This is a genomic window from Prevotella sp. tc2-28, from assembly GCF_900107705.1.
GTDB lineage: Bacteria > Bacteroidota > Bacteroidia > Bacteroidales > Bacteroidaceae > Prevotella.
In genome coordinates this window covers 1-57,671 of the sequence record NZ_FNRE01000001.1, presented here as the reverse complement: position 1 = coordinate 57,671, position 57,671 = coordinate 1, and the positions used below count along the sequence as shown (strand labels likewise).

39 protein-coding genes, 1 rRNA gene and 3 pseudogenes (1 of these 43 running past the window's edge) are annotated in these 57,671 nt (G+C 48.0%); 27 read left to right on the top strand and 16 right to left on the bottom strand.

The genetic code is table 11. The features are described from left to right. From BLU47_RS00215 to BLU47_RS00205, 3 genes are all read left to right on the top strand, one after another. Nucleotides 1-1,228, top strand: the 3' portion of a protein-coding gene (locus BLU47_RS00215; RefSeq protein ID WP_091957080.1) for a hypothetical protein. Its footprint begins 14 nt before the window's first position; only the last 1,228 of its 1,242 coding nucleotides appear in the window; its start codon lies off the left edge, out of view; the stop codon is at nt 1,226-1,228. 41 nt (nt 1,229-1,269) lie between these two features. Beyond that, complete coding sequence (locus tag BLU47_RS00210; protein ID WP_143025405.1) at nt 1,270-2,169, top strand: hypothetical protein; 900 nt, start codon at nt 1,270-1,272, stop codon at nt 2,167-2,169. A gap of 75 nt (nt 2,170-2,244) precedes the next feature. Then, nucleotides 2,245-3,900, top strand: coding sequence for an RNA-binding domain-containing protein (locus BLU47_RS00205; protein WP_176780393.1), 1,656 nt, complete (start codon nt 2,245-2,247; stop codon nt 3,898-3,900). Nucleotides 3,901-4,176: 276 nt separating this feature from the next. On the opposite strand, the gene BLU47_RS00200 is transcribed toward BLU47_RS00205, so the two are convergent. The 3 genes and pseudogenes from BLU47_RS00200 to BLU47_RS00190 form a co-directional block, all read right to left on the bottom strand. Then, complete coding sequence (locus BLU47_RS00200) at nt 4,177-4,449, bottom strand: MerR family transcriptional regulator (protein WP_091957075.1); 273 nt, start codon at nt 4,447-4,449, stop codon at nt 4,177-4,179. Nucleotides 4,450-5,103: 654 nt separating this feature from the next. Then, nucleotides 5,104-5,340 (bottom strand): annotated as a pseudogene (locus BLU47_RS00195) (hypothetical protein); the annotation flags it as partial. 69 nt (nt 5,341-5,409) lie between these two features. Continuing rightward, on the bottom strand, nt 5,410-6,663 hold the full coding sequence (locus BLU47_RS00190) for a transporter substrate-binding domain-containing protein (RefSeq protein WP_255402028.1): 1,254 nt from the start codon (nt 6,661-6,663) through the stop codon (nt 5,410-5,412). Nucleotides 6,664-7,144: 481 nt separating this feature from the next. Here BLU47_RS00190 and BLU47_RS00185 point away from each other — a divergent pair, with 481 nt between their 5' ends. From BLU47_RS00185 to BLU47_RS00170, 4 genes are read left to right on the top strand one after another with little or no spacing between them, the layout of a single operon-like run. After that, on the top strand, nt 7,145-8,197 hold the full coding sequence (locus tag BLU47_RS00185; RefSeq protein ID WP_091957074.1) for a hypothetical protein: 1,053 nt from the start codon (nt 7,145-7,147) through the stop codon (nt 8,195-8,197). After that, the gene (locus BLU47_RS00180) at nt 8,194-11,202 is read left to right on the top strand and encodes a hypothetical protein (protein WP_091957072.1); all 3,009 of its coding nucleotides are present in this window, start codon (nt 8,194-8,196) and stop codon (nt 11,200-11,202) included. The genes BLU47_RS00185 and BLU47_RS00180 overlap by 4 nt, the downstream gene beginning before the upstream one ends. Further along, nucleotides 11,202-12,248 carry a PrsW family glutamic-type intramembrane protease gene (locus BLU47_RS00175; protein WP_091957070.1) on the top strand — a complete coding sequence of 349 codons (1,047 nt, stop codon included), beginning with the start codon at nt 11,202-11,204 and terminating at the stop codon, nt 12,246-12,248. The genes BLU47_RS00180 and BLU47_RS00175 overlap by 1 nt, the downstream gene beginning before the upstream one ends. Before the next feature lie 13 nt (nt 12,249-12,261). Further along, complete coding sequence (locus BLU47_RS00170) at nt 12,262-13,455, top strand: L-arabinose isomerase family protein (protein WP_091957068.1); 1,194 nt, start codon at nt 12,262-12,264, stop codon at nt 13,453-13,455. Nucleotides 13,456-13,631: 176 nt separating this feature from the next. On the opposite strand, the pseudogene BLU47_RS15235 reads toward BLU47_RS00170, so the two are convergent. Together BLU47_RS15235 and BLU47_RS15230 are read right to left on the bottom strand one after the other, a co-directional pair. After that, nucleotides 13,632-14,093: pseudogene (locus BLU47_RS15235) on the bottom strand (nitroreductase family protein); the annotation flags it as partial. A 36-nt stretch (nt 14,094-14,129) separates the two neighbouring features. Beyond that, nucleotides 14,130-14,639: pseudogene (locus tag BLU47_RS15230) on the bottom strand (glutathione peroxidase); the annotation flags it as partial. A gap of 353 nt (nt 14,640-14,992) precedes the next feature. On the opposite strand from BLU47_RS15230, the gene BLU47_RS00160 reads away from it, so the two are divergent. Continuing rightward, complete coding sequence (locus BLU47_RS00160; protein WP_091957473.1) at nt 14,993-15,721, top strand: peptidylprolyl isomerase; 729 nt, start codon at nt 14,993-14,995, stop codon at nt 15,719-15,721. Between the two features lie 112 nt (nt 15,722-15,833). Here BLU47_RS00160 and BLU47_RS00155 read toward each other — a convergent pair whose 3' ends face one another. The 6 genes from BLU47_RS00155 to BLU47_RS00130 all read right to left on the bottom strand — a co-directional run bounded on the left by BLU47_RS00155 (nt 15,834) and on the right by BLU47_RS00130 (nt 28,696). After that, nucleotides 15,834-17,279, bottom strand: a complete 1,446-nt coding sequence (locus BLU47_RS00155; protein WP_091957064.1) for a hypothetical protein — start codon at nt 17,277-17,279, stop codon at nt 15,834-15,836. 168 nt (nt 17,280-17,447) lie between these two features. Next, on the bottom strand, nt 17,448-20,237 hold the full coding sequence (locus tag BLU47_RS00150) for a cellulase family glycosylhydrolase (protein WP_091957063.1): 2,790 nt from the start codon (nt 20,235-20,237) through the stop codon (nt 17,448-17,450). A gap of 154 nt (nt 20,238-20,391) precedes the next feature. Further along, on the bottom strand, nt 20,392-21,849 hold the full coding sequence (locus tag BLU47_RS00145; RefSeq protein ID WP_091957061.1) for a cellulase family glycosylhydrolase: 1,458 nt from the start codon (nt 21,847-21,849) through the stop codon (nt 20,392-20,394). A gap of 18 nt (nt 21,850-21,867) precedes the next feature. Further along, complete coding sequence (locus BLU47_RS00140; RefSeq protein ID WP_176780392.1) at nt 21,868-23,529, bottom strand: glycan-binding surface protein; 1,662 nt, start codon at nt 23,527-23,529, stop codon at nt 21,868-21,870. Nucleotides 23,530-23,570: 41 nt separating this feature from the next. After that, nucleotides 23,571-25,451: a RagB/SusD family nutrient uptake outer membrane protein gene (locus BLU47_RS00135; protein ID WP_091957058.1), complete on the bottom strand. Its 1,881-nt coding sequence runs from the start codon at nt 25,449-25,451 to the stop codon at nt 23,571-23,573. 14 nt (nt 25,452-25,465) lie between these two features. After that, nucleotides 25,466-28,696, bottom strand: a complete 3,231-nt coding sequence (locus BLU47_RS00130; RefSeq protein ID WP_091957057.1) for a SusC/RagA family TonB-linked outer membrane protein — start codon at nt 28,694-28,696, stop codon at nt 25,466-25,468. A 315-nt stretch (nt 28,697-29,011) separates the two neighbouring features. On the opposite strand from BLU47_RS00130, the gene BLU47_RS00125 reads away from it, so the two are divergent. The 16 genes from BLU47_RS00125 to BLU47_RS00045 all read left to right on the top strand — a co-directional run bounded on the left by BLU47_RS00125 (nt 29,012) and on the right by BLU47_RS00045 (nt 47,615). Further along, the gene (locus tag BLU47_RS00125) at nt 29,012-30,313 is read left to right on the top strand and encodes an acetylxylan esterase (RefSeq protein ID WP_091957471.1); all 1,302 of its coding nucleotides are present in this window, start codon (nt 29,012-29,014) and stop codon (nt 30,311-30,313) included. Then, nucleotides 30,310-31,419, top strand: coding sequence for a glycoside hydrolase family 26 protein (locus tag BLU47_RS00120; RefSeq protein WP_369796941.1), 1,110 nt, complete (start codon nt 30,310-30,312; stop codon nt 31,417-31,419). Before BLU47_RS00125 ends, BLU47_RS00120 begins: the two co-directional genes overlap by 4 nt. Before the next feature lie 12 nt (nt 31,420-31,431). After that, nucleotides 31,432-32,595 carry a glycoside hydrolase family 130 protein gene (locus tag BLU47_RS00115; RefSeq protein ID WP_091957055.1) on the top strand — a complete coding sequence of 388 codons (1,164 nt, stop codon included), beginning with the start codon at nt 31,432-31,434 and terminating at the stop codon, nt 32,593-32,595. Further along, nucleotides 32,592-33,986, top strand: coding sequence for an MFS transporter (locus BLU47_RS00110; protein WP_091957053.1), 1,395 nt, complete (start codon nt 32,592-32,594; stop codon nt 33,984-33,986). The genes BLU47_RS00115 and BLU47_RS00110 overlap by 4 nt, the downstream gene beginning before the upstream one ends. 13 nt (nt 33,987-33,999) lie before the next feature. Then, entirely contained in the window at nt 34,000-35,265 is a 1,266-nt protein-coding gene (locus BLU47_RS00105) for an AGE family epimerase/isomerase (RefSeq protein ID WP_304442024.1), read from the top strand. 63 nt (nt 35,266-35,328) lie between these two features. Beyond that, entirely contained in the window at nt 35,329-36,834 is a 1,506-nt protein-coding gene (locus BLU47_RS00100; protein ID WP_091957467.1) for an alkaline phosphatase family protein, read from the top strand. Nucleotides 36,835-37,288: 454 nt separating this feature from the next. Continuing rightward, nucleotides 37,289-37,639 (top strand): NADH-quinone oxidoreductase subunit A, encoded by a 351-nt coding sequence (locus BLU47_RS00090; RefSeq protein ID WP_091957050.1) that lies wholly within the window; start codon nt 37,289-37,291, stop codon nt 37,637-37,639. Then, nucleotides 37,630-38,343, top strand: coding sequence for an NADH-quinone oxidoreductase subunit B (locus BLU47_RS00085; RefSeq protein WP_091957049.1), 714 nt, complete (start codon nt 37,630-37,632; stop codon nt 38,341-38,343). Before BLU47_RS00090 ends, BLU47_RS00085 begins: the two co-directional genes overlap by 10 nt. After that, nucleotides 38,340-39,953 (top strand): NADH-quinone oxidoreductase subunit D-related protein, encoded by a 1,614-nt coding sequence (locus tag BLU47_RS00080; protein ID WP_091957047.1) that lies wholly within the window; start codon nt 38,340-38,342, stop codon nt 39,951-39,953. The genes BLU47_RS00085 and BLU47_RS00080 overlap by 4 nt, the downstream gene beginning before the upstream one ends. Before the next feature lie 43 nt (nt 39,954-39,996). Then, nucleotides 39,997-41,085, top strand: a complete 1,089-nt coding sequence (gene nuoH, locus BLU47_RS00075; RefSeq protein ID WP_091957045.1) for an NADH-quinone oxidoreductase subunit NuoH — start codon at nt 39,997-39,999, stop codon at nt 41,083-41,085. 14 nt (nt 41,086-41,099) lie between these two features. Further along, nucleotides 41,100-41,645 carry a NuoI/complex I 23 kDa subunit family protein gene (locus BLU47_RS00070; RefSeq protein ID WP_091957038.1) on the top strand — a complete coding sequence of 182 codons (546 nt, stop codon included), beginning with the start codon at nt 41,100-41,102 and terminating at the stop codon, nt 41,643-41,645. 5 nt (nt 41,646-41,650) lie between these two features. Continuing rightward, nucleotides 41,651-42,166, top strand: a complete 516-nt coding sequence (locus BLU47_RS00065) for an NADH-quinone oxidoreductase subunit J family protein (protein ID WP_091957036.1) — start codon at nt 41,651-41,653, stop codon at nt 42,164-42,166. Nucleotides 42,167-42,170: 4 nt separating this feature from the next. Continuing rightward, nucleotides 42,171-42,479, top strand: coding sequence for an NADH-quinone oxidoreductase subunit NuoK (gene nuoK / locus BLU47_RS00060; RefSeq protein WP_091957034.1), 309 nt, complete (start codon nt 42,171-42,173; stop codon nt 42,477-42,479). A gap of 36 nt (nt 42,480-42,515) precedes the next feature. Next, nucleotides 42,516-44,507: an NADH-quinone oxidoreductase subunit L gene (nuoL, locus tag BLU47_RS00055; RefSeq protein ID WP_091957033.1), complete on the top strand. Its 1,992-nt coding sequence runs from the start codon at nt 42,516-42,518 to the stop codon at nt 44,505-44,507. Between the two features lie 146 nt (nt 44,508-44,653). Further along, nucleotides 44,654-46,135, top strand: coding sequence for a complex I subunit 4 family protein (locus tag BLU47_RS00050; protein ID WP_091957031.1), 1,482 nt, complete (start codon nt 44,654-44,656; stop codon nt 46,133-46,135). A 19-nt stretch (nt 46,136-46,154) separates the two neighbouring features. Next, complete coding sequence (locus BLU47_RS00045; RefSeq protein ID WP_091957030.1) at nt 46,155-47,615, top strand: NADH-quinone oxidoreductase subunit N; 1,461 nt, start codon at nt 46,155-46,157, stop codon at nt 47,613-47,615. Between the two features lie 306 nt (nt 47,616-47,921). On the opposite strand, the gene BLU47_RS00040 is transcribed toward BLU47_RS00045, so the two are convergent. The 4 genes from BLU47_RS00040 to BLU47_RS00025 are packed head-to-tail and all read right to left on the bottom strand — an operon-like array spanning nt 47,922 to nt 52,247. After that, on the bottom strand, nt 47,922-48,509 hold the full coding sequence (locus tag BLU47_RS00040; protein ID WP_091957028.1) for a LutC/YkgG family protein: 588 nt from the start codon (nt 48,507-48,509) through the stop codon (nt 47,922-47,924). Nucleotides 48,510-48,515: 6 nt separating this feature from the next. Next, nucleotides 48,516-49,895 (bottom strand): lactate utilization protein B, encoded by a 1,380-nt coding sequence (locus tag BLU47_RS00035; protein WP_091957027.1) that lies wholly within the window; start codon nt 49,893-49,895, stop codon nt 48,516-48,518. Continuing rightward, nucleotides 49,892-50,623, bottom strand: coding sequence for a (Fe-S)-binding protein (locus BLU47_RS00030; protein ID WP_091957025.1), 732 nt, complete (start codon nt 50,621-50,623; stop codon nt 49,892-49,894). The genes BLU47_RS00035 and BLU47_RS00030 overlap by 4 nt, the downstream gene beginning before the upstream one ends. Before the next feature lie 19 nt (nt 50,624-50,642). Further along, complete coding sequence (locus BLU47_RS00025) at nt 50,643-52,247, bottom strand: L-lactate permease (RefSeq protein ID WP_091957024.1); 1,605 nt, start codon at nt 52,245-52,247, stop codon at nt 50,643-50,645. A gap of 129 nt (nt 52,248-52,376) precedes the next feature. Between BLU47_RS00025 and BLU47_RS00020 the strand changes: the two genes are divergently transcribed. Continuing rightward, a complete protein-coding gene (locus BLU47_RS00020; RefSeq protein WP_091957022.1) occupies nt 52,377-55,421 on the top strand; it encodes an FAD-binding and (Fe-S)-binding domain-containing protein in 3,045 nt (1,014 codons plus the stop codon). Nucleotides 55,422-55,459: 38 nt separating this feature from the next. On the opposite strand, the gene BLU47_RS00015 is transcribed toward BLU47_RS00020, so the two are convergent. Next, complete coding sequence (locus tag BLU47_RS00015; protein ID WP_091957020.1) at nt 55,460-56,269, bottom strand: SGNH/GDSL hydrolase family protein; 810 nt, start codon at nt 56,267-56,269, stop codon at nt 55,460-55,462. Between the two features lie 143 nt (nt 56,270-56,412). On the opposite strand from BLU47_RS00015, the gene BLU47_RS00010 reads away from it, so the two are divergent. Further along, a complete protein-coding gene (locus tag BLU47_RS00010) occupies nt 56,413-57,132 on the top strand; it encodes a Bax inhibitor-1/YccA family protein (RefSeq protein ID WP_091957018.1) in 720 nt (239 codons plus the stop codon). A 344-nt stretch (nt 57,133-57,476) separates the two neighbouring features. Then, nucleotides 57,477-57,671 (top strand): 16S ribosomal RNA (locus BLU47_RS00005); the annotation flags it as partial.

Here is a 57,671-nt window from a genome sequence, read left to right as displayed (position 1 = left end):
TTATAATTATCGTTTCTCGTGGTTTAGTAAGAAACTGGACGAGTATGTACGTTCATCCAAATCAATGGATGAATATACTTTCCGCAGTGCATATGAGCACGACCAAAGTACTGTTCCTTTCAACTACACTTTACTCTCTGACATACCTGGTTTGTATCGAAGTAGATTGGCTCGGGATATTAAAGATTGGGAGGACTTGTCTTCACCACAAACATTTTCCTATGTTCCACGAGCCTTATGTAATGAACGGTTCCCCAGTCTACAGAGAGCAAACTTTACTGGTCAATCTGTTTTTTACGCTTCACTAACGCCCTCGATCAACTTTAGAGAAATCGGTTTAGACGTTGCTTCTGGAGATGAGGTTTATATGGCTAAATGGAAATTTCTAAAAGAAACAAGCCTTGCCTTTTCTCGCATTATTCCTCGTGAAGATAGTATTATGCATAATTATGTGCACAAAATATTTAATGTCTATGAAGAGTCTGGCGATACTGCTGGAGATTATTTTGCAAAGTTAGCTAAGATATTTATGAGTACTGAGAAGGGGCCGTCAAAATACCTGATTTCTGCTCTGTATGCTAATTTTATCTTTAATTTCAATCCCAAAGTAATATCTAATGGTGGAAGTATAAAGCCGTTTGACGGAATTATATACCCAAGTACAAAAGTTGACGACTGGAATGCGCTCAATGTTGCCATCAGACCTGAAAGTATTGACAGATACGCAACTCTACAGTTTGTTGTAAGGGGCAAAGTGGCAAAAGATTTGCGTACTATAGAGTATACTGATATTGGGTTCAACAATAATGGAGTAATTCATTGGTATAACCCATGGATAAGAGAAAGCGACATTGTTCCGACAGAATACTTCCTTTTCGACACATTAGGCAACAAGGTAGATTCTACAAATGGCATCTTGTGTGATAAAGATGGAAAGATAGTATCAAATCCTCTTGCTGTATTTGAATATCAGAAAGACCTGTGGGGCGAAAAATACATTCGGATGATACCTCCAGAAATGAAGCCTGATATAAATATTGAGGATTTAGACGAAGCACATTTGTCATCATTTACATACAAAGGGTATGCATTACTTAGGGATGTTATTGACTGGACATTCGTTTCTTCCGATGGCGTAACACACCACATTGGAAAGATTGGGTTCAATGTTCAAGTTACCTCATCCTATAATAGAACAGACAAGCCGAGGGGCATCACTTGGCTATGATTGGTTAAAATATAGCGATAATCAAAACGGAGAATGTCGATATGAAAATAGCAAAAGTACCACAACCATGGGCAAGTCTGGTAATGACTGAGATAATAGAGTATATAATACCTATTCCAGACATAAGACAAGACGAAGTTATCCTGATTTATGCTGTCAGGGAAGGAGATGCACAATATGAAAAGGCAATGCTCCAAGAAAAACTGGGTGAACTTGAATATAACGAAGAATTTATAGGGAATATAGAATACCCTCTACCCATCGGATGTGCAATCGGATGGGTCAAGATAGCCAACTTTAATCCAAGAACGAGAGACAGACTGTATGTCACAGATGTCCATCAGTTCGTTAACCCATTAAAAATCAATATTGCACAGATAGACAAGTCCGTTCTTTCAGAGCAATGCAAGGAGCATAATTACCATTCTATCGCGTTTGGATATTTGAAGTTTCCGAACAAGAATCAGAAAGGTAAATATTTCTATGCCAATAGTATAATACTTCCTTTGGGTGATTCTGCATGGAAGAAGTTCATTTTTGAAAAAGAAAGTATTTATCTTTACTGGTCAGAAGAATTCTCCGCTCTCATAAAATGGCTTGACTCAAAATTTGATGAGTTTGGCACAACTGAGTCGGATATCCATGTCGTTCTGCGACATGAGGACAAGGAGATATGGTGCTATATGTTGAACCGAGACGAAATCGACCGGACTACAGTGACCAACATTTACACGGAAGAAGATACGGGGAAGGAAATTAGGGATATTGTAGACGTACTTAAATTTTCTTTCGACAAAGACTTTGGGCTTGAAATGGACTATATTGATGGAGTACAAGTAATAGATGAAGAGAAGAAAAGGCTTATATCGAAAAAGGAAGAAAATCAGGCACGCAACGAGTGGGTTCACATCATTTACACACCAATGGGGAATAAAAGATAAACAGGTTGTGACTGATGGGTTGAGAAAAATCAGAAAGAAAGAGAATAAACTTCAAAGACGAAACGTTTTATGAGTATGAACATATACGAAACATTCAACAATCTGCGCTACCATTACGAGGACGAGGTGGTGGAGTTCAAGAAGGCGGAGAACAACTTTGACTTTGATGATTTGGGTAAGTACTTCTCGGCACTGAGTAATGAGGCGAACCTGAGGGCTAAGGACTTTGCGTGGTTAGTGTTCGGTGTGCATGACAAGACGCGGGAGATACTGGGTACTTCGTATAAGAACGGGATGAAGAGCCTGCAGAAGTTGAAGTATGACTTGTCGCAGCATACCACCGACCGTAATACTTTCAGGGATATTTATGAACTGGAGGTTGAGGGCAAGCGGGTGCTGATGTTCCAGATTCCGGCTGCACCGCGTGGTATTCCGATGGCTTGGCAGGGACATTTCTATGCTCGTCGTGGTGAGAGTTTGGTGGCTCTCGACATGAGCAAGTATGAGGAGATTCGCAGGCAGACATCGGAGTTCGACTGGTCGAAGCAGATAGTTGATGGTGCGACGATTGCTGATTTGGACGCGAAGGCCATCAAGGAAGCTCGCGAGGGATATAAAGAGCACTATCCGAATCAGAAGAAGGTGGTGGATACTTGGAGCGACGAGGTGTTCTTGAATAAGGCGAAGTTGACCATCGACGGCAAGATGACCAATGCTACTATATTATTGCTTGGTAAGCCTGAGTCGCTGCACTACATCAATCATATTGGTGAGATTGTCTGGCGACTGGCTGGTATGGATAATGTGGGACAGGTGTTTACCATTCCATTCCTGCTGACGACAACGGAGGTGATGCACAAAATTAGGAACTATCCGTTCAAGATTTTCCCTAATAACAGTTTCCTACCTGGCGAGGGCATGAAGTACGACAACGAGGTAATACTCGAAGCCCTTCATAACTGCATAGCCCACCAAAACTATGCCGAGAATGCCCGTATTATCGTGATAGAGCGTGAAAATGAACTGGAGTTTAAGAACAGCGGCGGGTTCTATGATGGCACTTATGAGGATTATATCACGGGAGAACGCATCCCCAAGAAGTATCGTAACCCGTTCTTGGCTCAGGCGATGGCGAACATCAAAATGATTGATACTGAGGGATTCGGCATTCACAAGATGTTTGTTTCACAGAAAGACCGCTACCTGCCGATGCCCGACTACGACAAGAGTGACAACGATACTGTAGTGCTGACGCTGCCTGGCACCGTCATTGACGAAAACTACAGTTTGTTGTTGTTGGAGAATTCGGATATTGACCTCGCAACGACGGTACTGCTTGATAAGGTGCAAAAGGGGAAGGCGAACACACTCTCCAGCGAGGCAATAAAATTCCTAAGGTCAAAGAAGTATATAGAAGGCAGAATGCCCAAAGTGTATGTTTCGAAGCAGGTGGCGCAAGTCACTGATCAGAAAGCGGAATATTCCATGCACAAAGGACTTGAATATAAGAAATGTAAAGCTCTGTTGCAGGATGCGCTTGAAGACCACAAGTTTCTTACAAGAGAAGAGATTGACAAACTGTGGTGGAACCTCTTGTCTGACGTTCTATCGGACAAGCAGAAAAAGGCGAAAGTCGGAAACATGCTGACTAAGATGAGAGAGGAAAGGATTATCGTCAACGAGACAAAGGGTAACGTATCTGTATGGTCGCTCTTAAAAACAAAAAAATAAGAGCGATTTAAGAGCGATTTAAGAGCGAAATTTACGTGAGATTACGTGGGGATTTAAGCGAGTTTTTAAGCGAGAGTTTCCTGAAATGCCTTTATTTAGGGAATTCTTGCAAAGAAAATTTAAGCGACTTTAAGCGAGACTTTAAGTGAGATTTAGACGAGCTTAGACGAGAATTTATCCATTTTTTCATTTTTGCAAGCGCGACTTGCAAAATTCGTGTTTTCGGCTGATAGCGAATTTGTGCAAGCGCCGCTTGCACAAATCACCTGGTACGCATTACTTGGTTTTTCCGACAGCATTGAGATAGGCATCCATAAGACCCTCTTTCACGAAGAGGATTCGGCCCTGTTTGCTGTTTCCTTGCTTGACATGGGGTAGTTTGTCTTTTATCTTTCTCACATAGTCTTCAGACAAATTAAGTGTTTCCGCTGCTTCCTTGACAGTGATAAGCTCAGGCTCCTTTGTCTCATCTTTTACCTTCTGCATCTCCTTCACCATTTCTTTGGCGAGGAGTTTGATAAATTTCTGATCATATTCAAATCGCATCATAGCTGATATCTCTTTTTTGTTGCAAAAATAGGAATAAGCTATCAAAACGGTGGTCTTGAAAAATTTTAAGTCATATTTTAACAATTTTACGACTTACCCAGTCGGGAAATGGCTGATTTTTGAGTGTTTTGTCCGCTTTTTGCTTGAATTATTTGGTTATTCGATGCAAAAGCACTACCTTTGCAAAGTGAGATAAGAGATCTTTGATAGAATTAAAACCATTGAGCGTTAAGACAGCGTGACGGCTAAGAAATCTGGCAACTATATTCCCCGTCTTATTATACATAGCAGGATGTATTACCAGTGTATTACTTCATAAAATCTGAACCGTTTTGATGGGAAATGCTAAATGATTGGTACTCAATTCATTAAACAACAAATAGATGAGGGTCATCTCCTTCTGCGAGAGATACCTCTCTCTCCGCTTACTTAGTTTGAAACCCGCTGAAAATCAGCGGGTTTTGTTTTTCTCAAACAAAAGGGTACCCCAAAAGATTTAAGATTATTTAATACCAAATATTGACGATTGACCGATTTTTAGCCGATAGATATCAAAAAAGGCAAGTAAATATCTATATTATGCGCACTCCACCCATTTCAGGGACTATTACACCCTTTGGGCCGAGCGCTCGTCTGCTATGTACTTGATAAAGCTCATTTCCGCTCAGCTTTGCCGCTTGGCTTGTCCAAGAACTGCTTACCATCAGAGAAAGCATTACCAACAGTCTTTCCCAACTGAATGTAAGTATGATGTACCGGGTCGAATGTGATAAGTTTCATTTTCTCTACATCTGGCTTTCCATCTTCTGCCAGGTACTTTTCATCACAGAGGATGTTGACGATTTCTGCAACGAGATAATAGCCTGTCTCGGTTTCGTCTATCTTCTGCTGTCCCGTTGGTAGCAAGCGACCAGAGGTCGAGCGCCATTTATCTATTCCATACATGAAGAAAGTGACTTCTTATTCGTAGGCATATACAAGCCCGTACTTCTCATGTAGTTTGCGAAGTGAGCCATCTGACTTCATCTGACGGATGACATTGTTCACCATCTGTAGCAAGTCCTCCTGTCCTTTCTGCATCAGGACACCAATCTCGCCATGAGTAAAGGGGGCGTTCAATAGTGGGGCTGCAAGTCGGGTGTCAGTCTGCACATAATAGGGAGCCTCTGTAATCTCCGTTATCATCACGTCGGCTGCACCTTCAGCAACAAGTGTAGGTATTTCCTCGTTCTTCTGGTGAACGACTATGTTAGCGTGAGTCAGGTTCTCATTGGCAAACTTCTCATTCAGTCCACCGGGATTCACCATAACTGTCACTTCGGGCTTGTCGATGTCAGCTAATGTCTTGTAGCGGTCTGCCTCTGTTGAGCGGCAAAGAATGGTCTTGCCGTTAGCCAGATAGCCGTCGCTCATTAGCATCGTCTCACGTCGTGCATTGGTAATGGTTATCCCGCCAATAGCGAGGTCGAATATCTGAGGCTCTGTAAGTACATCGGCTGTCAATGTAGGCCATGAGGTCTTTTTGAACTCTATATTTACACCCAACCTTTTCGCAATCTCGTTGGCCACCTCAATACCGAAGCCCCAATAAGTTCCATCGGGTTGGCTTACAGCCGACCTCAGACACGACTCGGCAGAGTCCAAGCAAACTTGGCTCTGCTCTCGCTGCTCCTTCGGTTCGCAGAATGATAATGGTCTGTAGTCACCAGTAGTACCAAAGAGGATAGTGCCTCGATCCAGAATCTCCGCAACCTTTCCATCAATGGGAATGGCTGTGTAGGTTGACAGGATGAAAACGGAGTATTGGCCGTTCTCCTTTCCGAACTGGAGCGCACCTTTCAGGTCATTCTCTGGGAATAGCTTTGTACTGTCGAAATAGTAAAGGCCATCTTCACTATTGTACCAACCGCCTACATATCCTTCATGCTGCAAGGCATGGCTGACAACCTTGTCAAGCTGGTCACGTGAGTGGCTGTTTTGGGTTGCTGCATAACCGACGGCGATTCCCTCCGTCGGCTCAGTCATCGTTCGGATGTCAATAGTGAATCTGTCAGGGTAGGTCTGGCTGAAAGCCCAAACCTTATCAGAAATACCGGAAATATTTCTCTGCTCTGTAGCGTTATCCTCATTTGAAGAGCATGAAGCAAAGCTAGACGTTCCGCAAATGGTCAGGACGGCTATGAGTAACCAAATTTTCAATCTTTCTCGTATCATATTAAAGAATAATCTCTATTGTCGTCTTTTGCCATTATATCTCATAATTACTATTAAAACACGCTGCAAAGGTACTTATTTTTCCTTTATTATTCGTGTCTTTGCAGCCAACATTATAATACTTTAAGAGAATTATGGCACATAATTGTAAAACTGCAAATCAATGGACAATTGGCACTTGAGGCGGAGAAGATGACTTGAGTTTCTCCGAAAGTAATTATAAATAGTCCGAAAGTAATTATAAATAGTCCGAAAGTAATTTTTGTTACTCTCGGAATATTTCCTGAAGCGAATGTCAGAAATCAAGGCATTTCGGGGGGGGGGGCGTGAAAATGTACCTGTATCGCAAGAAAATATGCGAAAAAACTAAAAAAAAGTATGGATGATACAAGATTTTTTGTATTTTTGCAATGTCAAAGTATTCATACACATGCTATTTGACATCAGAAGAGATTAACTAAGGACTTAAATTTTTAGGCTTATGAAAAAGAAACGTATTATTATCCTGTGCTCAGTAGCAGCAATATTTGTAATTGGCTTGATTACCTCTTTCTTCGTTGATTGGCCAGTAGATTTTAACAAGGCCGATGGTGATATTGCCAAGGCTGCAAAATTCTCTCGTGAAGAAGTTTCTAAGGACCTTTCTAATATGGAAGAGCTCCTTAAGACCGATTCAGCATTCAAGGATGGTATTGTGGTAGCCCAGGTGGTGATGCAGACACGCACCGTCCAGTTCGGCACGCTGGTTAATTTGTCAAATGAGGTAGCAGGCAACATCCCCGCATTTGCCGAGGTGCTCAAGGATATGAACGCCCAGCGTGAGTTGGTGGACAACGTTGCCAGTTCGCTGGCAGAGTCAGCCGACAACCTGAATGCTGCCCTGAGTGGTGAGGAGTGTCCCGACTTGGCCCAGTCCTCCATCAACGCTTCACTGGCTTACATGACGCTGCAGAAGCAGAACAACTTGGCCACCCGTTTCATTGAGACCTCCGACAAGCATCTGGAGACAGCCCAGGGTGATGACAATCTGAAGCTTGTCCGCGACCAGTGGTTGGAGTACCAGCAGATGACTGCTGCACTCGATGGTGACAAGGCAAGTGCAGAGGCTTTGGCTAAGAAGGGCAACCTGCTTAGTGGCGAAAAGGCTCTTGCAGCCGTGGAAAATCTTGACCTTAATGCCAAGGTCGCTGTGCTGCAAAGTTGTGAGTTGGCTCAGGCTATGAAGCTTCCCAACCAGATTGGAAGCGCCATTCGCCCAAAGATTCTCAACACTGAGATCAGTAAGCTTTGCAATGCCCAGAAGGAAATTCTTGCTCACCGTAAGAAAAATCCCTATAATGCTTTGATGATGAATAGTGCCAGCATTATGGCGGCTTACAGCAACGCGCTGAATAATGTCGTTAATAATCCTGCCCTGAATCAGAGCCAGAGCGGCAATCTCAATCTTGCGATTGGCAACATCATCAGTCAGACAGCAGCAGCAAACAACAGTGAAAAGCTGAATAGGAAGCCGGGACCCCCCATTGAGAAATGACAACAGCGTTGTATATGCGTAACTGTATTGCTGTTTTTCTGCTGTTGTTGATTCCTTGTATATCCAAGGGGCAGACGCAGACCTATTACCAGTATAAGACGAACGAAGCCACGCTGGTGTTCTTTGACAAGAACCTGTCTCGCTACATTCCTCACATGATACGCATGTACCAGAACGGCAAGGCGCTTCATGAGCAGATATGGACCAGTGATTCCATCTATCAGCCAGAAGCACCCCTGTTGTTATTGACAGACTGGGAGGACGACGGTAATGGCGGCGCAACGCCATTACCGCGTTCTCTTATACAGATCGGCATGGCTCCGCTGAACATGTCGTATTACATCAACCCTTCAAGCGAACGATACCGTCAGTTGTTCAAGCACGAATATACGCACATCGTCATGACAGACAAGTACAATCGTCGCGACCTCAACTGGCGCCGCTTCTTCGGTACTAAGGTGGACACCGACAAGTCTCAGCCCATCTCCGCCCTATGGAGCTACCTGAGCGTGCCCCGCTGGTATGCGCCCCGTTGGTATCACGAGGGAATTGCCTGTTTCATGGAGACCTGGCTCGGCGGTGGTGTCGGCCGTGCCTTAGGAGGCTACGACGAAATGTACTTCCGCAGTATCATCAACGAGGGCGACAAGCTCTACTCGGTGGTGGGCCTGGAGACGGAAGGTTCCACGAAGGACTTCCAGGTGGGCGCCAATGCCTATCTCTATGGTACCCGTTTCGTGAACTACCTCACCAAGACCTACGGCTACGAGAAGATGATCCAGTTCTATAACAGAACGGCAGACAGTCGCACCTTCTTCGGCAAACAGTTCAAGAAGGTCTATGGCCAGTCGCTCAGAAAAGTATGGGACGACTGGAAGGAGGACGAGAAGCAGCATCAGGAAGAGAACCTCGCCGCCATCCGCCAATATCCCATCACAGAAACCAAGCCGCTGACCCGGGAGCCGCTGGGTTCCGTGTCGCCATTCGTCTATGACCCTGCCACACAGAAGGCCTACGCCGCCATGAATGCCCCCGGCGACTTTGCACACATGACGGAGATTGACCTGCAGACAGGTGAGCAGAAGCGGCTGAACGACATCTACGGCATCCAGCTCTATGACCCTGCTTACGTAGCACTTGACCGTAAGGGCCAGCGCCTTATCTATACCTCGAACAATTCGCAGATGCGCGGTTTGGAAATCTATGACATCCAGCAGCAGAAGGTTGTGAAGAAAAAGAAGTACCAGCGCATCGGCAGTATCGTGTATGACAACACCCACGACTGCCTTTACGGCCTGTTCTCCAACGGTGGTACACAGTCGATTGTGCGTCTGGACCGCGATTTGGAGAATCCAGAAGTGATCTATGCCTTCCCGTTTGGTGTGAGCGTTTTTGACTCAGATATCAGTCACGACGGCAAATGGCTGTCGTTCACCAGCCAAGGCGACAACGGCGAGCACACACTTTTGCTGTTCAATACCGAGGAACTGGCAAAGGCTATCTTCAAGCCCGTGAAACTGATTACCTGGAAAGACAGCAACTTAGGACAGTTCCGCTTCTCGCTCGACGACAAGTATCTGATAGGCAGTTCTTACTATACGGGAGTCTCCAACCTCTGGCAGATTAACATAGAGACACGCGAGACGGAGATGCTCACCAATACCGACATCGGCCTCTTTGCACCATTGGAGATAATGCCCGGGCAGTTGCTGGCGCTCCAATTCAAGCGCGACGGACTGCAACCCGTCTTACTTTCCCGTAAGGTGGTGAAAGATGCCAATGCCGTGAAACTCTACGGTCAACTGGCATACGAGAACAACAGGGAGGCGATGGAACAGATTGGTCTGCTCAGAGACTCGCATCCCAGAAAGAACTTTGGCGATGTCTATAACAACATCACCTCCTACAATGTCTTTAAAGAGATGAGGTTCGCAGGAGCCTATCCAATCATCAGCGGTTTTACCGATTCCAGAGCGTGGAATCACATGACCCCCGTGTTAGGCTATCGCTTTAACGTGAACGACCCCGTGGGACTGAGCAGCATGAAAATGTCAGTCGGTCTCTCCCCTTGGAGTAACAATTCCTGGAAGAACAAATTCCATGTTGACTTCGACTGGAAATACTTCTTCTGGAACGTCAAGGCCGCCTGGAACCATACGGACTTCTACGACCTCTTCGGTCCGATGCGGAAAAGCCGTAAGGGTTATGTGGTGCAGCTGGCCTACGACTATACCAACACGTTGATCTCGCCGTATAACAAATCATGGGGCTTCTCTGTCGCTGCCTACGGCGACATGGATGCGCTGCCCTTGTATCAGGAGATTGAGGTGCAGGATGTCAGTTCGATGCAGACGGCATCGGTTTACGGGAAGTGGTCAAAGACCCGCACCTCGTTGGGAGGCGTGATGAAAGAGCAGGGCTACGAGTTAGGCGTTGAAGGCTACGGCTATCTGGCAGGCGGACGGTTTTATCCCTCAGTAGAGGCTACAGGTAACTTCGGCACATTGGTTCCCTTTGACAGAAACACCTCGTTCTGGCTCCGTACGTCAGCAGGTCATAACTTCGGAGATGAAGATTCTGTGTTTGGCAATACCTATTTCGGTGGTTTCCGCAATAACTATGTTGATAATAGGAATGCCTTCCAATATCGTACGACCTTAGCGATGCCAGGTGCTGACATCGATGCTATCCCGGCACACTCCTATGCCAAGGCGACGGCAGAGCTCAACCTGCGCCCGCTCCGTCTCAACAACTTCGGTGCGCTGTTCTGCTATCCGACGTGGATCCAGTGCTCGTTATTCGGAACGGGGCTCTCCGCCTGGAATCCCCACGCATCCCACAAGATGTACTATAGTACAGGTATCCAGCTGACCACCGAACTGGTGTTCCTGAATTATCTCAAGACAACATTGTCTATTGGCTACGGCCATCTGTTTGCACCAGCAGGATTCGATGGCGGGAAACGTGGAAACAATGAATTCATGATCTCACTCAAACTGTTATAATGTTATTTGTCGCTGCTCTCCTCCCCGTTGTCATCTACATCTTTGTCGTCTATCAGATCGACAAATTCTCGCTCATCAGCGTAAAGCGCCTTCTCCTATTGATTCTAGGTGGTATGCTGACAGCGTTGGCCTGTTTTGCCCTGTTCCAATTGACAGGTAAGATTATTCCCGAAAGTCAGTCTGATTCCGTCAACCCCATCATAGAAGAGATCGTCAAAGGCATCCCGCTTCTTTGGTTGGCCAGCCGCAAGAAAATCGTGTTCTTCATCGACAGCGTCATCTGCGGTGCAGCCGTCGGTGGCGGTTTCTCCATTCTTGAGAACATCTTCTACCTGCTGTGGGGCGATGGAATGGGTCTTGGCACCGTTCTTTTCCGAGGTCTGGAGGTGGCCCTTGTCCACATGGGCTGCAGTGCCATTGTCGCTGCCGGATTCATGCTGATAGTACGTATGATTGAATATTCCCGTTCCCGATCAGTCATCAAAAAGAGCGACATTGCAATGTCTGTATTCCTGTTATCGGAAGCACCTGTGCTGCACGTGTTCCACAACACCTTCCATTTCGTGCCGCTGGTGCAGTTTTTTCTCGTCACTGGCACGTTGGGAGGCCTATTGGTATGGACCTACTTCTACGACGTAGAAATGATCCATAGCTGGATAGACACTGGGCTCGACAAACAACTAAGCCTACTTGACTCCATCAAGGCGGGTCATTTGGACGACACCTCAACCGGCAAATTCCTCGAGTCGGTCAAGGACGCTTTCCCCCCAGAGGATTTCTTCGATATTATCTGTTATGTACAACTGCATGTAGAACTGTCGGTAGCATCCAGAAGTCGGGTGATGCTGCGGGAATCGGGTTTAGAGCGCGAACTCCCCCTGACCGACGAGATGAAGGAACTGATTCTTTCGCAATACACGGAGTATAAACTTCTTGAGAAAAGACTTGGCCATGCAGCCAGAATGACTATCGCTCCTATCGTGAAATATGATCCGGCAGAATATAAAGCGCTCGAAGATCTCCGGGCTGAATGCAAGAAGAACTGATACTTTAAAATTTATGGCTCAAACTGCGATATTTACACTGACATCAGAACTACACGACGAGCAAGCTGTCGATGCTGTAACCAAGGATTTTCTTGACAGTCTTGGTATAGACCATTTGTTCAAGGGCAGCGACTATTCCGATTATGGAAGGCATACACTCAACCTGATCTTTGTAAGGACTGGTGGTACGGAAGGCATTTTCAAAGGGCTGTTTACTGAATTGCGGGAGAAATCAGACCGTCCCTTCTACTTGTTGACTTCCGGAAAGAGTAATTCGCTTGCCGCATCAATGGAAATTCTCTCCTATCTCCGACAGAATCATTTCAGTGGGGAGATTATTCATGGCAGGCCTGAGTATATCACCAGTCGAATCTTACTCCTGGAAAAGGTTGAGGGAGCGAGAAAAAAAATGGATGGTTGTCGGTTAGGCGTTATCGGCAAGCCTTCTGACTGGCTGATTTCCAGTTATGCTGATTATGGCATTGTGAAGCAACGGTTAGGTGTGGAATTAGTGGATGTGCCTATGAATAACCTTCTTGATACGATTGCTGCCATTCCAGAAAAGATGCCAAGTGAATCATCTGACAGGGAAATGATAAGAAAATCTCTTCCAGGAGCCAACAGGATATACATGGCACTGAGAGACATCATTGACAAGCAACAGCTCCAAGGTCTTACATTACGATGCTTTGATTTGCTGAACACAGTGAAGAATACTGGCTGTCTGGCTTTGGCAAAGCTGAATTCCGAAGGCTTTGTGGCAGGCTGCGAGGGTGATGTTCCGGCCATGTTGTCGATGAAGATCATCCAATCTATTACTGGGCTGTCTGGCTTTCAGGCAAATCCCTCAGCCATTGACCCGGAAACAGGTGAGATTCTCTTTGCCCATTGTACTATTCCGTTGAACATGGTTGAGCGTTATGAGTTCGACACACATTTTGAATCGGGCATTGGTGTGGGAATCAGGGGATATATGAAAGAAGGGGCGGTCACTGTATTCAAGGTGTCTGGCGACTTGTCCCGCAGTTTCATCGCAGAGGGTACATTGGTCAGGAATCAGTCAAAACCAGACCTCTGTCGTACTCAACAGGTAATACAGCTGTCGGATAAAAGTCAAGTTTCCTATTTCTTGACTAATCCTATCGGTAATCATCATATCATTATCCCTGGCTGCTGGAAATCATTATTGGAAGAGATTTTGAAATGAATTTTTTAGTCATTGAATAAGATGAATTCGTAAGAACTGGTCTTTGTTATCATCTAGTTACTTCGTCATATCCTATCGGGCGGAACTGTTTCTGCTTCTCGCTGTACACAAATCCATGCCCGTATAGGTAGTTCTTGATGTCTTTTGGCTCCGTCCTGTAATTATAACATAAATAATTACTTATTTGACAGGTATTTCACTTTCGAAGCATCACGGGGTTTGGCATCAGGCTGTTCATCGGGATAGCCAATGGAGATGACATAAAGCAGTTTGTAGTCGGCAGGGATGTCAAGACTGTCGCGGAAAGCCTTGGCTTTCTCGTCATTTGTCAGGAATCGAACTGGTCCAGTCTGAATGCAAGTTCCAAGCCCCAATGCCTGTGCCGCCAGCATCATATTCTGTCCCATAAGACCTGCGTCAAGGTCGAATCTGCCGTTTGCCGGAGTACAGACACAAATAAGGTTGGGCGCATTACGGGTCTGCCCTTTTACATCAGCCATCAGCTGTGGGTCTTCGATGATACGCACAGCCCAATTTTGGCGGTTCATGGCACTCGGTGCATTGATGCCAGCAAGGGCTATGGTTTCAAGTTTCTCATGCTCCACAGGCTTGTCGAGGTATTTGCGGATGGAGCGACGTGCCATGATATTGCTCAGCACCGGATTAACCTCCATCTGCATGTCAGCTTCGATGGTGGACACCTGGTCACGCGACTCATAACGCTTGATGACTTTGCCATCGCGCCCTATCAAGAATTTTGTGAAGTTCCATTTGATGTCACCGCCACCAGTCTGCTCTTTCAACCAGGTATAAAGAGGATGGGCATGCTCTCCGTTTACATCAATCTTGTCGAACTGTGGGAAATGGATGTCGAAATTGGCTGTGCAGAAGCTGTGAATCTGCTGAATAGTTCCAGGAGCCTGCTGACCGAACTGATTACATGGGAAGTCAAGAATCTCGAAACCCTGAGCATGATATTTCTGATAGAGTGGCTCCAAGTCTTTGTACTGTGGTGTGAATCCGCATCGGGTAGCGGTATTCACAATCAGCAATACTTTTCCCTTGTAGTCTGAGAGCGACACCTCCTGTCCCGCATCGTTCTTTACCTTGAAATCATAAATACGCTGTGCCGAAAGAGTCAGCACGCCCAACAGAGCCATAAGGCAGAATAAAACTTTTCTCATAATATAATTTTTTAAATTGATTAAGTCTGGCGTGGTAACATCTGCTTCACCCTCGAATGCCTCTTTCAATGTGACAGCAGGTACATATTGACCACTAGCAAAGAAACCATGGAGGAACAGAATCTTTTTCATACGTTTCTCTTAAACTTTGTTGTAAAACGGGACAAATATACTCATTTCTGCTCGATTTTTATTACTTTTGTGGCAAGTTTTGAGATTAATTAAGGTATTAATGAGTAGTATCATCCTTTCCATATTCCTGCTTAGCATCGGTGCGAGTTTTATTCAGCTCACTACAGGGTTCGGTTTTGGTATCACGATACTATATGATTTATAATATAACAAACAAAAAAATGAAAGTAAAGATTCAGACGATGCTTGGCGACATCGTGGTTCGCCTATATGACGAGACTCCTATACATCGCGACAATTTTCTGAAGTTGGCGAAGGAGGGTTATTACGATGGTACATTGTTCCATCGAGTGATTAAAGACTTTATGATTCAGGGCGGTGATCCTGATTCAAAGGGAGCACCTGCAGGGAAAATGCTTGGTGTTGGAGGTCCGGACTATACGCTTGAAGCGGAAATCAAGGACGGCCTTTTCCATAAGCGCGGAGCATTGGCTGCTGCAAGGCAAGGTGATGAAGTTAATCCGGAGCGTCGCAGTAGCGGCTCTCAGTTCTATATTGTCTGGGGACAGGTGTATAATGAAGGACAGCTTCGTCAGTTCTCAAAACAGTTGAGGATGCAGAAAGTTCAAGCAGAATTCAATGCACTTGCTGGCGAACATCGCGCAGAGATTTTGCAGATGCGTCGCGACAGGAATCGTGAGGGGCTCCAGGAACTACAAGACCAACTCGCGGCAGAAGCAGAAAGTAGGGTAGGAAAGTCTGGACTGACTGATGAGCAGTTGAAGTTATACTCTTCAGTAGGTGGTACTCCTCATCTTGACGGACAGTATACCGTATTCGGTGAAGTCGAGGAAGGTCTTGACGTGGTCGAAATGATTCAAGGAACTGCTACAGGACGTGCCGACAGACCTGTTGATGACATTGAAATGAGAATGATCGTCATTGAGTGATGTGCCAGAGATAGTGAAGATGCTGGCAGAAGTGATTTGAATAAACAAAAGAGAGGCTTTGGAAGGAGCCTCTCTTTTGTCTTTGTATTTCCTGTTTAGTGACTATCAGAAATTACAACTTGATGGTTGAGCCTAATTGACGAGCTTTTTCCACTATAGAGCCCAACAACTTGTCACATCCCTGAATGAGGGTGTTCAAGTTACCCATCATCTTATTGTAATTCTCACGGTCGGTAGCCGACATGTTATTCAGCATGACCTGAGGCTCAGTCTCGCCCTTGAAAGTGAGCGCCACGGCGGGCTGATATTCCTCGTGAGTGATGCCCTTCATGGTCGTGACGAATTTGCCCTGAGCGGTGATGTTTGTTGAGTTCTGTGTCACAGTGAATGGTAAGTACTGGTTCAACTGCTGTGTGTAGGTATCAACCGTATTGAATGTCGGGTTGGTGTTCCAAAGTTTGTAAAGATTGCCCAATGCCAGCAATGACTTAGCCACATCGCAGCAATTTCCTTTGAATACCAGTTCGCCACCAAAGGTGATGTTAAATTCCTTCACGATCTTACCTTTCAGTCCGCGCAGAATTCCGTAGCAGGTAGAGAAGATGGGTCCCATATCCTGCAGTGCTTTCAGCTCTTCACCGTCCAGATATTCTTCGCTGTAAGCCTCCTTCACCCCTTTGGCATCCATAGCCAAGATTTGCTTGTCGCTGGCGGTAATCGAGGTGCTGACGGCAAAATGACCGTCCTCTTCATAGCTTGCATCCAGTGCTATTGATTGCTTGTTGCCATTCACCGTAGCGTTCAGCACCACATTAGCCTTCCACTGGCTCTTGTTGAAACTGAGATAGCGTGAGGCTGCTTTCGAACTGAGTGCTATCGTACCGTTCATGACGTTGCCTTTTGCCGTGGTCAGCGAGATGTCGAAACTCTCAGGCAACTGAATGGCCAGGGGCGTAACCTTCAGGAGGCGGGTGGCAAAGAGATTCACACCGTCACCGGCGGGGCCGAACTTCATAACCATCTTCGTCGTCTTTCCGTCGGGCTTCACAACCTCGATGCAGAAACCCTCGGTCTTTTCGTTGTACACCGCTTCACACTTGCCGTCCTTGAAGGTGAGTGTCAACGTGCTCAGCGCCTTGTTGGCATCAATAACGCTAAAGACGCTAAGGTCAGCAATCTCGGCATCTGTCATCTTAAAGCGTTCTTTCAGACAGGTTGCTACAGCCTGCTTGTCTTGAGCATTCAACGACTCCATTTTTACGGTAGTTGCTCCGGCTACTGACTTAGCCAGAATGTAGTCAATCTTCTGCTTTAGTGCGTCTAAATCAATACTGGCGACGAAGTCAGAGATGGCATTGGTTGATTCCATAGCCGACTCGATTTTTACATCCTGGGCTAACTGTTGCAGTTGTACTGACAATTGCTTCTCAAATGCAATGCGCTCAGAACTGATAGTCGCCTGTTGTTCTCCTGAGTTATCCTTAACATCTGTGCACGATGTAAATGCTAACGGGCTACACATTAAGGCTGTAGCCATTACCCATTTCTTTACTCTCATCTTTTAATTAGCTTATATTTGAAAAACGCTGCAAAGGTACAATAAATAAATGGAAAAAAGGAAAAAACAATGAAATTAAACATAAAATGGTGTTTGTAATAACTGTCTTTCCCTGAAAAACGTTATTTTGATTCAACGTTTTTCAGGGAAAGACAATATGGATGAAAGTTATTTGATGATGTACTTCTTCCCGTTCTTGATGTAAATGCCGCGGGTGGGGGTGGCGACACGTTGTCCGCTGAGGTTGTAGATGATGCCGTCTGCGGAGCGGGTGGCGGTGATAGCGTCAATACCCGTGGCATAATTCTGGTCGCTGAGGGTACAGCCCCACGCCACTTCCAGACTACAGGGTTCTGTGGAGTTGTCGTGCTTGACAAGGTTGACGCTCTTGATTTTGATGCTCCCCTTGGTGGCTATGTTCCACTGCAGGTTGATTTTCTGGATGCCTGTGTAACTGGAGAAAGCCAACGATGGAGTCTTGGACGTGATGGCTGTTGCCTTCTCACTGCTGGCATATACCTTGAAAGACAGGGCCCCAGTGGCAGGCTTTTCTTCCAGCTCCACCTTGATACCTTTATAGACGGTCTTGTCGATAGCTCCCTTGTGGATGGTCAGTTCGCCCCACTGGTTGTTGAAATTCACCGTGGCCGAGGTGACTTTGCCTCCGGGAAAGTCCTTGGCGTCAGGCAGGTAGGGATTCCAAGAGTCGCCGTGATAGGCCTGCAGCATCTTCAGCGCCAGGTCTGGTTGTGTGAAGGCGGGGTAAGTGCGCGGTGCACCGTCGGAGAGTCCCATCCAGTAGAAGGTGGCAATATCGTTCTGCTTCATGGTCTTTATCATGTAGCTGACGAATTCGAACATCAGGTCTTTATGGAGGTCATAGTCTGTCTTTCCACTTCCTGCATCGACGTTATTGGTACCCCATTCGCCAATGATTACAGGAGCGCCCTTGCTGATGAGGTGGGTCTTCAGGTTCTCAAGCCACGCATCGATTTCTGCCTTGATTTCGCTGATGGTGCGGTCGCTGACATAATTGCCGTCCTTGTCCTTATTGACGATAGCGGGGTAGTTGTGAACCTCGAAGATGATGTGGTTGCTTTCGCCAGAAGGAATCTGCAGTTTCTTCAAGGGATCTTGCACTCTTGCATCCCACGTGCCGTTGCCTGAGCAGGCGCCGTATGTGCTGACAATGAGGTTGCGCTGGGCATTGTTGCCACCGGTGGCGCGTACCACATCGACAAAGCTCTGGGCGTACTTGTTGATGGCATCGTAGGCGGAACTGCTCTGTGCAAAATTCCAGGAGCTTTTGGCATCGAGCATCTCGTTATAGCCTTCGAACAGCAGCAGTTGACCATAGTTGCGGAACTCTTGGGCTATCTGCTGCCACAGTTTCTCATAGCGGGCCTTGTTGGTAGCGTAGTTGGTTTCATCGGCCTTGATCCAATGGTAGCCGGTGAGGTTCTTCTGGCTGTCGTAGCTGTCGGCACCCGTGTCGTGGTGTACGTTGAGGATGCAGTACATTCCTTGGCTGATGACATAGTCAACCACCTCATGCACGCGGTTCATCCATGCTGCATCCACGTTGCCGTCCTTGTCCATGTGGTTATACCATGTCACGGGAACGCGGATGGCTCCGAAACCGGCTTCTTTCATCATGGCCATCAGTTCTGCCTTGGTGGGTAGCTGACCCCAGCAGCTCTCAGAGGTAATGTCCTGCTGTCCCCAGTAGTTGTCCTGCGTGGCATCATGGTATTGTTGGACATTGGCGTCGAGGGCGTTACCCAAGTTCCAGCCCAGTCCCATGTTCTTCACGGCATCCGTGGCATTCTCGATGGTTGAAGTGACGTCGGGGATAACCACCTTATCGCGGGTGATGACGTTGGCACTGCTCATGGCGTCCTTCCACCAGTCGTCGCTGCACATGGTGTCAGTAGAGCCTTGTCCGCCTTGATACCAGACCATGAAGTGACCCCACTTGGCGCCTTTCGCCCATACGTCCGACATCTTGCCGGGGTCGCCGTTGTTGCCATAGCCGCATTCGCCCAGCGCCACCATCTTGTTAGGGTAGGCGGCCTGAATCTCATTGAACTCTTGCAAGTTCTGCTCGGCATTGCAGCCATAAAGGTCGCGGGCCACTATGTCAACGTACTCGTCGCCAGGGTACCAGTTAGTATCCTGGTTATAATTGCTGCTGTTGCCGTTGTAGTTCTGTGTGGTCCACACCCAGATGAGGTTGTTGACGCCTTTCTGCTTGAAATAGTCGTACATGGCCTTCCACAGCTTCTTGTAAGTATCGGCACCGTCGTAGCCCCACCAGAACCATGCTTTGGTCCAGTCGGCCTGCTGCTTGGCGCAAGCATTGCCTGCTGCCTCATGGAAGGGTCGCCAGGTAGCGGCAATGCCAGCGTCCTGTAACTTGAGGATGGTGGCAATGACCTTGTCCATCTGCTCGTAGAACCATTTGTTCTCCCACGTGCCTTCGGTAAAGACATTAGAAGGACGGTAAAGAGTGGTGTATGTCTCGTTGCCATAGGCATCTTTGACAGCATTGCCATCGCCCGGGGTGCAGGTCACGTGTGTTTCCCCTTCTTTGTTGGGCACATTGAAATGCCACATCAACTGTACGATACCGCCCGCATCGTTCCAGTCCTTGACAGGAGTGATGTCGGTGTAGTCAATCCAATTGGCTGGCGAAAAACAGATGTGAATGAAGTCATAGCAGTTCATGGCTGGATACTTGCCTGTGAGCTTATAGACATTCTCGGCACAGGTGTTGTTCCAATTGACATTCGCCATGACGCTGGAAATAGTCTTCTTGCCATATTGCTCCAGGAAATAGGCATAGAGGTTCTTGGCAGCATCGGTTAATGCGGTAACGGGTGTTGACGGGATGTCAGCAGCCATCGTGCCCGTTGTCGTCAGTGTGAGCGCTGCAATGAATGTTTTCAGTCTTTTCATAAGTTTGTGAATTACTATATTCAAGATAGGCTCAGTGAATAGGCGAATATCCTATTTCGTTTTCCTGGTTGTCTCCTTAAGAAGCGATCTAATAAATCGGGATGCTCCATCAAAACGGAGCATCCCGGCTTTGCATAGAAAAATAGTTGTATGCTTATTTCATGAGTGCATCAACAATCTCACTTTCATTCCATTCCCTCTTTTGGCGGTCGTATAATCCCATCCACCAGAGACCAGTCGTACCGTATTCCTTAAACTTTTTAGCCATGTACTGGGCATATTTTACACGTTCGGCCATATCCGGATGTGTGCCAATAGCACCAAACTCGCCAAAGATATAAGGAACGCCTAATTTTCCTAAGAAATGGGCATCGACACGGTTGAAGATAGCGTCAATCTCTGTTTGGCAGTCAGTGTCAAAATAATCGATGTGGTAAATAGCATCACCATCATTGCAGAACCAGTAGGGATCATAGCTGTGTACCGAACCTACCAGATGGTTGGGATGGATGTCCTCTGGGAGTTTTAATTGCGACAAGGCTGTAACATCACTGGTTGCAGCTGCTGTGGCAAACACTAAGTTGCGATATTCGTTGTTCCCTCCTGTTGCACGGACGGCATCCACGAAGTCCTGCTGGAGCTTGTTAAGTGTAGCCCAATCATCCGCAGAGTAATTTTCAAAACTTCCGAATTCGCGATTTTTGTATAGCACCTCATTCATACCTTCAAACAGCAGTTTGTCATTATATCCCTTGAATCGGTTAGCAATCTGAGTCCACAGTTTCTTGAAGAGCGGACTGGTAGTATCGTACTCGTCTGCTGCTAGTGAAATCCATGCAATATTGTCTTCACGTCCATCTTTCGCTCCTGTATCGTGTTGTACGTTCAAAATACAATAGCAACCAGAATTCAAAACGTATTTCACTACCTCTTCTACTCGATTCATCCACGCCTCGTCAACATTGCCATTAGCATCCATATGAGGGAACCATGTCACAGGAACACGGATAATGTCAAAGCCTTTGGCTGCAATGTCGTCAATGATTTCCTGCGTGGTGATGGGTTGCCCCCAACATGTTTCATATGTCTGCCAGTCTCCGGGTCCAGAAGGGGTGAACCAATCATATTTGTTAGCCTCATGGCTGGCATCAAGGGTGTTACCAAGATTATAGCCCATCTTGAGATCTTCTACAAATGTGAATGCACTAATAAAAGGATCGTCAGGATCAGTCTCTGTGCCATTTTGATTGATGGTAACTGTACGTGATGTACCACCAGCTTTTACTGTGAGGACTACAGAACGTGCAGATTCAGGATTCTTTGCAACAGATATTTTAATATACTGAATGCTGTCCCCATCAACAAAACCTGCATGGTTAGAGATGGTACACCATGATTCCTCACTGAGTGAGGCTTCCCAGTTTGCGTCAGAGAATACACCCAGCATTTGGCTGCTAGCACCCAGTGAGAAGTTCAATTCGGTTACTTCTGTATTACCCTGAAATAGCCTCATCACTTTGGCTGTGTCGCTGCTATCGCTATCGCTGCAGCTCTGGAACCCCAGAGCTGCTACGATGAGCAAAATAATAGAGAATATTTTTTTTTGTTTCATAATCTTTTCAATTTGACATTATGGGATGTAGATGATACGGATATTATCAAGACAGAAATCAATCTTTCCAACAACTGTTCCTTGGTTGATGGACTGAATGCGGAATTGATTTAAACCTGTAGTAACGATTTCTGAATAAGTCTTACCTGCATAGCAATTAAATTTGCTTAAGGGCAGTACGTGACGATACCATTTTCCTTCAAAAGCATTTCCATCAGCATCTGCCAGGATCTTTGTCTCAAAGACTGGTTTTGTGGGATAACCATCGGGAACCCAATCCTTGAAGTTGTCATATTGGTTTTCTGAATCGTCAAGGGGTTGTATCATATAGCGGAGGTAACCTGTGAAGGTTGGAACACCCTCAGCATCAAATTTATTGTAGTCAGAACCAATATTGTACACTTCCATTGCCAAGTAAATCTTTTCAGCAGGTGCATCCGCTGGAATTACATCGAAGCTAGGTAGCGGGAATGAGTTTCCACTCCAGTCTTTTCGATAATAGATCATAGTACCCCACCATTGTTGACCTTCGGCAGGAATGTTAAAGTGGGCAAAGTTGCCGTCACATGTAAATGGAGCTGTCGATCCGTCTGTTGTTTCATAGGAAGGATCACCTCCCCATCCGTTGTTAGTTGCTTGTCCATCCTCAAAGCCATAAATAATGGTAGAGTAGTTGTAGAACCCAGTAGTTACTACACCACCGCCTGTTGTCACAGACAACAGTGGAGTGGCATCAGTGCTAGGTTTCATATACTCCTTGAAAGTGATACTGATATTCTCACAGGCTTCATCCACCTCAAAGTCTTCAGCATTAACCACTTTATCGCCAATCTTGATTTCGTCAACTTGAACGAAGTTCTTGCCTGTAATGATAAGTTCCTCACCTGCAATAGGCATATCCGTGCTGACCTTTAAGATTTCGGGTGGGGCTAAGCTTAGTGTGAAGGGATATAATACATTGCCAGCGGCGCACTCAATAACCAGCGTCCCACCGTCAAATGACATCTCTGGGATCTTAAATTTCATCTCGGAGTCAGTAACATACCCTTTTCCGGAGTCTGCTTTTCTGTGTTCTTGCTTGGTAATCTCATATTCTGTTACCTCTGCTTGAGAGCCACCAATCTCTGTCGCACTGGATGCGTAAATCTCATCAGTTGTTAATGAAGTGATGAAAATACGATCTATATCGACCAAATTCTGACCAATAACAGTTACCCAGTCACCAGCATTGCGTGGAAATTTAGATATCACACTTGTTACTGAGGGGTAGGGGGCTGTAATCTTGAAGGTGTATGTAGCAATGCCCCCTGAGGTAATCACACGAATCTCGTCTTTCAGATTGCTATCAAAAGCTGTTAGCACGAAGCCATCATCCTCTGTCGGTATCTGAACGATAATGCTGTGGTCTGTGTTCATGGTGGTGTTGAACCACACCTCTTGGTCATTGATGTAAACTTTCTGTGTACCGCCTAGATTCTCACCGCGAATTACGATGAGGGAGCCGGCACCTATTTTACCATACGTAATCTGATTATTGGGATCCGTGTTAGTGACCGAAGTGATTTTCGGTGTACCACCACTAGAGTCACTTTCCTTACACGAAGTAACGCCAAACAGGAATGTTGCCATGAAAGTCATCAGCAACAAACTTATCTTGAAATTTGACATATAGTGTTTCATATTCATTGTATTTTAACTTGTTCTTGTTTTTCCGGAAGAGGTCACTCTCCGAATTTATACTCCTGCGGAGGTAGGTTGAAGTAAGGGTTTTGTAATACGTCATTCTCTGGATAGGGCATGAAGATGTTTTCTTCGGTCAGCTTGATGGCTGCAAATCCAGGAGTTTCGCGGGCAATTTTCCAAAGATCATAGGTGTATCCATTGGCTTTGGTCATAGCAATACCGCCAGTAGTAACAATAGGATTGGTGTCATTGTCAAATCCTCCTTCAGGGCCATATTGGCGGTAAACAATTTTTCCGTCGTTGTAGCGTTCAGCATCACTCCACAAAGATGTTTGGATATCACCATTATCGTTCCAAGAGGTTCCTGTGTACCATACTCCCTCACCAGATGGGATACAGCGATATGCTATTGTTCCATCATCATTTAGAATGACATCGCCATCATTGGTCATAAAACCGCGGAATTGTTTGCTGTTAAAGTAGTTTAACATAAATTGAGGTTTCCATCGATACCATGTTACCATATCGAACCAATTAACACATTCCATGCCAAACTCGACGCGACGTTCACGAATTAGGTCTTCAAGGGTAAAAGAGGTCTTGGCCTTCAATCCAGCACGCAAACGAGTGGCGTTGAATGCGTTTAATGCCTCGGCATTCGATGTAGACTCATTATTGCCAAGTAGAGCTTCTGCCTTGGTTAAGAATACATCAGCAAATCGCAGCATATAAGTGTTGAAGGGGCTTCCCTGTGATACAAGATGCCCGTTGCAGTCAGCCTTGTCGCCAACAATACCTTTCTTAATCTGCATCCAGTTCTTGGTATACGTGTATCCACCCTTGTCCTTGTGAATGTAGTCGTAGGTCTTACCGGGAATGAAGAAAGTGGCACCTGCGCGTACTTGGTCTTCTGGTTCCTCATTATACATATTCATCATGTCCACAGAAGCATGAAGAGAACCACCCCAAGCGCCGATTTCAGGAACCACCTCATTCCAGCCGATATCGTTGATGTTAACGTTTCGCTCAGAATATTCTCCTGTCAGGGGATCAGCCCAACGCAGTGCCAACAAAGTTTCCTTGTTATTGTCTGCATAGCAGGCATTGTTCTCAACCTTGAACAAATCTTCGTAGTTGGGAAGCAAGGAGTATTGTCCACAGTTGATGACTTCGTCGCACAGAGTAACAACACGGTCAAGTGTGGCCTGGTCGCGAGTACTCTTATTCCATCCGCTTTGGGCTAAAAGAGCTTTGGCCAGATATGCTTTAGCTACAAATCGGGAAGGATGGTTGGCCGTGGTAGCCTTTTCTGGCAACAACTTTTCAGCCTGCTCGAAATCGCGAATGACAAATTTTAGAGCACTTTCTTCTGTGTACAAAGGAATTTGGGGGTTCTCAGCAGCAGCATAGTTGTCCTCATAAATAATCACGTCACCCCAGCCGCGTACCAAATAGAAGTATGCCAAACCACGCATCAGACGAGCTTCACCGTTAATCTGGTTCAACATATCTTGGTTGGTTCCTTCTTTCGCATTTTTCTCCATACTGCGGATAATAGCATTGGCTTGTGTTACCACGGAGTAGAATGCGCCCCATGCATTACCAATCTCGGTAGAAAGACCCGTTACTTGAAATCTTCCGAACTCACCATTAAGATAAGGACTCCATCCATCGTTAGCTCTCATCGAGCCGATAGGGTAAATGGCACGTTCGTTATATTTGGCCCATGCGGAGTTATAAAGTGGCTCTAGAAGTTTCAGCATGACACTTTGGTCAATGTCGTCTGCGCCATAAAAGGTTTCTTCTGTGTATTGGTGCTGAGGCAGACGATCCAGATAATCCTTGGCACAACTGCCCATTGTTAGCGACATTCCTAACAGCGCTGAAATGGCGAGTATATTGAATTTTATCTTTTTCATACCATATATAATTATTAGAAACGAACTTTCAGACCGACGTTGTAGATGCGTTGTGATGGATAACGATAGTTATCAATGCCTTGCAAAGTGACAGTCTGGTTAATAGAACCCAACTCAGGGTCGTAGCCCTTATAGTTGGTGATAGTAAAGAGGTTCTGGACGTTGGCATAGACCTGCACCCAATCAACCTTCAGAGGTGCTAACCATTTCTTAGGAACATTCCATGAGAGTGACAACGACTTTAGGCGCAGATAAGATGCATTCTCTATAAATCGGCTGCTGACGCGGTTGTTGTCGTTAGCTGGATTTTGAGTAATACGCTGAACCTTGGCAGAACTTGCATTACTGATATATACATTGCTGATGTCTGTTGTTGAACCGTTTTCGTCCTTAAGTGCTATACGTGCGAAATCGAACACATCTTTCATGCGGTTACCCCAGCTTGATGGGTCAGAGAACTGTTGGCGAATATAGTTATAGGCATCATTACCTACACTTCCGTTGAAGAAGAATGACAATTCAAAGTCTTTCCATGTAATTACGTTGTTGAAACCAAAAGTGAAGGTGGGGTTAGGATCACCGATAAACTTACGGTCGGCCTCAGTAATCTTACCGTCTTGATTGACATCCTCATAAATGTAGTCTCCTACCCAGATACCATTGTTTGGATTGATGGGCATAAGAGAACCATCGGTTGCAACAGGACGGGCTACAGGAACGCGGTTACCGTTGGCGTCAAGTACGAATTCTCCTAACTGGTTCTTCTGATAGAAATCGTCCTCGCAGGTAAACATGCCAATGACATTATATCCGTAGAAACGGCCAACAGCACCGCCTACAGGAGTCCATGTGACGATAGGGTCGCTTCCCTGTCCAGTAGGAATCTTGCCTGGCAGTGCAGCATCGGCAGAATTCAGACTGCTTAACTCGTTCTTGTTGAATGAGACAGTCAGTCCAGAACGCCACTGGAAGTCTTTGTTATTGATGTTAACGGTGTTCAGTGTGAACTCAACACCTCTGTTTTTCATAGAACCAGCGTTCACAATTGCAGGTGTTAGTCCCGTAAGGAAGTTTGGTAGTACAGCTGACATCAGCAGGTCGTCTGTGGTCTTCCAATAAGCATCAGTGATAAATTCGATGCGGTTATTGAGGAAGGCCAGATCCAGACCGATGTTCCATGCACGTGTTTTCTCCCAAGTCAAATCTTCGTTTCCGTAGTTGGCTGGTACATAAGCAGTTCCATTAGAGGTCGTTACATTCTTCATTTTGACACCATAGGCATATTCTGCGGCATTTTGGTTACCTACCAATCCCCAACCTAAACGTAGTTTTGCATTGCTTAGCCATGTAACTTTTTTCATGAAGGGTTCTTGAGTAATACGCCATGCAAGAGCTACAGATGGGAACCAACCCCAACGATGGCCTTTGGCAAAGTGTGAAGAACCATCAGTACGGAGGGTGGCTGTTAACAAGTAACGTTCTTTGAAATTGTAATTGAAACGTCCGAAGTATGACTCAATGGACCAGTGATTGCCCTCCTCATTGTTCTTGGCTGTATCGGCATCGCCTACAGCAATACTGGTCAGTGCACCTGAAATGTAATTCCCGCGATACATCCAGCCTTGGTACCACTCGCCATCCTGAGACTCGTGACCGAGCATGAGCGAGAAACGGTTGTCCTTCAATGGCTCAATCTCGTAAGTTGCGTACTGCTTGAAGGAGTTGTATTTATTTGTAGAGTTGTATTTGTTATTAGCCGATGGGTAGGTGAATATGTTCCCATCTCTCCAGGTTTTATATTCTGGGACGAAATTAAGAGCTTTACCCCAGCCACGATTGCCACCATATTCTATGCGAATATTCAGCCCTTTAACAGGTTTGATATTGGCTGCAAAGTTATAGTCCAGTGACTGGTTTGTACGTTCATTGGTCTGGCGCTCTGCCATAAAAAGTGGGTTTACAGTATAGTTATATCTCATACTGCTTGATCCCATATCGTAACTTCCGTCAGGCCTATGAGCAGCCATGTCGGGTGTACTGGCAAGAGCCTGGTACATGATATTCCATTGGTCAAAGGTGGATTCCTGCCAAATATTGGCAAAGGCAACGTTAGCATTGAAACTGAGCCATTTGTTAATCTCTGTATCGAAGTTAACACGGAAAGTAACACGTTCAAATGAAGAACCAATGGCAATACCATCTTGGTTCAGATAACCACCTGATATAGAATAATGTGTACTTTTTGTACCGCCGTTGATGTTCACTTGGTGGTTGTGCATAACAGCAGTACGGAATAACTCATCCTGCCAGTTGGTGCCATCAGTCAGCAGGTCAGGATTGAGATATTGTTCATTAGTTCCCCAGCCGTATACTTTAGAACGGGTGTTGTAATAGTCTGCATACTCTTTGAGATTCATAACATCCAACTTCTTGATGATAGACTGCCAACCCACATAGCCTTCATAGCTGACTTGAGGTCTGCTGTCTTGTCCTTTTTTAGTTGTAATAAGAACAACACCATTTGAGGCACGTGAACCGTAAATGGCAGTTGCCGATGCGTCTTTCAGCACTTCGATAGAAGTTATATCTGCTGGGTTTATAGTGCTTAATACGGAAGTGTTGCCATCCGTTTGTCCTGACATGGCAATACCGTCAATCACATACAAAGGCTCATTACCACCATTTAGAGAGTTAATACCACGAATTTGAACGGAGATGCCACCGCCAGGGGCGCCAGAGTTTTGGGTTACTTGAACACCTGCGATACGACCCTGCATGGCCTGTTCAACGTTCGTGTTTACACCTTGTTTAATTGCCTTCTCGTCAATAGACGATACAGAACCCGTCAAGTCAGAACGCTTCATCGTACCGTAACCAACAACTACAACTTCGTCGAGCATCTTCTTGTCTTCTTCAAGAGTAATCTGGTAGTTTGTGCGACCATCAATCTTGATTTCTTTCGTCAGATAGCCGATGTAGCTGATGACGAGAGTCTGACCTTGTTTGGCTTGAAGGGTAAAGTTACCGTCAAAGTCGGTGGCAACACCATTTGACGTACCCTTGATTACTACACTTGCACCGATAACAGGACCCATGGCGTCGCTAACGGTACCAGTAATCTTCTTCGACTGTTGTACCTCAAGTGGGGCAGTGGTCCCCCCAGCGTACAAAGCAGGCGAATACCCTAACAGGAAGATGGAACATAATCCTGTCAGCAGAGTTTCCTTACTGCAATTTAGTTTCATACCTTGTTTATTAGTTAGTAATATTGAATAAAAATGTTATTATTTTCGGTTGCAAAGATAGTGGGTTTTTCTGAAATAGGTTACACTTTTTTTGTTTAATATTGATACTTTTTTGCAAAGTTTTGTTCCCTGGAATGTGCTTAGATAACGTAAAAAGGCGTATTTAGGTAGAAAGAATCAATAAATTTTAAACGTAAAGAAAAAATATAATACGCGTGTTTGCAAATAAAGTATCATGTATTCTCAAAAAATAATGCTAACTTTGCAACCGAATAACTATTATCTATTAAGCTAAAAAGACCATATTACATGAAAATGACTCGCGCGTACCTATTAATTATTATTGTGTTGCTGGTTGGAATACCGATCAGTGCACAGATTCGTGGTAACCATGTGAACGTATGGGTGGTGCCTGACCATCAGGATTGGAATTACGAAGTGGGACAGACGGCTCAGTTCAAGGTGAGTGTTGTTCGTTCGTCGACCTTGGTTGATGATGTTATCGTCGACTATGAGGCTGGTCCGGAGATGTATCCCGAAGTCAAGAAGAAAGGTGTTAAGTTGAAGAATGGCACGATGACGTGGAGGGGAAAGATGACAAAGCCTGGCTTCTATCGGCTGACGGTGACTGCCCATGTGGGTGGTAAGGAGTATAAGGGCTCCTGCACTGCAGCCTTCTCACCAGAGAAGTTACAGCCCACTACGATAACACCCAAGGACTTTGACCAGTTCTGGCAGAAAACATTGGAAGAGGCACGATGGACTCCGTTGAATGCCACACGCGAGCTGTTAGCTGACCGCTCGACGGAAGATGTTAACGTGTATCAGGTGTCGTTCCATAATATTCGATGGGGTTCAAGAACTTACGGCATTCTGAGTGTACCCACCAAGCCGGGGAAATATCCGGCGTTACTGAGAGTTCCAGGTGCCGGTGTGCGTCCTTATAGTGGTGATACTTATACGGCTCCGACGAAAGCTATCGTGTTGGAAATCGGTATTCACGGGGTGGATGTAACACAACCCCAACAGTTCTATGACAATCTGATGAATGGTGCGCTGAACTGCTACTGGGATTTTGGAATGAACGACCGAGACCAGTCATATTATAAGCGGGTTGTTGTGGGCTGTGTGCGTTCTGTCGACTATGTTGCCTCGCTACCCGAATGGGACGGAAAGACCATTGGGGTGACGGGAGCCAGTCAAGGGGGCTTCCTCTCCTATGCCACAGCAGCTCTGGACAAGCGAATCACTTTTGTGGCTGCTGTCCATCCTGCACTCTGCGACCATACGGCTTCGCTGAAGGGTATTGCTTGCGGGTGGCCGCACTATTTCTATAAGAAGCAAGAGGTGAGAGGTGAGAAGTTTGAGAATAGCAAGGAAGTGGAGACATCGAGATATTACGATGGTGTGAACTTCGTCCGTCGCATCCAATGTCCCACATGGGTGTCGTTTGGCTACAACGACGATGTGGTGCCTCCGACAACGGCGTATGCCACGTACAATACGCTAAAATGCGATAAGAAACTGAGTATATATCAGCAGACAGCTCATTTCTGGTATCAAGAGCAATGGGACGAGTGGCAGGAATGGATGAAGGAACAATTAGGGATAAAATGATGAAACAGTATTTATATATAATAGGTGTAGCCTTCATGATGGCAGCCTGTGGTCAGAAGACCGTTGTGGAGAAGACACAGCGCGAACTGTTGGCTGAGCGTTTGCAGACGTTGCAGCAGAAGGGTTATATGTTCGGACATCAGGATGATCCGATGTATGGACTGACATGGGCCTACGACAAAGATTCGAGTGATGTTAAGAATGTCTGTGGTGACTATCCTGCTGTGATGGGATTCGAATTGGGAGGAATTGAGATGGGCGATGAGAAGAGCTTGGACAGTGTGCCTTTCACCCGTATCACGGAAGAGGTGGTCGCTCACTACGAGCGTGGTGGTATTGTAACTATCAGTTGGCATCCACGCAATCCGTTGACTACAATAGAGGGCGGAGGTAATGCTGGTCAGAAATTCCCCCAGGGAACGGCGTGGGATACCAGCGATTCCACCGTGGTGAAGAATATACTGCCTCAAGGTTCGCACAACAAACTGTTCCAGACGTGGATGCAGCGCTTGTCAGACTTTTTAGCTACGCTGAAGACGGCAGACGGCAAGAAGGTGCCTGTCATCTTCCGTCCCTGGCATGAGAATACCGGGTCTTGGTTCTGGTGGGGTGAGAAACTCTGTACGGTGGAAGAATACAAAGCACTGTGGAATATGTTGCAGGATAAGTTGGATGCCGACGGCTTTGACAACCTGTTGTGGGCTTACTCACCGGGAATGGCTTCCGACCTGACCAATGAGAAATACCTGGAACGCTATCCAGGTGACGACCGTATCGGACTGGTAGGTATTGACGGTTATCAGTGGGGAACGAAGGAAGACTTCGTCAGTCAGCTGGATCAGAACCTTCAGATGCTGTGCCAGTTTGCCAAAGAACATGGGAAGATAGCTGCTTTGACAGAGTGCGGACTGAAGAATCTGGCAGATTCGACGTGGTGGACATCGACCTTACAGCCTGTTGTGCAGAAGTATCCCATCAGCTATCTGTTGGTATGGCGTAACTACAAAGAGGAGTGGTTCGGACCGTCCCCGTCAAAGCCAGATGCTCCTTATTTCCGCAATTTCTACCAGTCGGATAAAACCTTATTCCTAAAAGATATACAATAAAAAAAACATAAAATGAGTGATTTTCAAACAAAAGTGAAGGCGCTCAGAGCCCACCACGAGGAGCTACTGACGCGCAAGAATGAACCCTTAGAATGGGGGAATGGTATCTATGACAAGTGGAAGAATCCTATATTGACGGCAGAGCATACACCGCTGGAGTGGCGCTATGACTTCTGTGAACAGGACAATCCGTATCTGATGCAGCGTATCATGATGAATGCGACGTTGAACTCAGGAGCCATCAAGTGGCAAGGCAAGTATTGTCTAGTGGTTCGTGTGGAGGGCGCTGACCGTAAGTCGTTCTTTGCCGTGGCAGAGTCACCTAACGGAGTGGATAACTTCCGTTTCTGGGAGGAACCCATTACGATGCCTGACGATGTGATACCGGCTACGAATATCTATGACATGCGCATCACCCAGCATGAGGACGGATGGATCTATGGCGTGTTCTGTGCGGAGCGCCATGATGATTCGCAACCGGGTAACTTGAGTGCTGCTACGGCAACCGCAGGTATTGCCCGCACCAAAGACCTGAAGACGTGGTATCGTCTGCCTGACCTGAAGACGAAGTCGCAGCAGCGTAATGTCGTCCTACATCCCGAGTTTGTGGATGGGAAGTATGCCTTCTACACCCGCCCACAGGATGGCTTTATAGATACAGGCTCAGGTGGTGGTATCGGATGGGCCTTAGTGGATGATATCACTCATGCTGAAATCAAGGAGGAAAAGATTATCAATGCCCGGCACTATCACACCATCACAGAGGTGAAGAACGGTGAGGGACCGCATCCTATCAAGACTCCTAAAGGATGGTTGCATCTGGCTCATGGTGTTCGTGCTACTGCTGACGGACTGCGCTATGTGCTATATATGTATATGACTTCACTGGAGGATCCCACAAAGGTCATTGCTCAGCCAGGTGGATTCTTCCTTGTTCCGCAGGGAGACGAATACCTGGGTGACGTGATGAACGTTGCCTTTGCCAATGGCTGGATAGCAGATGAGGACGGCAAGGTGTTTATCTATTATGCTTCTGCCGACACCCGTATGCATGTGGCCACGTCGACAATCGATAAGTTGACTGACTACTGCATGAACACCCCAGAGGACGGCCTCTATACGGCTGCTAGTGTTGAAACCATCAAGAAATTAATCGCTAAAAATAAAAGCTTATGAGTTCCTTAAAAGAAAAAATCGGCTATGGCTTTGGTGATATGTCGTCCAGCATGTTCTGGAAGATATTCTCATACTATCTGCCGTTCTTCTATAGTAATATCTTCGGTCTGTCACTGGTTGACGCCGGTGTGCTGGTATTGGTGACCCGTATCTGGGATGCTGTGTCAGACCCTATGATGGGTATTATCTCTGATCGTACTAATACTAAATGGGGAAAGTATCGTCCTTATCTGCTCTGGGTGGCCCCGTTCTTCAGCATCTGTGGTATCTTGCTGTTTACCACACCCGACTTGAACTATGGCGGGAAGCTTATTTGGGCTTATGTGACGTATATCCTGATGATGACGGTTTATACGGGCATCAACGTACCTTACGGAGCGATGCTGGGTGTCATGACGGATGATTCTAACGAGAAAACAGTCTTTTCGTCATTCCGCATGTTCTTTGCCTATGGTGGCTCGTTCATCTCGCTATTTCTTTGGGAACCGCTGACCAACTTGTTGGGAGGCTATAACACTCCAGGCGGATGGTTCTGGGCGATGGCTGTCATTGCAGCGGCCTGCTTCGTGATGTTCATCCTTTGCTTCCTGATGACAAAGGAACATCTGAAGACGGTTTCTACTGTCAGTGTAGGCAATGACTTCAAAGCTCTGCTGACGAATAAGCCCTGGTGGTTGCTGATAGGAGCCGCCTTGTGTTTCAATCTGTTCAATACCGTGCGCGGTGCAACGGTGGCCTATTTCTTCCAGGATATCATCGGCCCAAATGTCAGCCTGGTGTTCTTCGGACTGATGTTCGTCTTTTATGCAGGACTCTTCCTGGGCGTCGGTGAGGTCAGTAACATGGTCGGTGTGGCTTCGTGTGTTCCTATCGCAAGCAAACTGGGCAAGAAAACCACCTTCATACTGGTCAATGGTTCGCTGGTCGTGCTGAGCATCTTGTTCTTCTTCATCCCTTGTACACCGACAGGCTATTGGATGATGCTGATATCCCAGATTCTGATTTCTATACTGACGGGTATTATGTCGCCACTAGTATGGTCGATGTATGCGGATGTCAGTGACTATGCTGAGCTGAAGTTTAGTACCGCATCCACTGGTCTTATCTTCTCCAGCTCATCCATGGCGCAGAAGTTTGGTGGTGCCATCGGTGGTGCTGCTGTGCTATGGCTGTTGTCGGGCTTCGGTTATATCACCGATCCGGAAGTGCTGGCTCAAGGACCAGTCGCCCAGCCGGAGAGTGCCCTGACCTGTCTTCGCTGGCTTATGAGCTTCGTTCCGGCATGTGTCGCATTGCTGTCAGTGTGCGTGGTATGGTTCTATCCGCTGACGACAGAACGCATCAAAGAGATTAATAAGGAACTGAGGAAAGTACGTGCTGTTACAGACTGATATGGTAAAGTCAATGAAACATGAGATGCAGGATGTACTTCAAAACAACATCCTGCGTTTCTGGCTAGACAAAATGGTCGACCTGGAGCATGGAGGCTTCTATGGTCGTATAGATGGTCACGAAGTGTTGCATCCAGATGCAGAGAAGGGCGCGATACTCAATGCCCGTATTCTGTGGAGTTTCTCCGCAGCCTATCGTGTGTTGAAGAATCCGGAATATTTGGAAGCTGCCACCCGTGCCAAGGATTATATCATTGATCATTTTATAGACCAGGAGTATGGCGGTGTTTATTGGAGTGTTGACTGTATGGGTAATCCTCTGGATACGAAGAAACAGTTCTATGCTATCGGCTTCACAATCTACGGATTCTCAGAATATGCCCGTGCTACAGGTGACCGCGAGGCATTGGAGTATGCACTCGACTTGTATGAGTGTATCGAGGAACATGCTTTTGACCAAGAACACAATGGCTATATAGAGGCTTGTACGCGAGAGTGGGAAACGATTGCTGACATGCGTTTGTCGGAGTTGGATGCCAACTATCCCAAATCGCAGAACACGCACCTGCATATCATAGAACCCTATACCAACCTTCTCAGATGCTTGAAGGAGATGCAGGCAAAGGAGCGTTGCGACTATGTGCCCGTCCTGGGAGCCGTGTTGCCGGTGGGCATCAGCGTGCTTTCGGAAACCATCGTGAATGTGGAGGCATCACTACGAAACCTTATTGATATTTTCACCGACCGCATTCTCAATCCGGAAACACACCACCTCGACCTTTTCTTCGAGATGGACTGGACACGGGGCGCTGGCCGTCTGGAGAGTTATGGACACGACATTGAATGTTCCTGGCTGATGCACGAGGCAGCTTTGGTGCTGGGTGACAAAGATGTACTCACTAAGGTGGAACCCATTGTCCGTGAGGTGGCAAAAGCTTCGGAGAAAGGACTGCGTCCTGACGGTTCGATGATTCACGAGGCCAACCTTGATACAGGGCATGTGGATGATGATCTTCACTGGTGGGTGCAGGCTGAGAATGTAGTGGGCTGGTTTAACCTCTATCAGTATTTCGGTGACAGACAGGCCTTAGACCGTGCATTGCAAGGATGGAACTACATCAAGACGCAGATTATTGACTGGGAAAACGGAGAGTGGCATTGGAGCCGCCATCCTGATGGAACGTTGAATACGGTTGACGATAAGGCTGGTTTTTGGAAGTGTCCCTACCATAACAGCCGCATGTGTCTAGAAATCATTGAGAGAGTGGAAAGCAACTGATTAATTTGGATTTTTGATAATTTCTTCGTATCTTTGCCGATATTTTTAATGAAAGCAAACGATATGAAGAAATTTTTTATTCTATTCGCTATTCTGTTCTGTGGTGCTGTCGAGATGTCAGCACAGGGGAAATTCAACGAACGTCCTAAACTGGTCGTTGGTATTGTAGTAGACCAGATGCGCTGGGACTATTTATCTATCTATTACGACAAATTTGGAAAAGACGGTTTTCGTCGGTTGCTGGATCAGGGCTATTCGTTCGACAACTGCTTGATTGACTATGTTCCAACGGTAACAGCCATCGGTCATACCTCGGTCTATACGGGAACGACTCCGGCATTCCACGGCATCTGTGGTAATAATTTCTTGGTTGATGGAAAGATTGTCTATTGTTGCGAAGACAAGTCTGTGAAACCAGTAGGCTCGGATAATCAGAAAGACGGTGCAATGTCGCCCGTCAACCTGTTGGCAACCACCATAGGCGATCAGTTGCGCCTGCATACGGACTTCCGTTCCAAGGTAATCGGCGTATCTTACAAGGATCGTGCCGCTATTTTACCTGCAGGTCACTCGGCTAATGCTGCTTATTGGTTGGATAAAAAGAACCGCCAGTTCATTACCAGCACCTATTATATGCAAGAACTTCCTCAGTGGGTCAAGGACTATAACAAGGAGTTAGTTAAGCATAACGGATTCAAGGAGGTCGGTGAGAATGTTGGACTCTATCCGATGGCAGGTCAGATAACGGCTGATATGGCTATTGCTGCATTGACTGGCGAACGCTTGGGGCAGGGCAACGAGACGGATATGTTGTGTGTCAGTTTCTCGCAGACTGACGTCATTGGACATAAGTGGGGCACCCGTGGACAACATACTGATGAGGCCTATCTGGAATTGGATAAGGACCTAGCCCGTCTTTTCAAAGCATTGGATGAAAAGGTAGGTAAGGGCAATTATCTGGCTTTCTTGACAGCAGATCATGGCGCAGCCCATAACAACCATTATATGATGGACCATAAGATGGGTGCGGGTGAATGGCATTCTGCTGATATACGCTCAGGTTTGGAAAAACATATTGCCTCTACTCTGGGAAATACCAAGAACGTCGTAAAGGGAATCATCGACTATCGCTTTTTCCTAGACCATAAGGAGATTGAGAAACAAGGTCTTGATTTGCAACGAGTGAAGGCTGTAGCCATAGACTACCTGCGCCAATGTCCGCATATTTCGTTTGTTGTAGACTTTGAACAGGCGGCAATGGCTCCCATTCCCCCTGTTATCCGCCATCGTATCCTGATGGGTTATAACTTCCGTCGCTCAGGTGATATCATCGTTTGTCCGGAGCCTGGCTACTATGAAGTAGGCCAATGGTCGTCGCCTGTCGGTACGACACATGGGGAGTGGAATCCGTATGATGCACACATCCCTCTGCTGTTCTACGGATGGAAAGTTCCACACGGTTCTGCTTCTCAAGAAGTACACATCACAGACATCGCACCAACCGTCTGTTCGTTGCTTCGAATTCAACAGCCAAATGCCTGTATTGGAGGCTCTTTGCGTTTTGATTGAAGGTAGCGAAATAAATTCCACAATAAAATGCAGTTATATTGAGATTTATTTCCTATCTTTGCACCCGAAAGAAATAAATAGTAGGGAAACAAAACTAAGGCTGAGAATATGAATATAGGTAAACACGTTGAGGAAATCCTCAGAAAACAGGGAAAGTCCGCTGCATGGTTAGCAACACAAATCCCTTGCGAACGCACGAATGTATATAACATTTTTAAGCGTAAGAGTTTGGATGCACGTCTACTGATGAGAATCAGTGTAATTTTGGAACATGACTTCTTTAAGGAGTTATCCGAAGAGACGTTCCCCAAAAGTAAATAACAATTAACCGCTGCCATTTGTTAGGTAGCGGTTTTTTATTTTGAAGTTTTTCAATATTTATGCTTTTTCTTTGCGATATTTTTTGTACCTTTGCACGCACTTAGCATACAATATTGTAATTATTAATATTTTTATGAATTTTACTTTGTTAATTACCGTCTTGCTGACGGCTATTACATTGGTGGTGGCGGCTTACATCGTAGCCAAACTGATAGGACCAAGGTCCTATGCGAAGGTGAAAGGTGAGCCGTATGAGAGTGGTATACCCACGCGAGGCACATCGTGGTTGCCGGTTTCTATGGGCTTCTATCTCTTCGCCATCTTGTTCCTCATGTTTGATGTGGAAACGGTGTTTCTGTATCCATGGGCAGTAGTTGTGAAGGAGTTCGGCACAGCAGCCCTGCTGAGCATCGGCTTCTTCTTGGTAGTCTTGGTATTAGGCTTGGCTTATGCCTGGCGGAAAGGAGATTTGGAATGGAAGTAAGAAAACCGCACATCAAGAGTATTCCTTACGAAGAGTGGAATGACAACGAGTCTTTGGAGAAGATTGTTGATGAGCTCCATGAAGGTGGCGTCAATGTGGTGACAGGTACACTTGACCAGTTGATTAACTGGGGACGTTCCAACTCACTGTGGTCGCTGACCTTTGCTACCTCATGTTGTGGTATTGAGTTTATGGCTTGCGGATGTGCCCGTTACGACTTTGCCCGCTTCGGTTTTGAAGTCACCCGTAACTCTCCCCGTCAGGCTGACCTCATCATGTGTGCAGGAACGATTACCCATAAGATGGCTCCTGCCTTGAAGCGTCTTTACGACCAAATGGCTGAGCCAAAGTATGTGATTGCCGTAGGCGGCTGTGCCATCAGCGGTGGTCCGTTCAAGTCGAGCTACCATGTGGTAAAGGGTATCGAGGAAATCGTACCTGTCGACGTGTTCATTCCAGGCTGTCCTCCTCGTCCGGAGGCTATCATGTACGGCATGATGCAGCTTCAGCGTAAAGTGAAGATTGAGAAATTCTTCGGAGGCGCCAACCACAAGCAGACTCGTGATGAGGCTTCTTTGGGTGTTTCCAATGAGGAACTGACATTCCGCGAAAAGCATGGTGATCATCGCAGAGAACCGGTGGTTATCACGGATGTACCTCAGGAATTTGTTGAAGAACTGAAGAAAGAGGAGGGCAACGTATGAAGTTAGATTTCTTATCATTCGATTTTGAAAAGTTCGCCTCGGAGATGCAGAACTTGAAAGACAAGAAAGGTTTTGACTATCTTGTCACCATCGTTGGCGAGGATTTCGGAAAAGAAGAGGGCCTCGGCTGTGTTTATATCCTCGAGAATACCCAGACACATGAGCGTTGCTCGGTGAAGATGCTTGCCAAGAGCCAGGTTTGCGGTGATGGCATTGCATCGAATGGAACCGGTGAGACTGATGGACAGCAGGTAGCCTATATCCCTACTGTTTCACATATCTGGCGTGTTGCCGATTTGTTGGAACGTGAGGTCTACGATTTCTTTGGCATTGTCTTCCTCGGTCATCCCGACATGCGTCGTCTGTTCCTGCGTAGCGACTTCAAGGGATTCCCCTTCCGCAAGGACTGGAAATTCAACGATGAGTATAAGCTGGAAGATGACGTGGAGCCTGACTATGGCTTGGAGTATTTCCTGGACAAAGACGGCAACTTGCAGTCGAAACAGAATAGACTCTTTGATGCCGACGACTACGTAATCAACATCGGACCGCAGCACCCTGCAACACACGGCGTTCTTCGCCTGCAGACAGTACTTGACGGTGAGACTGTAAAGCGCATCTATCCCCACTTGGGATATATCCATCGTGCCATTGAGAAGATGTGGGAAGGCATGACCTACCCCCAGACATTGGCACTGACCGATCGTCTGAACTACCTCGGAGCCATGCAGCACCGTCACGCTTTAGTAGGTGTTATCGAGGAGGCCATGGAGGTTGAACTGACCGACCGCATCAAGTACATCCGTACGATTATGGATGAGCTGCAGCGTCTCGACTCCCACTTGCTATATACTTCGTGTGTCGCTCAGGACCTGGGTGCACTCACAGGTATGCTTTATGGTATGCGCGATCGTGAGCATGTGCTGAACTGTATGGAGGAGACCACCGGTGGCCGACTCATTCAGAACTATTATTGCATAGGTGGTTTGCAGGATGACATCGATCCTAACTTCGTGAAAAACTGTAAGGACCTCGTGAAGTACCTGCGCCCGATGATTCAGGAATATATGGATGTGTTTGGTGATAACGTCATCACGCATAACCGTCTGGAGAAGTGTGGCCCGATGAGTCTTGAAGATTGCATCAACTATGCAGTCACTGGTCCTGCCGGTCGCGCTTCGGGGTGGAAGAACGACGTTCGTAAGAACCATCCCTATGACATGTATGATAAGGTAGAGTGGGAACAGTGTACACTCACCGGCTGTGACTCTATGGACCGCTATCTGGTTCATATCAATGAGATGTATCAGAGTCTGAACATCATCGAACAGCTCATTGACAGCATCCCCGAGGGTGACTTCTACGTGAAGCAGAAGCCAATCATTAAGGTGCCCGAAGGACAATGGTACTACTCCGTTGAAGGTGTGGCTGGTGAGTTCGGTGTTTACCTTGACTCTCGCGGTGATAAGAGTCCTTATCGCATGAAGATGCGTCCGATGGGCCTCTCGCTGGTAGGAGCCTTCGACCCGATGTTGCGTGGTCAGAAGATTGCCGACCTCATCGCTACCTGTGCGGCTATTGACATTGTAATTCCCGACATCGACCGTTAGTCGAAGAATTGTAAAAATGAAGAATTGAAAAATTGAAGTGATTATGTTCGACTTTTCTATTATAACACAATGGTTCGACGCTCTCCTTCGCGAGACTCTCGGTTTAGGAGATTTCCTGTCGATATTGATTGAGTGCGTGCTGGTGGGTGTCGCTATCCTTGTAGGATATGCCCTTATCGCTATCGTACTGATATTTATGGAGCGTAAAGTCTGTGCTTACTTCCAGTGCCGTCTTGGCCCGATGCGAGTAGGCTACTGGGGTTTGCTGCAGGTGTTTGCCGATGTGCTGAAGATGCTCATCAAGGAGATTTTCTTCGTTGATCGTGCTGATAAACTGCTGTATGCCGTAGCTCCTCTCTTGGTGATTATCGGTTCTGTAGGAGCCTTCTCTTTCTTGCCTTGGAACAATGGCGCGACAGTGCTCGACTTCAACGTCGGCGTGTTCCTGCTCACTGCTATCTCTTCGATAGGTGTAGTGGGTATCTTCCTCGCCGGTTGGGCTTCTAACAACAAGTATTCAGTAGTGAGTGCCATGCGTGGTGCTGTGCAGATGATTTCCTATGAGATGTCTCTCTGTCTCTGTCTGATAACAGCCGTTATTCTGACAGGTACCATGCAGATGTCCGGCATCGTAGAGGCACAGACTGGTCCTTTCAAGTGGCTCATCTGCCAGGGACACATCCCCGCGCTCATTGCCTTCTTCGTATTCCTCATTGCAGGAAATGCAGAGGCTAACCGTGGCCCGTTCGATATGGCTGAGGCTGAGAGTGAGTTGACGGCAGGTCACCACACGGAGTACAGCGGTATGGGCTTTGGCTTCTTCTATCTGGCTGAGTTCCTCAACCTGTTTATCATCGCAGGTATTGCAGCTACCGTATTCCTTGGTGGCTGGGCTCCTCTGAACATCGGAATCGAAGCCTTCGACCAGCTGATGAACTACATCCCTGGCATCGTTTGGTTCATGGGTAAGGCGTTTGGCCTTGTCTGGGTACTGATGTGGATCAAGTGGACGTTCCCGCGTCTGCGTATCGACCAGATTCTGAAACTGGAGTGGAAGTATCTGATGCCCCTGGCCTTGATAAACTTGGTCATCATGACTGTTGTTGTGGCCCTTGGCTTGTATATTAAATAAGGCTTATTATAAAAATGGAAGATAATAAATCATATTTCGGAGAAATCGGACATGGTCTGAAGACTTTGGCAATAGGTATGAAGACTACCTGGAAGGAGTTCTTCAAGGACTTCTTCACCAACAAGTCTACAGAACAGTATCCCGAGAACCGCAAGACCACGCTTCACGTCTCCAAGCGTCACCGTGGTCGCTTGGTGTTCAAGCGCAACGACGATGGAAGCTATAAGTGTACGGCTTGCACCCTGTGTGAGAAGTCTTGCCCCAATGGAACCATCAAAATCCTGAGCCACATGGCTGAGGACCCGGAGACCGGTAAGAAAAAGAAGGTGCTGGATGATTATCAGTACGACCTTGGCGACTGTATGTTCTGCCAGCTTTGTACCAATGCCTGCAACTTCGATGCTATTGAGTTTACTAACGATTTCGAGAACGCAGTGTTCGACCGTTCCAAACTGGTTCTTCACCTCGATAAGGAGGTCTACCAGGGTGGTTCGCTGCCCAACCTCATCGAGGGTGGTGCCTCACTGACTATCGGAAAGTTTAATACCAAAACGAAGTAAAGACTATGGCTAATTTAGTAATGTTTTGCATCCTCGCTGTTGTCATCCTCGGTTCTGCCGTGATGTGTGTGACAACGACGCGAATCATGCGTGCCGCAACATTTATGTTGTTCGTGCTTTTTGGCGTGGCAGGTCTTTACTTCCTGCTCGACTATACCTATCTGGGTGCTGCCCAGATATCTGTCTATGCTGGTGGCGTCACGATGATCTACGTCTTCGCCATCCAGTTGGTGAACAAGCGTACCTTGCAAGGTCTGACCGAGCGTATGAAGGGCAGTCGCGTCCTTTGGGGCGGTCTGCTGACCATCATCGGTTGTGCTACCGTCATTTTGGTACTGCTGAAGAATCAGTTCTTATATGCTGCCATGGCAGCTCCCGATGCAGAGGTGCCTATGAAGGCTATCGGACATGCATTGGTAGGTGCCAACCGTTATGAGTATGTGCTCCCCTTCGAGTTCATCTCATTGTTCCTGTTGGCATGCATCATTGGTGGTTTGGTTGTTTCAAGAAAGGAGAAGTAAGCGTATGGTACCTGTAGAATGTTATTTTGTGCTGAGTGCACTGTTGTTCTTTATTGGCGTCTTCGGCTTTATCACCCGTCGCAACCTCGTTGCCATGCTCATCTCGGTAGAGCTGATTCTGAATGCCGTTGACATCAATTTTGCCGCTTTCAACCGCCTGTTGTTCCCCGGCTCCATGGAGGGTATGTTCATGACACTCTTCTCCATTGGTGTCTCAGCAGCAGAGTCGGCAGTGGCTATTGCAATTATCATCAACGTCTATCGTAATTTCAAGAGCGATGGCGTTGACAGTATCAAGAACATGAAATGGTAAGCTAAGGTAAAAAGTAAAAGTGAAAAGTGAAAAATTATGGAAATATATAGTTATTCATTTCTGATCCTTCTGCTGCCTGCGCTGTCATTCGTGATTCTTGCGCTTGCTGGCATGAAGATGTCGTATAAGACTGCTGGCCTTATCGGTACCACCTCTCTGGGACTGGTCACCGTATTGTCCTACCTGACAGCCTTCGCCTATTTTGGCGCAGACCGTCTGGAAGATGGTACCTTTGCCACCATCGTCCCTTATAATTTCACATGGTTACCTTTAGGTCATCTGCATTTTGACATGGGTATCCTGCTGGATCCCATCTCTGTGATGATGCTCATCGTCATCTCGACGGTTTCCCTGATGGTACATATCTACTCGTTCGGCTATATGCATGGCGAGAAGGGCTTCCAGCGCTACTACGCGTTCCTGAGCCTGTTCACCATGTCGATGCTCGGACTGGTTGTGGCCACCAACATTTTCCAGATGTATACCTTCTGGGAGTTGGTAGGTGTATCATCATACCTTTTGATTGGATTCTACTATCCGCTGAAGCCCGCTATAGCCGCCTCAAAGAAGGCATTTATCGTGACGCGTTTCGCTGATATGTTCTTCCTCATTGGTATCCTCTTGTTTGGTTATTACACGGAGTCGTTCAGCTTCTCGTTTGCCGGCGACATCGTCATGGGCGAGGGCACTACTCCCTTCATTGCCGGCAATGCTGCCAAGGCGATGGCTGCTGGTGCATTCATCCTGCCTACAGCATTGGTGCTGATGTTCATCGGTGGTGCTGGTAAGAGTGCCATGTTCCCCCTGCACATCTGGTTGCCTGATGCCATGGAGGGTCCGACACCTGTCTCTGCACTGATTCACGCAGCTACCATGGTTGTTGCAGGTGTGTTCCAGATTGCCCGTATGTTCCCCTTGTGGGTGGAATATGCTCAGCCTCAGATGTCTATCGTCGTCTGGGTGGGTGTGTTCACCGCATTCTATGCTGCTGCCGTGGCTTGTGCCCAGAGCGATATCAAGCGCGTGCTGGCTTTCTCTACGATTTCTCAGATTGCCTTCATGATGGTGGCACTTGGCGTATCACTGCCTGGTCATCACGGGGTGCTCGACAATCATGCTCAGCTCGGTTTCATGGCTGGTATGTTCCACTTGTTCACCCACGCTATGTTCAAGGCTTGTCTGTTCTTGGGAGCCGGTTGTATCATCCATGCCGTTCATTCTAATGAGATGGCACTGATGGGTGGACTGCGTAAGTATATGCCTATCACGCATATCACCTTCCTGATTTCGTGTCTGGCGATTGCCGGTATTCCCTTCTTCTCAGGCTTCAGCTCGAAGGATGAGATTATCACGGCTTGCTTTGCCTATAGTCCTGTGGTTGGTTGGATCATGACGGGTATTGCCGCTATGACCGCTTTCTATATGTTCCGTCTGTACTACGGTATTTTCTGGGGTACGGAGAACAAGGAAGCCCATGAGCACCATACGCCGCACGAGGCTCCCGCTACGATGACTGTTCCGCTGATTGTGCTTTGCGTCATCACCATGGGCGTGGGCATCTATACGACCATTGCAGGCTTTGCAGGGTGGGGTGGTTCTTTCGGCTCATTCGTATCTGCCGAGGGTACCGACTACACCATTCATTTCGACACGCAGATTGCTGCTACCTCTACCATTATCGCCATTCTGAGCATCTGTCTGGCTACCTATATATATATAGGTGAGAGCCAGCCCATTGCAGACCGTCTGTATAAGACGTTCCCCCGTCTGCATCGTGCCGCTTATAAGCGTTTCTATCAGGATGAGATATGGCAGTATGTCACCCATCGCATCATCTTCCGTTGCGTCTCAACGCCAATAGCTTGGTTCGACCGTCACGTCGTTGACGGCACGTTCAACTTCATGGCATGGGGAGCTAACGAGGCAGGTGAGTCGTTGCGTCCCTGGCAGAGTGGCGATGTCCGCCAGTATGCCGTCTGGTTCCTGACAGGTACGGTGGCATTAACGTTAATCCTGCTAAGTATTTAATTAGTAATTAGTAATGAGTAATTAGTAATTATGATTAGTTTAAGCGTTTCAAACATCCGTGAAGATAACTCCGCAGTTTTCAGCTGCAGGTGTAATCATAATTACTCATTACTAATTGCTCATTACTCATTAAGAAGATAAGAATTATGAGTATATTAACATTATTCGTAGTAATCCCCGCCCTGATGCTCGTCGGTCTTTGGCTGGCCAAGAGCCTCAATCAGGTGCGTGGTGTAATGGTGGTCGGCGCAAGCTGTCTGTTGGCTCTTTCCATCTGGCTGACCATCTATTTCATTCAAGAGCGTGGGGCAGGCAATACCGAACAGATGCTGCTGACAGCCTCCACACCGTGGTTCAAGCCGCTAAACATCGCCTATAGTGTTGGTGTCGATGGTATCTCGGTAGTGATGTTGCTCCTGTCGAGCATCATCGTGTTCACCGGTACCTTCGCCTCTTGGCAGCTGAAGCCCATGACCAAGGAGTATTTCCTTTGGTTCACCCTGCTTTCCACGGGTGTGTATGGCTTCTTTATCTGCACCGATATGTTCACCATGTTCATGTTCTACGAGGTAGCGCTGATTCCCATGTACCTGCTGATTGGTGTATGGGGTTCTGGCAACAAGGAGTATGCTGCCATGAAGCTGACGCTGATGCTGATGGGAGGTTCCGCCCTGCTGATTATCGGTCTGCTGGGCATCTACTACTTCAGCGGAGCCACCACGATGAACGTCAACGAGATTGCTGCCATGCACAATATCCCCGTTGACATCCAGAAGGTGTTCTTCCCCTTCATCTTCATCGGATTCGGTGTGCTGGGCGCCCTGTTCCCCTTCCACACATGGTCGCCCGACGGTCATGCTTCAGCCCCCACGGCTGTTTCCATGCTCCATGCCGGTGTGCTGATGAAGCTTGGAGGCTACGGCTGTTTCCGCGTGGCTATGTATCTGTTGCCCGATGCTGCCAATGAGCTGGCGTGGATATTCCTTATCCTCACCACTATCTCGGTAGTCTATGGCGCCTTCTCTGCCTGCGTACAGACCGACCTGAAGTACATCAATGCCTATTCGTCCGTGTCACACTGCGGTCTGGTGCTCTTCGCCCTGCTGATGATGACCAAGACCTCTTGCACCGGTGCTATCCTGCAGATGTTGTCACACGGTCTGATGACCGCCCTCTTCTTCGCCCTCATCGGTATGATTTACGGTCGTACCCACACCCGTGACATCCGCTATCTGGATGGCTTGATGAAGATTATGCCTTTCCTCGCCGTCGGTTACGTGGTTGCCGGTCTCGCCAACCTCGGTCTGCCGGGCTTCTCGGGCTTCATTGCTGAGATGACCATCTTCGTCGGTTCTTTCGAGAATGGCGACACGTTCCATCGTGCAGCCACCATCATTGCCTGTACGTCGATTGTTGTGACGGCCGTCTATATCCTGCGTGTTGTCGGTAAGATTCTGTATGGCGAGGTGAAGAATCCGCACTATCTGGAGCTGACCGATGCGACATGGGACGAGCGCGTTGCCGTCATCTGCCTCATTGCTTGTGTGGCAGGTCTCGGTATGTTCCCCTTGTGGGCAAGCAACGTTATCAGCGATGCTGTAGGACCAATTCTCGCTAATATCATTTAATAAAGGAGGACGAAAGATTATGAATTACGGACAATTTTTACGTATGATGCCTGAGTTTTATCTCGTGCTCATATTGTTAGTTGTATTTGCAATAGACTTCATCATGCATCGTGGCGAGAAGAAGCACGACGTGCTGTCTGGTGTGGCCGTTGCCCTGATGCTGGTGCTGCCTTTCCAGATTGCCTTGCTGTCTGAGCCGGCGGCAGCTTTCGGTGGCATGTATGTCGCCACGCAGGCTGCCAATGTCATGAAAATTATCCTGAGCATAGGTACGGTGATTGTGATGATAATGGCCGAGCCCTGGCTGAAGAATGAGTGCAGCAAGCGCGAAGGCGAGTTCTACCTGCTGGTCATCTCTACGCTGCTGGGTATGTTCATCATGATGTCGAGCGGCAACTTCCTGCTGTTCTTCCTCGGACTGGAGACCGCGTCAGTGCCGATGGCCTGTCTGGTGGCTATGGACAAGTGGAAGAAGAACAGTGCCGAGGGTGCTGCCAAGTACATCCTGACCGCCACGTTCTCCAGTGGCATCATGCTCTACGGCCTCTCGTTTGTATATGGCGCTACGGGCACGCTCTATTTCGATGATATCGCCAATCGCATTGCATATATGGCACAGTACAAGAGCCAGTTGCCGATGCTGATTATGGGACTCGTGTTCTTCTTCAGCGGACTGGGTTTCAAGCTGTCACTGGTGCCCTTCCACTTCTGGACGGCCGACACCTACGAGGGCGCCCCGACGCCTGTCACCGGTTATCTGAGCGTTGTTTCCAAGGGTGCGGCAGCCTTTGCGCTGATGTTCATCCTCATGCACGCCTTCGGTCCGCTCATCAAGTACTGGGAGTACCTGCTCTACATCGTCATCGTGCTCAGCATCACCATTGCCAACCTCTTCGCCATCCGCCAGTCGGAGTTGAAGCGCTTCATGGCCTTCAGCTCTATCTCGCAGGCCGGCTACATCATGCTGGCTGTGATCGGCGCATCGCAGATGGGCATGGCTTCGCTGATGTATTACGTGCTGGTATATGTAGTGGCCAACATGGCTGTGTTCACCGTTATCTCTACTGTTGAGCAGAACAACGGCGGCACCACGCTGATGTCCAGCTACAATGGACTCTATCAGACCAACCCCAAGCTGGCGTTCCTCATGACCTTGGCGCTGTTCTCGCTGGCCGGCATTCCGCCCTTCGCCGGTATGTTCTCCAAGTTCTTCGTGTTCATGGCAGCCGCTCAGCAGGGTTCGTTCTGGGCTTACTTCGTGGTGTTCATCGCCTTGATCAACACCGTAGTCAGCCTTTACTACTACCTGCTCATCGTGAAAGCCATGTACATCAAGCAGACCGACACACCGCTGCCCACGTTCCGCACCGAGCTCTTCACCCGTGTGGCACTGGCGCTCTGCACGGCGGGCATCGTGCTCTTCGGCATCTGCTCATGTCTCTACGACTACCTGTTCTCCGTATCGAAATCGGTGATGTAGAAGCGGTTCATATAGAAGAATAGCGGAGAGTTCCAAGACTCTCCGCTATTCTTTTTTGTTCGTCCCTACAGATTCCCCGCTACTATTATTACCCAAGGTTGTTTCATCATAACCTTGCCTTATTTAGTAATAAGCGTTCTTTATCCGCATCAGAAAAATGGCAATTCCTGGATTTCCGAAAGTAACAAAAATTACTTTCGGAGTATTTTTATTTCTATTCGGAGTAATTACAATTATACCAAATAAAGAGGATGTGCACACATCCTCTTTATTTGGTATAATGACAGCAATAACTCTATAATTTTGCTATTCTGGCAACAGAAGCACGGTGGCACTGCGGGCGGCCTGTGCACCCATGACCAAGACCTGGGCGATGTCGGCAGTCTTCGACGGACCGCTGATGAAGGTGCCGTAGCCGTAGTCGTTGAACTGGATGCGGCGGTAGGCCTCGTGCATGTTGTTGACAATCTCCGACTTCTTCAGCAGGATGACGAGGTTCTCGGAGATGAAGCAGACGGCCTTCTCCTTCATCTGCTGGGGAATCCAGACGCAGGCGTTCTCGGCGACGCCGAACTCGCCGCGGATGATGCCGACGTCGGTGCCGTTGAGGTCGCGGGCGCGGCCCACCTCGTCGGGATTGCGCGTGGCAATGGTAATCTCGGGCAGGTTGGAGGCTATCTCCTTGGCGTCGGGGTATAGCTCGCGTATCAGCTCGTTCACGTCGCGCCCTTCTTCCACCTCGATGGCGTTGCCGCCCACGCTCTTGGTCATGTTCATAAACTGCAACAGCGGGTCGGGATAGGTGATGGCTCGGATGTCGCTCAAGTCGGGCATATCGAATTGTTCGCGGATATTCGCCCGGTATTTCTTCAAAATATCTTCTTTGCTACTCATAATTTTTCACTTTTCACTGTTCACTTTTCCCTTTATCATCTCATGGAACGGTTTCTTCGGGAATTGCATCATCTTGTGACCCTCGGCCCAGGGATTAAGGCTGCAATTCATGAGGGGCGAGGGGATGTAGTTGGCCCAGTGAGCTAGATGCGTTCCGAGGTTATAGAGGCTTTCGTTGCCATAGACGGCACTCATGGCACGACACATCAGCTTCTTCTCAGGATTGGCGGTGCCGAAGTCGTCGAGCTGCTGGCGCCACAGGTATATCTGGTCGCCCAGGTTCACCTTGACGGGGCATACCGTCTGGCACGAGTTGCAGAGCGTGCAGGCGCTGACGTTGCCGGAGTGAGCCTGCGGGTCGCGCAACATGCCGAGGTTGATGCCGATGGGACCGGGGATGAAATAGCTGTACGAGTAGCCGCCGGAGCGACGGTAGACGGGACAGGTGTTCATGCACGAGCCGCAGCGGATGCACTTCAGCGACTCCCAGTGCTCGGGGTTGGCTATCCACTCGCTGCGCCCGTTGTCCACCAGGATGATGTGCATGTGGTGAGCCGTGGGACGGGCCTTGCGGAAGTGCGAGGTGTAGGTCGTCGTAGGCTGTCCGGTACCTGCCCGGCAGAGCATGCGCTGGAAGACGGCCAGACAGTCGTAGTTGGGGATGACCTTCTCCAGTCCGATGGCTGCGATGTGCAGCTTGGGACACGAGGTGGACATGTCGGCATTGCCCTCGTTGGTGCATACCACGATGTCGCCCGTCTCGGCAATGCCGAAGTTGGCACCCGTCATGCCGGCATCGGCGGTCAGGAACTCGTTGCGCAGACTTAGCCGCGCCCTGTACGTCAGATACGTGGGGTCGTGGTTGCCCTTCTCGTTGGAGATGCCCTTCTCCTCGAACAGCTCGCCCACGTCATCGTGGTTCAGGTGGATGGCGGGCATCACGATGTGCGAGGGCTTCTGACCCTTCAACTGGATGATGCGCTCGCCGAGGTCGGTCTCCACCACCTCGATGCCTTTCGACTCCAGGTAGGGGTTCATCTCACACTCCTCGGTGAGCATCGACTTCGACTTGACCATCTTCTTCACGTCGTGGTTCTTCAAGATGCCATACACGATTTCGTTGAATTCCTCGGCATCCTTCGCCCAGTGCACTTCCACACCGTTCTTCTCGGCATTGGTGGCAAACTGGTCGAGATATTCGTCCAGATGGGTGATGGTGTGGCGCTTGATGGCCGACGCCTTCTCACGCAACTGCTCCCACTCGTCCAGTCCGTAGGCCATGTTATCGCGCTTGCTTCGTACTGCCCAGAACGTGGCATCGTGCCAGTGGGCGTATTGCTGGTCCTTTAAGAACTCCTTGGCCGCTTTGCTATGTTGTGTACTCATAATCCTGCTGCTAATATTTCAACGACGTGTTTAAACTCAATCTTCTTGCCTTGCTTGCGGGCAATGCCAGCCATGTGCATCAGACAAGAGCAGTCGGGACCGGTGATGTATTCGGCACCGGTCTGCATGTGGCGCTCAAGTTTGTCGAGACCCATCTGGGCGGAGATGGCGGTCTCCTCCACGGAGAACATGCCGCCGAAGCCGCAGCACTCGTCGGGGCGCTCGGGCTCCACCACCTTGATGCCGTCAACCAACGCGAGCAGGTCCTTGATCTTGTTGAACTTCTCCACATGCTCCTCCGTGGGGGAGGAGAGACCCAGTTCGCGCACACCGTGGCACGAGTTGTGCAGGGAGACGGTGTGGGGGAAGGTGCCCAGTCGGCGGTCAACCTTCACCACGTCATGCAGGAACTCCACCACGTCCATGCAGTTCTTGGCTGTCTCGCAGTCGTGATTCAACAGGCGTGGGTAGTTCAGTCGGATGAATGCCGTACATGAGACACTGGGAGATACCACGTAGTCGAAGCCTTCAAAGAGTGTCTCAAACTTCGCGGCAAGTGGAATGGCTTGCTTCTCGAAACCCGCGTTGGCCATCGGCTGACCACAGCAGGTCTGGTGCTCGGGATACGTCACGTCTAGTCCCAAATGCGTCAGCAACTTATACGTTGCCATACCAACCTCGGGGAAGACGGCGTCCACGTAGCAGGGGATAAATAGTCCTATTTTCATATCTATAGTAATTTGTCAATTATATCACGTGTAGTCCCAGGAATACCATGAGACCGTTCATCAGTATCCAGAAGAGGGCGAACGGCATGGTCTTGCGCATGATGTCGCCGTCCTGTCCCTCCATGTCGCAGGCTGCCGTGGCAATGGCTATCGATTGCGGGGACAACAGTTTTCCACCCTCGGAACCGGCACAGTTGGCGGCGGCCAGCCAGTTGGTCTCGTTGCCTGCCACACCGAAGAACGTTCCTTGGTTTACTAGTCCCAGGTCGCTGGCAGCCGTTGCTTGCAGCTTGCCAAACAGGATGTTGGCGTTGGTGGCGGAACCTGTGACAAAGGTGCCGATAGAACCAATCAGCGGGGCGAAGAACGGGAAGGCTGCACCGGTCAGCAGCACAAGACCCTTGGCGATGTCGTTGGTCATGCCGGTGTTGTTCATCAGCATGGCCATGGCTACGAGGCAGCAGATGGTGACCACCGTCTTCTGCAGATTCAGCGTGGTCTTGGCGAGCAGTCTCATCAGCGCGCCGAACGACATGCCCTGTATCAGTCCGCCGATGACGGCACCCAGGAAAATCATCAGACCGGCATTCGACAGCCAGCCAAACTTAAACGTATTGCCGATGACGGGCAGGTCGAACTTGGTGACGAGCGTGCTGTTAAGGAATTCGTTCACGGAAGGGACAATCTTGCTGCTGATGAGGATGAAGAAGATAACCAAGCCGTAGACACTCCACGCCTTGAGCGTCTTGCCAACACCGAAGCGCACATGCTCGACATGAACGGTGTCCTTTTCTGCCTCATGGCGCAGAAACAGTTTATTGTAAAGAAACATAGCGGCGATGGCGGCAACGGAACCGAGAATCGCGGGCGTCTCAGGACCAATCCAGTGGGCGCAGCCGAACTGCACGGCGATAGAGCAGGTGCCTACAAACAGGGCGATAGCGATGTTCTTCAAAATCTTTGTCCTGTCTGTCATCATCAGAATAAGGAATGGTGTGAGATAGAACATCAGCGAGAGCTGTAATATAATAAAGGTAGCCACCTCACAGAGTTCCTCGGGGGTCGCCGTGCCACTGGCTGCCACCTGATTAGCCAGTGTCGTAGCGGGCAGGCCCACAGCTCCGAAGCCTACGGCAACAGTATTGGCTACCAAACAGATGACGGCTGAGAACATGGGCTTGAAACCTAGGCCTATCAGGATGGCTGCCGGGATAGCCACAGCAGTGCCGAAGCCTGCCATGCCTTCGAGCACGCCGCCCAAACCCCACGTCAACAGCAACACCAGCAGCCCCTTGTCGGAGGTCATCTGGATGAACTGCGTCTTGATGGTCTCAATCTCCTTCGTCTCGCACAGAATGTTGTAGCTGAAGATGGCGCAGATGATAATCAGGATGATGGGGAAACACGCCTTGAGTAATCCCTCAATCACCGACCACAGCGTGATGCCGTAAATGGACGCCCCGGCAAACTTCTCGGGAACGATGTCCATGCCCGGTACGGCAAACAGGGCCAACAAAATAGTCACCACGAGCGTGATAATGGCGCTCCAGTATCCGGACACTTTGAAGCCCATCATCAGCACGATGAGCAACACGATAGGAATGACGGAAATGAATGCTGTCATAGGGGGGAGCGTATTGTTTTGCGATTAGTTTTATAAGTTGTTGGCAAATATACGCATTTTTTTCTAAACGACACATCTTTTTCGCTTTTTTTTCGTATATTTGCCGCAAACAACTAACAAACGCTGCATATGAACAATCAGTTTTTATCAGAATTAAGGCAGGTGATTCCTGCTGAACGTATCTATACCGACGAACTCCGCCGGCTGGGGTGGGGTACTGATGCCAGTTTCTACCGACAGATTCCGCAGGTCGTGGTACGTAGCGACGGTGAGGAGGAAATCTCCAGGATTGTCCAACTATGCAAGAAATACAAGCAGCCCTTCACGTTCCGCGCTGCCGGCACGTCGCTTTCCGGCCAGAGCTGTACGGATTCGGTGCTCATCGTGGCGGGCAAGCATTGGGAGAAGTGTTCTCTCTCGGATTCTTGTGAGACAATCACTCTCCAGCCAGGTATTGTTGGAGCACGTGTCAACGAGATGCTACGGAACCACGGACGTGTCTTCCCGCCCGACCCGGCGTCCATTGGCAGTGCGATGGTTGGCGGTATCGTGGTGAATAATGCCTCGGGCATGAACTGCGGTGTGCATGCCAATAGCGACAGGATGATGGTTTCGGCACGTATTGTTCTAACGGATGGTACTGTGCTTGATACGGGCGATGCAGCCAGTCGGGAACAGTTTGCACGTTCACATCCTGAGTTCATGGCGCGTATAGAAGGTTTGCGTGACAAGGTGCGTGCTGACGACAAGCTTCGCGAGCGTATAATAAAAAAGTATAGCATCAAGAATGTTACAGGATTGAACCTGCGCCCACTGGTGGCTTACGACGACCCGTTCGACATCATCGCGCATAGCATTGTCGGTTCCGAAGGTACACTGGCCTTCCTTTCCGAGGTGACGATGAAGACGCTGAAGGACTATCCCTTCAAGGCCTCGGCAATGGTGTACTTCCTCACGATGAAGGAGAGTTGCGAGGCTGTGGTGGCCATGAAGAAACTGAAGGCTGGCGACGAGGATATCGAGATGAGTGCCGAGAACCTGATGGTGAAATCGGCCGAGATGCTGGACTACAAGTCGCTGTCGTCTGTTGATGACCCCGTATATCTGCAGTATAAGCAGGATGTGGATGCTGGCAAGATAGCGGGCGTGGAGCCTGGCGACTATCACAACCTGACTGCAATACTGACTGAGACCAAGGGCATAACCCACGAGCAACTGCTGGAAAAGATAGAGAAGATTAAGGAGTGCCTGGGTCAGTTCAGCCTGTATGTCCCAGCCGAATTTACTGAGGATCCTGCCGTCTATGGCAAGTACTGGGCCATCCGCAGTGGCATCTTCCCGAGTGTAGGCGGTACGCGTCCTGTGGGCACATCGTGCCTGATAGAGGATGTGGCATTCCCGATAGAATCGCTGCCTGAGGCTACCGTGAAACTGCAGAAGCTGATAGCCGATCATGGCTACGACGATGCTTGCATATATGGCCACGCATTCGAGGGCAACTATCACTTTATCCTGAACCAGAGCTTTGCCGATGAGCACGAGGTGGCACGCTATGCCGAGATGATGCGCGATGTGGCTAAGCTGGTGGTCGAGGACTACGATGGTAGCCTGAAGGCTGAGCACGGCACGGGTCGCAACATGGCGCCATTCGTAAAATATGAGTGGGGCGATAAGGCCTACGGGATAATGTGCGAACTCAAGCAGATATTCGACCCCGAAGGTCTGCTGAACAGGGGCGTAATCTTCAATGATGATCCGGATTGCTTCATCAAGTGTCTGAAGCCACTGCCTGTGCTCGACTTCGACTTTGACAGTGTGCCTGATGGCGGACACTATCTGATGGACCCAGCGCTGTCGACTGCCAAGGAGACCATCGAACAGGTGAAGCGTGCCAACAAGTGTATCGAGTGCGGATTCTGCGAGGTAAACTGTATGTCGTGCGGACTCACCCTGTCCAGTCGTATGCGTATCGCCGTACAGCGCGAGATATGCTATCTCACTAAGACGGGTGCCGAACCGGAGCGATTGGCCACTCTGAAGAAACAATACAAGTACTATGGCGACCAGACTTGCGCCACCGACGGACTGTGTTCTACATCGTGCCCCATGAAGATTAACACGGGCGAACTGACTCACTTGATACGACAGATGGATATGAACGAAAGTCCTACAGGATATAAGTTGGGCGAGTTTGCTGCCAACCACATGGCTGGCATCAAGAGTGGACTGCGAGTGGTGCTGGATGTGGCCCACGCAGCACATATCACGCTGGGTCCTAAGATGATGACTAGCATCTGTAGAGGTATGAACAAGATGGGTATGCCACTATGGACCACAGCCATGCCTAAGAAGCACCGCCAACCCAAGAAGAGCGACCTGACGCAGTTTATTATCGAGAAGTCGATTCCACATACCTCACGCATCACACATCAGCCATCAGACCTCAACCATCAGCCATCAGACCTCAAGGTGGTATACTTCCCCAGCTGTATCAATCAGACAATGGGACAATCCAAGCATGGCGGAAAGATTCACGACTTGGTTGATGAGGTTATCCAACTGATGGCCAAGGCTGGCTACGAGGTTATCTTCCCGGATGGCATGGAACGTATGTGTTGCGGACAGATATGGGAGTCGAAGGGAATGCTCGACATCGCCGATCGCAAGAGTGCCGAACTTGAGGCAGCACTGTGGAAGGCCAGCGAAGAGGGCAGATATCCTGTTCTCTGCGCCCAGAGTCCATGTCTGCATCGCATGAAGAAGGTGATGCACAAGATGAAACTCTACGAACCGGCAGAATTCATCATGAAGTATCTGGTGCCCCGACTGGATTTCCATCCTATCGATCGACATATCGCCCTGCACCTCACGTGTTCCACACGACAGATGGGTGTGGACAAGGATATGATAGCGTTGGCTAAGCTATGCTCGCACAATGTGTTCCTGCCTGAGGGCGTGGGTTGTTGCGGATTTGCAGGTGATCGTGGTTTCACATTCCCCGAACTTAACAGCTACGGCCTGCGCAAGCTCCGCCCGCAGATAGAGGCCAACGGCATAGAGGTGGGCTACAGCAATAGCCGTACCTGCGAAATCGGACTTGAAACCAATTCGGGGATACCATACATGAGTATAGTTTATCTGGTTAACGAGTGTACAACAGCAAAGAAGGCCTGATCGGCCTTCCTTGCTGGCGATGGCAAATCATCGTCCTATTAGAACGTGCAGGGTAATGCACTAAGCTGATAATACAGGGTGCGGGCCATGCGCTCGTGCCCTTTGTCGTTGGGGTGAAGACGGTCAACCTGTGGGTCGGCAAAATATTGCGCATGTTCGTCCATCATGGGATAGAGACCGCTCAATGCATTCATGTCAATTACAGGAAGTGCCCAGATATTGCCGGCTTCTTTCACAGCATCAATATATTCTTCCAGATAGATGCCGCACTGGTTCGTGTAGTCTTCCGTACACTGCCAGTTCTTCTCATTACGATGGAACTGAGCCCGATGGATGGGGGTGAGCAAGACAATCTGCTTGGTGGGATACATCCGTTTCACTTTGTCAAGGGCGATGTTGATACGTCCACGGTAGGTGTTACCGTCCATATTCATGTAGCGACGTTTTCGATCTACCAATTTCTTGGGTTGCCCGGAACCATACATCACTTGCTCTTCTTTCTCATCATACCACTGACCGATGGGAACTCCATGGTTATAATCGTTAGTACCAATGAATATTAGGATGGCATCTACAGAGTCTCCGTGTTCTTCTTTCAACTTGTCTGCTTGTCTGGGAATGTCGTTCCATTGACGACCACTCACAGCATAGACATACGGGGTAATGCCTAGCCACTCTTGAAGGAAGTTCCAGTATTTTACCTTCGAACCACTGTTGCGTGGATCGGTTATTGAGTCTCCAAAGTAGGCTACACGCTTTTGCATCCAAGGATGCACATAACTGGTCTGTGCCTGGATACGGCCACACAACAAGGTGGCCCATAACAATAAAATAATCTTTTTCTTCATCGTTTTTAAGTAATATCCTCGCAAAAGTACGAATAAAAATTCTTGTTAACAAGTTTTTTATTCTTTTTTAATAGAAAGACTTGCACGCTGACGAAATAATGTGTATCTTTGTCGCGTCATTTAAAAGAAAGAAAGGAAAAGACATGAATTATAATGATTATGAGTTACAGGACCTGACGGCCGATCAGCAGCTGTCTATGTCCGCTGCGTTCCCTGTGCTGATGCGTAAGGTATATGTGTGGATGACCCTCGCCTTGGTAATCACTGGTTTTACGTCATATGGCGTGGCCACCAGTCCTGGCATTCTCCAGGCTATCTATGGCAATCAGATTCTTTTCTGGGGACTGATCATTGCTGAGTTTGCCTTGGTTATTGGAGTCAGTGCTGCTATCAATAAGTTGTCATTGACCACAGCTACCTTGATGTTCATCCTCTATTCTGTCATCAATGGTGCATTGCTCTCTTGCATCTTTTTGCTCTATACGTCATCGTCCATTGCTACCGTGTTCTTCATCACGGCAGGCACATTTGCCACAATGGCGCTGATAGGCTATACCACTAAGACAGACCTGACGTCTATAGGTAAGTACCTGTTTATGGCACTCATCGGACTGATTATCGCCACGTTGGTGAACGTCTTTATCAAGAGTTCTGGCTTTACCTTGATATTGAGCTATATCGGGGTGTTGATCTTCGTCGGACTCACGGCTTATGACTCGCAGAAGATTAAGCAGATGCTACTCCAAGCTCCCGATGCGGGTGAGGGCGCACAGAAAGTGGCTTTGTTAGGAGCCCTGACGCTTTACCTCGATTTTATCAACCTCTTCCTCTATATGCTCCGCATCTTTGGAAGAAGAGACTGAAATTATAACATAGTATATATTATATAATAAGGTGGAAAGTTTTCGTATTGTCATGAAATGCGAAAACTTTTCTTTTTTTCATCATTTTTTCTTGGAAAAAGTTTGCGGGTTCGAAAAAAAGTCGTACCTTTGCATCCGCTTTCGCCTCAAAAATAGGTGTTAGCGCTGAAGAAAAGAGTTCTTTGAAAGACTTACATAAAACAGAAGTAGTAGTACAAGAAGCGAGAGGCTGACGCCTCTTGGGTAATTGAACGAACCGTCAATAACTTGACTTCAATAGATACTACCGGATATGAGAGCGTTCTGTGACAGAGCATCAACTTATAGTTGAAAAAGATATTTTTACAGTGAAGAGTTTGATCCTGGCTCAGGATGAACGCTAGCTACAGGCTTAACACATGCAAGTCGAGGGGCAGCGAGAAGAAAGCTTGCTTTCTTTGTCGGCGACCGGCGCACGGGTGAGTAACGCGTATCCAACCTTCCCCATAGTAGGGAATAGCCCGGCGAAAGTCGGATTAATGCCCTATGTTGTATTATGA

Coding starts and splice junctions, on each gene's coding strand:
- BLU47_RS00030 (WP_091957025.1), bottom strand. CDS start 50,623: ATGAAAATAGGACTATTTATCCCCTGCTACGTGGACGCCGTCTTCCCC.
- BLU47_RS00085 (WP_091957049.1), top strand. CDS start 37,630: ATGGAAGTAAGAAAACCGCACATCAAGAGTATTCCTTACGAAGAGTGG.
- BLU47_RS00200 (WP_091957075.1), bottom strand. CDS start 4,449: ATGATGCGATTTGAATATGATCAGAAATTTATCAAACTCCTCGCCAAA.
- BLU47_RS00180 (WP_091957072.1), top strand. CDS start 8,194: ATGACAACAGCGTTGTATATGCGTAACTGTATTGCTGTTTTTCTGCTG.
- BLU47_RS00015 (WP_091957020.1), bottom strand. CDS start 56,269: ATGAAGAAAAAGATTATTTTATTGTTATGGGCCACCTTGTTGTGTGGC.
- BLU47_RS00155 (WP_091957064.1), bottom strand. CDS start 17,279: ATGAGAGTAAAGAAATGGGTAATGGCTACAGCCTTAATGTGTAGCCCG.
- BLU47_RS00115 (WP_091957055.1), top strand. CDS start 31,432: ATGAGTGATTTTCAAACAAAAGTGAAGGCGCTCAGAGCCCACCACGAG.
- BLU47_RS00100 (WP_091957467.1), top strand. CDS start 35,329: ATGAAGAAATTTTTTATTCTATTCGCTATTCTGTTCTGTGGTGCTGTC.
- BLU47_RS00130 (WP_091957057.1), bottom strand. CDS start 28,696: ATGAAACTAAATTGCAGTAAGGAAACTCTGCTGACAGGATTATGTTCC.
- nuoK (WP_091957034.1), top strand. CDS start 42,171: ATGGTACCTGTAGAATGTTATTTTGTGCTGAGTGCACTGTTGTTCTTT.
- BLU47_RS00045 (WP_091957030.1), top strand. CDS start 46,155: ATGAATTACGGACAATTTTTACGTATGATGCCTGAGTTTTATCTCGTG.
- BLU47_RS00050 (WP_091957031.1), top strand. CDS start 44,654: ATGAGTATATTAACATTATTCGTAGTAATCCCCGCCCTGATGCTCGTC.
- BLU47_RS00035 (WP_091957027.1), bottom strand. CDS start 49,895: ATGAGTACACAACATAGCAAAGCGGCCAAGGAGTTCTTAAAGGACCAG.
- BLU47_RS00065 (WP_091957036.1), top strand. CDS start 41,651: ATGGCTAATTTAGTAATGTTTTGCATCCTCGCTGTTGTCATCCTCGGT.
- BLU47_RS00110 (WP_091957053.1), top strand. CDS start 32,592: ATGAGTTCCTTAAAAGAAAAAATCGGCTATGGCTTTGGTGATATGTCG.
- BLU47_RS00025 (WP_091957024.1), bottom strand. CDS start 52,247: ATGACAGCATTCATTTCCGTCATTCCTATCGTGTTGCTCATCGTGCTG.
- BLU47_RS00125 (WP_091957471.1), top strand. CDS start 29,012: ATGACTCGCGCGTACCTATTAATTATTATTGTGTTGCTGGTTGGAATA.
- BLU47_RS00175 (WP_091957070.1), top strand. CDS start 11,202: ATGTTATTTGTCGCTGCTCTCCTCCCCGTTGTCATCTACATCTTTGTC.
- BLU47_RS00185 (WP_091957074.1), top strand. CDS start 7,145: ATGAAAAAGAAACGTATTATTATCCTGTGCTCAGTAGCAGCAATATTT.
- nuoL (WP_091957033.1), top strand. CDS start 42,516: ATGGAAATATATAGTTATTCATTTCTGATCCTTCTGCTGCCTGCGCTG.
- BLU47_RS00135 (WP_091957058.1), bottom strand. CDS start 25,451: ATGAAAAAGATAAAATTCAATATACTCGCCATTTCAGCGCTGTTAGGA.
- BLU47_RS00020 (WP_091957022.1), top strand. CDS start 52,377: ATGAACAATCAGTTTTTATCAGAATTAAGGCAGGTGATTCCTGCTGAA.
- BLU47_RS00160 (WP_091957473.1), top strand. CDS start 14,993: ATGAAAGTAAAGATTCAGACGATGCTTGGCGACATCGTGGTTCGCCTA.
- BLU47_RS00145 (WP_091957061.1), bottom strand. CDS start 21,849: ATGAAACAAAAAAAAATATTCTCTATTATTTTGCTCATCGTAGCAGCT.
- nuoH (WP_091957045.1), top strand. CDS start 39,997: ATGTTCGACTTTTCTATTATAACACAATGGTTCGACGCTCTCCTTCGC.
- BLU47_RS00010 (WP_091957018.1), top strand. CDS start 56,413: ATGAATTATAATGATTATGAGTTACAGGACCTGACGGCCGATCAGCAG.
- BLU47_RS00090 (WP_091957050.1), top strand. CDS start 37,289: ATGAATTTTACTTTGTTAATTACCGTCTTGCTGACGGCTATTACATTG.
- BLU47_RS00140 (WP_176780392.1), bottom strand. CDS start 23,529: ATGAAACACTATATGTCAAATTTCAAGATAAGTTTGTTGCTGATGACT.
- BLU47_RS00205 (WP_176780393.1), top strand. CDS start 2,245: ATGAACATATACGAAACATTCAACAATCTGCGCTACCATTACGAGGAC.
- BLU47_RS00150 (WP_091957063.1), bottom strand. CDS start 20,237: ATGAAAAGACTGAAAACATTCATTGCAGCGCTCACACTGACGACAACG.
- BLU47_RS00170 (WP_091957068.1), top strand. CDS start 12,262: ATGGCTCAAACTGCGATATTTACACTGACATCAGAACTACACGACGAG.
- BLU47_RS00120 (WP_369796941.1), top strand. CDS start 30,310: ATGATGAAACAGTATTTATATATAATAGGTGTAGCCTTCATGATGGCA.
- BLU47_RS00105 (WP_304442024.1), top strand. CDS start 34,000: ATGAAACATGAGATGCAGGATGTACTTCAAAACAACATCCTGCGTTTC.
- BLU47_RS00070 (WP_091957038.1), top strand. CDS start 41,100: ATGGAAGATAATAAATCATATTTCGGAGAAATCGGACATGGTCTGAAG.
- BLU47_RS00190 (WP_255402028.1), bottom strand. CDS start 6,663: ATGATACGAGAAAGATTGAAAATTTGGTTACTCATAGCCGTCCTGACC.
- BLU47_RS00040 (WP_091957028.1), bottom strand. CDS start 48,509: ATGAGTAGCAAAGAAGATATTTTGAAGAAATACCGGGCGAATATCCGC.
- BLU47_RS00210 (WP_143025405.1), top strand. CDS start 1,270: ATGAAAATAGCAAAAGTACCACAACCATGGGCAAGTCTGGTAATGACT.
- BLU47_RS00080 (WP_091957047.1), top strand. CDS start 38,340: ATGAAGTTAGATTTCTTATCATTCGATTTTGAAAAGTTCGCCTCGGAG.